Here is a 48,968-nt window from a genome sequence, read left to right on the forward strand (position 1 = left end):
TCAAACCACCAATACGCGCTATGGAGCATCTGCTAAAAAAAAACACAAAAAAATGGCTCACGATGAACTCACATTAATTTTAACATCATTTATTAATATTTGAGCCAAAAAATAAAGGGTAACTACATGTAAACCATACAATTACCCTTTATTATATCAAAATGATTATCCAAAAAAGTCGGGATGACAGAACTAAAGTCTCCATCGGTTATACCTTTAATATCAAGCCTTTTATCAATTTCAAAAAACCAGGTAACCGAATAGGTAACCCTCGCTACGTTTTTATCCGTAGTAATAAAAGTAAGGCATTAATTCCAAACAAATGCAATCAAATTATGAATTAATAGATAAGTTTCTGTTAGAGCCTAAACTTCATAATTTCCCCCAATAAACCTTTCTGCTATTGAAACCATTTCTGAGTTTCCGCAAATAAATGGAGTCCTTTCATGAAGTTCGCTAGGAATGATCTCCATGATCCTGGTTTCACCATCAATAGCCTTACCTCCGGCCTGTTCCGTTAGAAATGCCATCGGATTACATTCATATAGCAAACGTAGTTTTCCATTTGGTGATGTGGTTCCCTGCGGGTATAAATAAATACCACCCAGCAGCATATTCCTGTGGAAATCTGCAACCAGGGAGCCGGTATATCTTGAAGTAAATGGGCGCCCGTCTTTTTCATCTATTTGCTGTACCCACTTGATATATTTCTTCACTCCATCAGGAAAATGAACATAATTTCCTTCATTCACCGAATAAATTTTACCATGCTCCGGATACCTGATCTGGGGATGGGAAAGAAAGAACGAACCAACACCGGGATCGAAGGTGAAACCGTTCACCCCATTGCCCGTAGTGTAAACCAATATGGTAGAAGTACCGTAAATTAAATAGCCTGCGGCAACCTGGCTATCGCCGGGCTGAAGAAAATCTTCTTTTTTAACTTTGGCCCCGGCAGGAGAAATCCTTCGGTAAATACTGAAAATTGTGCCCACTGTAATATCTACATCAATATTGGAAGAGCCGTCCAGAGGGTCTATAAGTACGATATATTTGGCATCCTTATGCATATCTTCATCAAAAGCCACATAATGCTCAAGCTCTTCAGAAGCAATTCCACAAATCTCTCCGCGATTTTTTAGGGTAGATATAAAAATATCATTGGCTATAATATCCAGTTTAGCCTGGTTTTCACCCTGTATGTTATTGGTTCCCATTTTACCGATAATCTGTGATAAACCAGCCTTATTTATTTTTTCGTTAACCATCTTTGCGGCCAGTTTTATGGAACTTAATAAAGCACTTAATTCTCCCTTGGCATAAGGAAAATCCTTCTGATTCTCAATGATGAATTCTCCTAATGTAATATGTCTTTCCATTTTATTTGTTTTTGGAGGATGCTAGGAAGGAAAAATCTTCTTCAGGTGCCTCTCGTAAAGGTTATAGGTTACGTTTTCTTCTATCTTTGATCTGTTCTTATCCAAAAGTTCCTGAAAATTGTCTTTTTCAGCAGCTAACTTATAAGCGCAGTGTAATAATTGTCGAAAATTGGCATTATAGGCCTTGCTCTTTTGATCATGTCTAAGTGCATCAGCAAAATCCTTTCCGGTCGAAAAATCTTCTGCGGAAGGTAATTCGTCTTTATTTATAGAAAGTACCTCAGCATAATCTTTGGTAAGTTCTTCATATCTTTCCAAAGCTTCAGCATAAATTTCTTTAGCAAAGCTGAAAGTTTCTCCTTCACTTTCAGCCAGGCCAATTAATTCCTCAAGCCAGGTAGTGCCAGCCGTCTTTAAATGCAGACCCATATTGTGCTTTTTAATCAGCTTCTGCATCACCGGGTAAATGGAGAACTTATCGCTACCGCTGTGTACGCTCAATTTTAAATTTGGCGGAAGGCCAAACTCTTTTATGGCAAATTTTAGTACCAGCAGGTCCTCTTCAAATTCCTTTTCAAATTGATTTAAATCCCCTCTGTAATCCACGCCTTTGTTAAATTCTCCCGTAAATTTTGGTGCGATGGTATTAACGGGAACTTTATAATGCGCCAGTGCTGCCAGGATAAAAAATAACTCTACCGGAGATTGCGGATTTTCAACCTCATCTATGGAAACTTCAGTGGAAAACTCCTCTGATTTTTCCGAAGCAATATGCCGGTAAACTTCTCCTGATTTTTTCATGGCCAGCAGAAAATTATCCAGCATTTCCTGAAGCTGCATTTTTGATATTTCTATTCTATGTTCAATTCCGGGAATCTGAAAATCCCCCAGGTACTTTTCAAAAAACTCTAAAAATTCTCTTTCGTCATTTTCCTTAGCTTTTTTTCCAATATAATCGGCTACATCTATGGTAAAAAAATCACTTTGCTTGAGATAAGGATCAACATTTTGTAACCCAATATGATCTGCATCTACAAGATAATCGCCGGTATATTGCAGTTCTTTAACAGCATTATCGGCTTCTTTTCTTACGCTTTCCGGGTTTGTCCCTACCGTTTCGTGCTCCCGGTTAGATTTATTCCAAACAGGGATAACTTCAATACCATTTTCCTGCATTTTGAGCACAGCTTTAAGCTGAGCCTTTCCTTCTTTTCCAAAACGGTCTCCTACTCCAAAGGAATATTTTCCTAATCTTGCCATATTCAATTTTTTATACTCCGCTAAACGCTCCAAAACCTCCATCTACGGGCACTACAATACCAGTGACAAAAGAAGATTCTTCTCCTGCCAGCCAATTGGCTACTCCCTGCAATTCTTCGGGTTCTCCAAAGCGTTTCATTGGAGTCTGATTTACAATTGTTTGTCCACGATCTGTCAAATTTCCGGCTTCATTTAATAAAAGATCACGGTTTTGCTCTCCTATAAAAAAGCCCGGTGCAATGGCATTTACCCTAATCCCATCGCCATATTTTTGTGCCATTTCCACAGCCAGCCATTTCGTAAAATTATCTACGGCCGCTTTGGCAGCGGCATATCCCATTACCCGTGTTAAGGCACGTTGCGCGGCAAGGGAGGAAATATTAATAATACTACCGTTTTTATTTTCTACCATTGCTTTGGAAAAAATCAAAGTAGGCAGCACGGTTCCTTTAAAGTTTAACTGGTTCACCTTATCAAAATCATCCAACTCAAGATCAAAAATACTCTGGTCCGGAGTTATGGTGGCGCCTTTAATATTACCACCCGCAGCATTCACCAGGATATCAACTTTACCGAATTCTGCTTCAATTTTGTCTCTGGCTGAAATTAATTTTTCCTTATCCAGTACATCAGCCACCAGTGAAATTGCTTCCCCGCCAAACTTCTTAATCTCCTCCACTCTCTCCTGCACGGTATCTTCGCTTCTTCCCAGGATGCCAACTTTAGCTCCTTGCTTTGCCAAACCTATAGCAATTGCTCCTCCTAAAACTCCATTTCCACCAGTAACAACGGCAACTTTATTCTCTAATCTGTCCATTTTTATTCTTTTACTGATTTTCTAATGTGTTTACAATTCCAAATTCCAGTCCGCGTAATTCCGCAAGACCTCTCAACCTGCCCACAGCAGAGTAACCGGGATAAAAAGGTTTATCCTGATCGTCCAGCATCTCATGACCATGGTCGGGCCTCATTGGAATTGGTGCTCGGTTATTTTTCTTCTGAAGCTCATAAAATGTCCTTACCAGCTTATACATTTCTGCACTGCCTTCAAGGTGATTGGCCTCATAAAATCTCGAATTTTCGTCCCGCTGAACAGATCGCAGATGCACAAAATGAATCCGGTCAAAATAGGCTTTAATAATTTCAGGTAAATTATTATTTTCTGAAGCTCCTAAACTTCCACTGCAAAAGGTAAGTCCATTGGCTTTTTGCGGCACTTTATCAAAAATATAATCAAAATCTGAAGCTTTACTAACCACCCTTGGCAGCCCAAGCACCGGCCATGGCGGATCATCTGGATGAATGGCCATTACCACTCCGGCTTCTTCAGCTACAGGAATTACTTCCTCTAAAAATTCTACCAGGTGTTCCCTTAACTGTTCTGCTGAAATTGCTTCGTAATCCTTCAGGCCATTTCTTAACTTTTCAAGCGTAAAACCTTCTTTATCACCAGGCAATGCCATCAGCAGACTTTGCTTCAAAACATCCAGTTCCTCCTGCTTCATTTCAGCATATTTTGCTTTGGCTTTTTTTACCATTTCAGCATCATAATCTGCTTCAGCATTATCCCTTTTCAGAATAAACAGATCGAAAATTATAAGGTCTTCCAGATTATGAAGAAGTGCAGTACTGCCGTCTTCCAGCTGATATCTTACATTGGTCCTTAACCAGTCCAGCACGGGCATAAAATTGTAGCACACCCGGGTGACCCCGCATTTGCCAAGGTTTATAAGACTTTGCTTATAGTTTTCAATATATTTCCCCCTGTCACTCCTTGCCTGCTTAATATGTTCATGTACAGGAAGGCTTTCCACTACGTTCCAGTGCAGCGGAAAAGGGTTCTCTTTATTGCTTTCCTCCAGCAGTTTCTTTCGCTTTTCAATCTCTTCCACCGTCCAAACGTCCCCTACAGGAATATGATGTAAAGCAGTAACCACTCCATTTGCACCGGCCTGTTTTATGGTTTGAAGTTTCACGGGATCCTGAGGGCCGTACCACCTCCAACTTTGTTCAAATATTTGTTTCATATAATTCAAATCTTATCAGAAACTTTCAAGTTACTAATTGTTTTTTTAATTTCTTTCCACGGGATTAATTTATAACCTGCTCCTCTTTCAGCCACTTTTCACATAAATCCTTCCACTCGTCAGTCAAAACAGATTCATTTGTAATTCCTATGGCATGTTGTCCTTTCGGAAAAAAGTGCAGACTCCCCTTTACCCCACTTTTCATCATAGCTTCATAAAAGAGAATACTATTCATAGCGCTTACAGATTTATCGTTCTGTGCATGCACCAAAAAAGAAGGCGGCGTATTCTCATTTACATGTAATTCATTAGAGTATTCTTTAATTAATTTTTCGGAAGGGGATTCGCCAAAGAAGTTTTGTATACTTCCCTCATGAGCATATTTCCCGAAGCTTATCACCGGGGAGATCAATACCATGAAATTGGGCTTAAAAGAATAATCGTTTAGCGTGTCATTCTTTATTGCTGAAAAATCTTCTGAATGTGTACCTAAAGTAGTTGCAAGGTGACCTCCGGCTGATGTTGCAAAAATCCCGATTTTCTCCGGGTCTATTTTATATTTTTCAGCATTGGCCCTAATGATTTTCATGGCGCGCTGCGCATCCTGGATGGGCCCTTTGTAACTAACTTTTAAATCTGGAGAAGTGGGCAGCCGATAATTAAGTACAAAAGCCGGAATTCCCATGGTGTTAAACCACTTGGCAACCTGAAATCCGCCAAGATTGTACGTGAGATGATGGTATCCACCCGAAGGAAGTATTAGAACTACAGCGCCCTTATTTTCTTCATTAGCAGGAAAAAAACTGTAAAATCCTGGTTCAGCAACCTGGGTGATACGCTGATTTTTTTCAATATGTTCCAGCTTTAAACCCTTAGAATTAGGCATATTTCCTTCCGGCCAGATGGCAGTAAATTCCTGCGCTATTCCGGCACTGCCAGCAAGAAAAAGTATAAAGCCGAAAATTGCATTTTTCATATCTTCTTTTTACAGAAAATCCTCCCTCACCGGGCTAAACACATCTATTAAAATGCCTGCTTCAAGACATTCTGCCCCATGTTTTAAATTAGGATGTACAAAAAAAGTATCTCCTGCCTCAAGGATTTCGGATTCGCCACCTATGGTGATTTTAAACTTTCCGGAAGCAACATACGAAGATTGTGTGTGATAATGATCATGTACATACCCGGTCGCTCCTTTTTCAAATTTTACCTTAACCATCATCATCTGAGTGTTATGGCCGGTAATCTTCCTGGTGATGCCATCCCCGGCGTCTTCCCATGCCGATTCCTTTTCTTTTAAAAATGTTTTTCCGTGTAGCATATTTTACTTTTTGAACCATTGATTTATTTACTATCTGTTCATTTTTTCCATTTATGAAAAAACTAACCAAAAAAATCCAGGCTTACGAATCTTTATCTGAATTTATTGTTCAGCACCTAAATTTTAGCAATTCGTTAGAAAATTCTATCTAAAGAAAATATTAATGTAGCTCAAAGCCTAAAATTTCACGGTGCCTTCACTTCAAATTCCACGATAAATATTCGATAAGCCAAAAAACCCTATTAAATTAAATTACCGTCTCCTATATGAAGTAAGAATACTGATAGCGGAAAAGGAATTTTAATATTTCTTTTCCCATTCGGGGTATTCCCGCTTCAGCAACTCTTCAGCATAATTGTCTATATAGTTATAACCTACTCTGCGTTCCTGCTCAATATCGGCCAGGTGGGATTTAATTATTCCATCGCGGCCTACAAAAATCGGCTTCCCGGTTTTAATATCATTAAATCGTCCCCAAAGCGGACCACCATCAGAATCCTGAACCACTACCCTGTCGTGTCCTTCAACATAAGAGGTATCTTTTATCCAAACTACTTTTTCCCCCATCACCTTATGCTCATCAAACCATTGCACAGCGCTCCTAATCGACTTTTTCACTTCTTCGGAAGGTTTTTTCAGCTTCAGCAAATATTCCACAATTCCCGCACTTTCTTTTCCGCTTAATGATGGAAGCTCGTAAGCTCTTGCTTTAGCGGGACTAAAATCATCTTTATCGTGTTGCGCGCACCAGATGGTTAGATTTCCATCCACTTTTACCTGGGTTGCCAGAATCACTTCCAGGCCTTTATTTATAGCTTTTTGAGCCTTTTTCTTTCGCTTTGCATCTACAAAAGTGTAGCCTGGCTTTTCTTTAGCTATGTCCCGCAATAAATTCATCACACCAATCATTGCGCCGTCATTGTAAGTAATATGCTCATAATACCCCTCCTTTATTGGGTAAAATTGCGGCCATCCGCCATTTTCATATTGTGCTTCCAAAAGATAATCTACTCCATCCAGGAAAGCATTTTTGTATTTTTCCTCACTAGTGGCACTATAAATTTTCGCCAGATAATTTAGCTGCGTATGCGTGGCGCCGTTATCTATAGTAGTTCCCACTTCTTCAGATTTCTGCGCTCTCAGCTTATCTTTCTCTGCGGAAGTCAGCTTATCTGCCATATTAATATTCTTATACCAACCGCCGTTATTATGCTGGTACAGCAAAACATTATCGGCAATGCGCTGCGCTTCTCCGGAAGCATACCATTCTTTATCCTGTTGCTGCGCCTGGCCCCAGGAAATTTCTTTGCTTTGAGCAAAAACTGCCTGTTGTGCTGTAATGCCAAAGCATATACCGAAAATGGCAATTTTTAAACCTCTCTTTAAATCATTCTTGTCTATCATCATCTTATTTTTATTTCTTCATTAATTCTTTTTCCAATACTTCTGGTTCTATAAATTTCTTCAACTCCAGATTTTGATTTGCTATTTCCTGAAGTGCAAGGCTGGCCACAATGATCGCTCCTTTTTCAGATAAATGCGTATCATCATGCCTGCCATCAGGCTCATAAGGGTCTTCCCCGGGTTCTAAATGAAGATGAATATTTTTAGAATCTTCGGGACCATAAGCAATTTCCAGTTGTTCTGTAAGTAACTGCATATCGATAAATGGTACCTCAAGATATTCAGCAACCATTCTGGTTACCAAAGGATATTCACCATGAGTATCTAACAATACTCCTTCTTCATTAAATTTTCTCCGCACGATAGAACTCATCAAAACTGGCGTTGCACCTTTTTCACGAGTTTCCTGTACAAATTTTTCCAGGTTAGCCCGATATTGGGTAAATGGATTGGTATATCGGCTGGAATCTTTCACCTTCTGATCATTATGCCCAAACTGAATAAAAACGAAATCGCCTGGTTGAAGTTTATTTTTAACCGCTCTCCAGCGACCTTCCGAAATAAAGCTTCGAGTACTACGGCCATTCACCGCATGATTTTCAATATTAATTTCTGAAGTCATTAATTCCGGTAACATCTGTCCCCAGCCATGTTCGGGATTTTTCTCCGGATCCTTTTTATCAGACATGGTAGAGTCTCCTATAAGATATAAGCTAGGATTTTGCTGAGCTGAAACCGCTGCGGAACACATAAGGAGAATATAGAAAATAATATTTTTCATTCGAAATTGGTTTTTAATTTTTAAGGTCAGAAGCAGCATTTTCATCTTTCATAATTTCAGAAGCCCAATACCAGTCTTTGTTTTTGCTGAAAATATTCTTTAACGTGTATTTCTCTACTTCTTTATCGCTTAACTGATGCGACCATTCTACCCGTTGATTTGGAGCAGCCCCGGGACCCGAACTATTATATTCAGCATAGTATGCCGTTCTTTCCTTGTTCGGAAACATTTCATCTCCCTTCCAGGGATTCCATCCTTCCGGCACTATATGTTCGCCAAGTTCAGAATTGATAAATACCGTTTTGGCATAGGAACGCCACGGCCTGCCAAGGAAAACCTCATTTACACCTTCCGCAGCTATTAATTTACAATTGATAAAAACATAACCAAACTCCTGGTTTTGTGGTGTGGCCGCAGCCGTTACATAAGAATCCCGCATGCTTTTTATGGTACAATTTTTAAATACCACCGTAGCTTCGCCAAAAATAAAATCGGTGGTACCTTCTATATAACAGTCAGCGAATAGTTGCCGACTCCCTTCCGTAGCGGTATAAATCGTGTCCTGGCAGCCCAGGATATTACAGTTTTTAATCACAAACCTGTCGCCCTCCACATGCAGCGCCACTGCCTGTCCTTCGCCACAGGAAGAATTTTTAACAGTGAGGTTTTCAATTTTAATATCGTCGCCCTGCACCAGGACCGTGTAGGAAGTAAAGGTGGAGTGTTTTTTTCCGGTTTTGGGATTTGCCTTTCCGGAAAAATCATTATTCACAATAATGGTTTCTTCCTTACTTTCCCCTCTCAGCGTTAACTGATGTTTCCAGCTGGGGATTTCCAGTTTTTCATTATAGGTTCCATTTTTTATATGAATTACCACTTCCCCGGGGCCAAGATCTCGGGTAGAGTTTATAGCTTCCTGAATTTTGGCAAAATCGCCTGAACCGTCCTGCGCCACCTTAATTTCCCGATAGGCCTTTTTAGCCGAAGAGGAATTCTGCAGCACCTTATCCAGGAAAGCAGTGGTTAAATTCAAAGTTTCCTCAAACCAGGGATGCATCAGCCAAAAGGAATGTGGGGAATTTTCTAATGTGTGGACTTCATGATAGATATCATTCTCCTCCAGAATCTCCGTCATATCATCTCTCCCGGCATGAAACCTGGCATAAGAACTATTTATAAATAGCGTAGGCGGTGTATTTTTATCTACATATTCCAATGGGGAAGCTTCTTTCCAGACTTCAGGCTTTTGGTCTTTGGAACCGCCTAACCAGGTACCGGCCATCCAGCCTTCCTCTGCTTCAGGATGAACAAATGAAACAATGCCATCTATATTCACGATCGCCTGAACATTATCCGAAAAACTATTGTTTTCAGTATTATAAATTTCGGCATCGGGAGTAACACCAATTAAAGTAGCAAGTTGTGCTCCCGCCGAAGCTCCCAAAACGGCAATATTCGACTTATCTATATGATACTTTTCGGCATTTTTCCGCATCCATTTCACAGCGTCTTTTAAATCTAATACTCCCGCCGGATAAATGGCTTCTGTACCCAGTCTATAAGCGGCAGTTACGGCAATATACCCGTTTTGTGCAAGATGCTGAGCCATTACCCGCTCATTTTCCTTGCTCCCGGTAAGCCAGCCGCCGCCATGAATTAATAAAACCCCAGGATATTTTTGGCCATTTTCGGCCTTGGGCATATACACATCTGCCTTTATATCCTTTTCGGGAGTCTTCTTAAAAACCACATTTTCTTCGGAAATAATTTTTTCTGAAACAAGCGGCTCTACAGGTTTTATAAATGGGTAATCCTTCTTTAGTTTTTCATAGCTAGTCTGGATGGTATAGGGCTCAATTTCGTGTTCCTGGGTCTGGGCTTTCAGCATAAAAAAACTGAAAACTGTCAGTATAAATAAATGTTTTCTTAGTGCCATTTGATGGAGCATTTGAATTTTTGTCTTATTTATTTCTGCTTCAAATAGAATGAATGTATCTGATTATTTCTGAAGACTATATTATTCAGCAATTCCTGACTCAAGAGCGCCTAAATCCGGAGCTTCTCCCGAATTTGTTTTCTCCAGAATAACGCCAGCATTTACAAGTTTGCTGTTTTTTTGAGGACGCATAAAACCAATATCTGGCAAACTGCCATCTTTTTTCCTTGGCGCAGATAATTCAGAAATATCAGTGGAAACAAAATCATTTTCAGAAACATTCAAATCCATCTGCCAGCTATTGTTCTTTACCTCTTCCACTTCAGCATTATATTTCCCCAATTCCCCGAGAACGAGGCTGTTGATAATTGTAATTTTTGCGAGTCCGTTCTTTTCCGAAAAAGCAAGATTTCTTCCGTTCCCTGTAGCAGAACAATTAATAATGGAAACTGTTCCCCGGTTGCTGTTGTGGTCAAACCCATCGCTCACATTATTCACCGCCATACAGCGATAATAAGAAGCATTATGTTTGCGGGTTTTGTTATCACTCCCGCCGGTTTTAAAGCCGTTGCCATCGCCTTTTCCTTTAGTTCCATCCTTTAAATAACCGTTATTAAAAGCCCAGCAATTTTCGTAGGTGGTTTGAATATTGTCGGCTTCCCGGAGGTAACCGTCCCATCCATCATCAAGATTGTTCCATGCACGGCAACCAATAAATTTATTTCCTGAACCAACATCCATTTTAACGGCAAAGCCATCGGCATTTTCCAGTTTTGAATCGGCGTTATAAAATGAATCACAGTTTAAAATGGTGTTTTTTGAGGCAGCATCATCCAGCTGAAGCCCTGTATCTGCACATTCCGAAAAACTGCAAAATTCAATGAGATTGTTATTTCCCCTAATATGCAGGCCATTATCGCCGGCTTTATAAAACTGGAACCCCTTAATATACCAGTTATCGGCTTTTAGTACGATTCCCTGGTTAGAAGAATTCTCTTCCATAGCCGAAAAATCCAGTTTCGGGCGTTCCCCACTGCTACTACCAACCAGATAAATTTTGTTGGAAGCAGTACCGGAATCATTTATATAAATTCGCTCTTTTAGCACATAATCCCCGGCATGAACAAAAATAGAGTCCCCGGGGCTGGCGTGGTCTATAGCTTTGATAAGCTGAGTAGCAGTACGAACTTCAATTAGATTTGTGCCTTTTTTTCCTGACTGTACGCCTGCAGTTTTTTGCTGAATATCGCCACTCGGAATATTACTTTTTGAAAAATCTATATTTTCACTTTTTCCTGAAACCTGTACCGCAGCCCCGTCTTTATTCTCCTGATAATTTATGTTCTTTAACTGAACATCTTTAACATTATACAGTACCAGTGCCGGGCCATTTTTCTGAAGAATCTTTACATTTTTCAGTCCTATGCTATTGACATCTATAACAGTAATTCCCTCTTCAGTCTCAAAAATGGCATTTTTAAGGTATACATCCTTTAGTTTCATTTCGGGCAATCCCATAAAAAAGGCAGCTTTATGGGAATTGGTAGCTGTGATATTCTTCATATAAATATCGCGAAAGGAAGGTGTTTCCTCGGTAACCGGAACTACAGTTTCATCACGTGCCTCATCGGCAGCATCCTGGTCTCCTTCAAGAATGGGGGAATTTCCGCCGTAAAAAAGGTTAAATCGAATGGCTTCAGTAGGAATATTAATCATATTTATATTGGAGATATAAATTTTTTCCACCACGCCACCGCGGCCACGGGTACTTTTAAACCTAAGGCCAACATCGGTTCCCATAAAAGTACAATTGGAAACATGCACATTTTTCACGCCGCCAGACATTTCACTGCCAATAACAAATCCGCCATGCCCGTGATAGACGATATTATTCTTTACGATCACATTTTCGGTTGGTATTCCACGCTCACGCCCGTCTTCATTTTTACCTGATTTAAAGCAAATCGCATCGTCTCCAACATCAAAGGTATTGTTGTAGATCACCACATTTTTACAGGATTCCAGATCGAGCCCATCGCCATTTTGAGAATACCACGGATTTCTTACGGTAAGGTTTCGAATAGTAATATCCTCGCTCATTAACGGATGAATGTTCCATGCGGGTGAATTTTGAAAAGTTGGCCCGTCCAGCAGAATCTTTTTACTGTTGACAATGCTCACCATCACCGGCCTTAAAAAATCTTTGACCAACGCTAATTCTTTATCCGAAACTTTATCGGGTACATTAAAATTAGTGGTACTATTATATCCCTTTTTAGCACTTTCTGTAGGAAACCACATTTTCTGATCTTCAGACAACACACCACCGGATTTTACCAGGTCGTCCCACTGGGAGCTCGTCATTTTTCCCTTTTTCACCGGTCTCCACGCACCTCCACTACCATCTATTACCCCTTTCCCGGTAATGGCGATATTTTCAACATTATTGGCATTAATGGGGGATTCATTACGAACGGTATTTAAACCTTCAAAACTGGTTTTAATAAGCTCATAATCATCAAAATCTTTGCTGAAGAAAATAAAAGCTCCATCTTCCAGGTGCAGGTTAATATTACTGCGGAAGTGAATAGGCCCGGTAAGCCACATGCCTCTGGGCACCACTACTTTTCCGCCGCCATTTTCGGCAACATCGGCAATGGCTTTTTTAAAAGCTTCTGTATTTTTCTGAAGGCCATCCCCCACAGCACCAAATTGCACAATATTAACCTCATATTTAGGAAACTGAGGCTCCTGTACTTCGGGCATGTCAAATTCAATATTATCATAAATCTGTGCAGGATCCCATGCGGAATTTTGCTGCGCATGGAGCATTCCAAAGCTTAAAAAGCTAAAGAATACCAGAAAGCTTTTAGCGGATATTTTCATTTATTTTTTTAAAAAGATTATTTGGTAATTCTAAAATACTGCACATCTGCGTAGCCGCCCCTTTTTGCTTCCTGAGTGCTTACACTAAACAAGCCCACTTTAGCTCCAATCCACTTCCCGGGCTGCGCTTTGAAAGCTTCCCCTATACTCGTGAATTTTTTACCATTTTCGCTATAACTAAACCGGCAGGTAGCATCCGGAGCACTAACTTCCAGACGAAAAACAACTTCGTTGGAATCAATTCTTTTTTCGGCAATAGTAACTTCCTCTTCCCCACCTATAGCATCGATAGCCTGTGTTTGCCTGATGATGAAACCATTTCCATCATGGGTTAAGGTTAGGGTGGCATAGTCCATCCCCATAACTATAAGTCCGGCTCGTTTGCCCTCTTCGGCTTCCTCTGGAAAAATGCTGATTTTTGTTGTAGCCTTAAAATCCGGAGCCGGAAATTTTTGCAATAAAAGGTTTGGTGTCATCCAAAGATTAGGAGCATCTTCAGGAGTTTTAATGGAGAACAACCTTAAATAATCATTCCCGGGAAGTTTGGCGTGCCACACTACTTTTGGATTGGCATGCCACTGCCATTGCAGTCCAAGGCTATCACCTTCAAACTCTGTACTTTCCACAGGGGTTACCACAGGATAATTTTTACCTACATCAGGTTTTTTGTGAGTTTTTACAGGCTCTCCAATTCCGTTGCCATCTTTGTCCTCACCCATCACAGGCCAGTCATTTTTCCAACTCATCGGCTGCAAATGCACAATCCGGCCATAAGCTTCCACATCCTGGAAATGGTAAAACCAGTCCTCACCTCCAGGCGTTTCTACCCATGCTCCCTGGTGTGGACCATTAATATTGGTACTTCCCTGTTCTAAAACTACCTTTTCTTCATAAGGTCCATAAATATTCCTCGATCTTAAAATTAACTGCCAGCCTGTGGAAACGCCCCCGGCAGGAGCAAAAATATAGTAATAGCCGTTTCTCTTATAAAACTTTGCTCCTTCGATGGTTGGCTGATTATCGTGACCATCAAAAACATGGCGGCCGGCATCTAAAACTTTAGTGCCATCAGTATTCATCTTATTCACGCTGAGCAAGCTTTTCACTCCTGCGCGGCTGCCCGCATAGGCATGAACCAGATAAGCTTTGCCATCATCATCCCATAGTGGCGACGGATCTATAAGCCCTTTGCCTTCCATTACCAGTACCGGCTCATCCCAATTACCATAAGGATCATCGGTTTTCACCATGTAAATACCATAGTCGGGGTCTCCCCAGTAAATATATAGTTCATTATTATGAGAGCGGATGCTTGGGGCCCAAACTCCATTTCCATGCTGCGGAACCGAAAAATTTTCTTCCGGCACCTGCTTTGGTAAAGCATAATTGATAAGCTTCCAGTTCACCATGTCCCTGGAATGCAGAATAGGCAAACCGGGCGCGGCGTTAAAGCTGGAAGCAGTCATATAATAATCCTCACCTACCCTAGTGACATCAGGATCGGAATAATCGGCATACAGAATGGGATTGGTAAATGTACCATCCTCATTATCTGACACCCAGACTTCAGATTTATATTCATCCTGATGCTGGGCAGAAATATTGATTGTAAATGCTAAGAAAAGAAAAGCAGTTAAGCGCCTCATTTTAAATAATTTCATTATCTATTTAACTGAAGGCTGGCAAGGATAAATGGTCCTGTACCTTTTGGATCGTTGCTCCTGATTTCTTCATTTACATAATATTCATAAGAGGCATCACGATAAGGATCTCCACCAAGCCCGGCTACCGCGCATACCTGGTTTAGATTTACCACTCCGTTTTCTTCAACGCTAATTAGATTATTCAGGATTCCTTCATATCCTTTTTTGGCCACTTCCAAATATTTCTCAGGCAAATAACCGTTTTTCACCCCTTTCGCAAAGGTGTAAGTAAACATAGAAGAACCTGAAGCTTCCAGGTAGTTCCCTTCCCTGTCGCCCTGGTCTAAAACCTGGTACCAAAGTCCGGATTCTTTATCCTGAACTTTAGTCACCGCTTCAGCAAATTCATTTAAATAATTAATAATTTTTTCACGGCCCTGGTGATCTTCCGGGAGGTAATCAAGTACATCTACCATAGCCATTCCATACCAACCCATGGCACGAGACCAGAAATTGGGAGAAGTTCCAGTTTCCTTATTTGCCCATTTTTGCTGTTTGCTGGAGTCCCAGCCATGGTACAACAAGCCGGTTTCTTCATCTTTTGCGTACTGCTGAATAAGTTCAAACTGATGCACAATATCATCATAAGCTTCCTGTGCCTTTTCTCCTTCACTGAACATTTGAGTGTAGTGAGCATAAAATGGATGCGCCATATATAATCCATCCAGCCACATTTGCTGCGTATAACGTTCCTTATGCCAAAATCCGCCTTCTTTGGTGCGTGGTTGCGTTTCTATCTGACTTCTTAAAAGCTTCAGTGCTTCCAGAAAACGTTCTTCGTTAGTCTTTGGGTAAAGGAACAAAAGCACATTGCCAGAATTTAGCATATCCAGGTTCTGGTCAGTTAAATCATAGGTTCTAATATCACCTTCCTCCGTAACCATTGTATCGGCATAATCGTAGATATAATCGTAATACCGCTCATCCTGCGTCTGCTGAAAAACCTCTTTGGCGGCTTTCAACACAAGTCCGTTGGTATAGCTCCATTTTGGCTCTTCCCGAAAATCAAGCTTTGAAGCTTCCGGAAAACGATGAATTTCAGATTGCAACATTCTCTCCGACCATTTGAGATCTTCAGGAACAATCTTTTCCTCATTTGCGGCAACTATCTCTTCCCCTGCCTTATCTTCAGCATCTTTGCAAGAGGTAAAGGAAGCTGTAAATGCCAGCATTAGCATAAATAAAGGGAGTCGTTTTTTTTGAATTATCATCATCGTTATTTTAATGCATTATTGGAATCTAAATTTTGCAGCAGCTCATCAAGATTCGAAACAAAATCTTCTTCTGTTGTAATCCCTTCTTTTTCTTGTTCCCAGGCGCCAAGAAGATAATAAGTAACTTTATCTGAAGTTGGTTTAAAAATCAGAAGATGATCGTCCGGGCCTTCTACTTGTTGTGCCAATTCATCTTTTTTGTAGAAAATTGCCATTCCCAGCTCATCTTCATCATTTACCAAAGTTTGAGCGCCATAAGTAGCGATATAGGCCCAGTTTCCTCCTTCACTTTCCTTCTGAATTAGCGGCACATCCTCAAATTTCACAATCCCGGTAGTTAATCCCTCAATTTCTGCGGAAGGAGATAATTCTACCTGAGTATACCGGCCTTCAGGATAAATAGTAAGTTCTGCATCAAGGTCTATGGTTTCCTCTCCGGTTTGCCAGCCTTCGTAAGTAATTGCTACGGAAGAACTGCCTGCTGAATTGTTCACTTCAGCATGGGTATTTTGCACATTTCTGAAATGCGCCACCGTATCATTCATATATCTTCCATACCCACCAATTCCCAGGGATTTTCCGGCCTTTAAAATATCCTGGCCCCATGGAGCGGCCTCATGGTAAGAATCGAAATTATCCTGGCCTACATAAGGAAGCACCATTGTATCCGCTTTTTTTCCGAAGATATCTATAGCGTTTCTCCAATCCAGGTACAACCTGTAGCCTACCTGACTATTTTCCCAGCCCGGACCTTCATATCTAATGAACCAGCTGTGGTCTGTATGTTCTTTAGGCACATCAAGATTTTCCACATTTTTAAATTGCCCATCTATATATTCCCGGCCTTCCCAATGTCCGCCTTCCTTTACAGAAATCTCGGCATAAGTATCATATTGCGGCTCTGCAATTTGAATTTTAGATTCAGCATCTTCAGCAGAAGTTTGTTCTTGTTCTTTTCCGTCCTTACAGGAAAACAGTGCCAGAGATGCTACAACAGGTATTAGAAATATTTTTTTCATCATTTAATAATTTTTCAGTGGTAATTAGCTAATTTTTTGATTAGTATTTTTGACCGTTTATAGTGGTGTTGACGAATTTTATAGGCTCACAATTTTCTACAGATAAAGGTGTTTCTGTACTCTTTATAGTCACGTTGGTAAAATTCACATTTTCGACCGGAGACTGTTCTCTTCCTTTAATAAGAATTCCATATTCCCCGCCATTTTCCACCTGAACATCTTCAAGGTAAATGTTTTTTATTGTGGGAATAAATTCCCCTTCCTGGTTGGCATAAATTCCATAATGAGTGTTTATTTTAAGAACGGCTTCCTTTACCTGCCCCACCTGCACATTCTTTACATATACATTCTCCACAAAGCCTCCTCTTAAAGTATTTGTTTTAATCCTGATTGCCCTGTCCAGGTTAGGACTGTCCATTCTGCAATTTCTCACGAAAACATTCCTCACTCCCGCAGAAATTTCGCTTCCCATAACCACACCTCCATGACCGTCTTTCATTTCGCAATTTTCAACAATTATATTTTGACTTGGAATTGCCACTCTGCGACCATCATTATTCCGACCGGATTTTATGGCAATACAATCGTCCCCGGTATCAAAAAGACAATTTTTAATATGAACATTTGTAGAATATTCAGGATCGCAACCATCGTTGTTAGGGCCGTGACTTCTTACTGTTACCCCGTCTACTGTCACATTATTAGATTTAATTGGATGCAACACCCAAAAAGGAGCATTGGTAAAAGTAACCCCCTGCACTAGAACGTTTTCGCAATCAAAAGGCTCAAAAAATGTAGGACGAAGATTATAACCTTCCCCAAAAGTACGCTCCTCTACAGGCAATCCATCTTCATTCATTTTCCTAAGCCGCGGAAGATTTTGCTCATCAGTTTGTTTTGGCATCTCTTCTTTAAAGCCATATTCATCTTTTCCAACCCAGTTCCACCAGTTCTCGTTATCTGCCTGGCCGTTGAAAACTCCTTTTCCGGTAACCGCGATATTCTTCTGCCCGTAAGCATAAATTAGCGGAGAATAATTCATAAGCTCCACTCCTTCATAAGAAGTATGAACCATAGGAAGATAAGCCTTTTTGTCCCGGGTAAAAAGGATTTCGGCGCCTTCAGAAAGATGAAAATTTACATTACTTTTTAAATGTATGGGGCCTGTAAGATATTTACCCGCAGGAACCAAAACCATCCCCCCCCCGGCAACATTACATTCAGCAATTGCCTTTTTAAAAGCTTCACTGTTGTTGGTGACACCATCTCCGGAAGCTCCAAAATCTTTTACATTAAAAGTTTTGTCTGGAAACTGGGGAACAACAATATCATTTATAATTTTATCTGCCTGTTTCCAGGCGGTTGCAGAATCTTTTCCCGCTTTACAGGAGACAAACTGTAATCCTGCTAAAATGCTGAAGGCAGCGAAAATTCTGAAGAAAACTTTGTATTTCATATATTAAATTTTTGTAATCGATTGCACTAAAATAACAAAGCTTTATCAATTAGCATAATTTTTTATCTTAAAAATAATACATTGCTAAAATCAGGTTAGTTTCAGCAGTAGAATTAATGTTATTGTAAAAATTCAATGGGCACTGAACAGGAATTATTTCTATTCCTCTTCAACTGGTTTCCAGTTGTCTTTGCCGCCCAGCACCTTCAAAACTGTAAAATTCAGGGCTTCTTCTTTAGAAAGTTTCTTTGCCCAGGAAGCTCGTTCTCCTGAAGCACCGGGACCGGAGGAATTATATTCAGCATAAAAGCCAGTTTTTTCAGCTTCGGTTTTACTCCAGTTATGCCAGCCTTCCGGTTTTATAAGAGCAGGCATTCTAGTATTTATAAAAACTGTCTGGGCATAAATTCTCCAGGGCCTGCCCAGGTAAAAACTGTCCTTTGCCGCATCTCCTGTTATTTTACAATCGATAAAAACAAAACCAAATTCGGAGTTTTCTTCCGTAGAAGCCGCAGTAATATAATGCCCGCCTTCTTTGCAGTAGATCTCGCAGTTTTCAAAAACCGCCGTGGACCAGCCAAAAATAAAATCGGTGGTACCTTCTATATAGCAGTTTTTATAATATTGCCGGCTGTCTCTCCCGTGCAGATACAAAGTATCCTGATTCCCGAGAAACCTGCAATTTTCAAACACCACACGATCCCCATCCACACGAACCGCAACGGCCTGCCCTACCGGACCGGCAGAGTTTTCAAAAGTGATATTTTCAGCTTTAAAACCATCTCCAAATATAAAAAAGGAGGTGGAGCCGGTAGTCCCTATTTCCTCACCGAATTTGTTCAGTTTTTGGGCATAATCATCATAGGTCAAAACTGTGTTTTTCAGGTCTTCTCCTATAAAAGTCACGTTTGTTTTGGAAGTCGGCAACACCAGCTTTTCCTTATATATCCAGCTTTTAATAAAAACCTTTGTTTCTTGTTTCCGAAAATCGGGAATGGCATTTATCACCTCCTGAACAGATGTAAAATCGCCGGAACCGTCTTTTGCTACTATAAAATGGTATTCTGCTTTTTGAACTGCAGAAGGAAATACTAATAATGGCAAAATAAGGCAGAGCACAAAAATTGGCAATTTTGAAGTAGAAGATAATTTCATGCTTTTTATTTTAAGGTTAATTTTTCTCCCGAATTCGCGCTTAAACCTGTATCAGCTTTCGAAAGGAACTATAGCGATTGTCGCCCTGGTATTCAAATTAAAGAATTATCTCTTTCTGCCATTACATAAGCTCACTGCCAAAGAGTTGTAATCGATTGCGTTAATGTAACTGATTTTAGTAAATTACCAAAAAAAATGCTTATTTTTAAATCCTATATACCATTAGACAGGATATTTTGAAGAAATAACGATTCTTCTGAAGAAATTCACATATATAATTTAGCATCTGTGTGAACCTGTAGCTTTAAAAAACACCAATTAAATGAGCGGAAAAGAGAAAGTAACCATTTACGATATTTCCAAAAAACTAAATATAAGTGCCGCAACCGTGTCCCGGGCGCTTAATCAAAACCCCAAAATAAGCGAAAAAACCAGGGAGCTTGTAGCCAAAACCGCTCTAGAAATGAACTACAAGCAGAATCGATTGGCACAGGCGCTAAAAAGCGGGAAAACCAATAATGTGGGAGTGATTGTCCCTTATATTAACCGCAGTTTTTTTTCCTCCGTAATTCGCGGGATTGAAGAAGAACTTACCCCACATGGCTATCATGTAATTATTTGCCAGTCGCACGAAGAGGTGAAGAATGAGATAAATCAACTGAATGCTTTGCTGAATACACAAATTGATGGGATATTCATGTCGGTTTCCAAAACTACTCAAAATACAGATCATATTAAAAAGGCCCTGGAAGAGCATACTCCGCTTGTGTTTTTTGATAGAAAAATAGAAATGTCCGGTGTAAGTTCTGTGGTTCTTGATGATTTTAAAGCGGGTTATATGGCCACCGAACACTTAATAATGGAAGGTTGCAAAAAAATCGCACATCTTTCAGGAGACATCAACCTGGAAATCTACAAGAACAGGTTCGAAGGTTATCGTTCGGCTTTAGAAAAACATGGGCTTACTTATCATCCTGAACATGTAATCCAAACCAACAGTAAAATAGAATCCGGCCAGCAGGCGGTAGCCCAACTCTGGGAATGCGAAGAAAAGCCTGATGCCATATTTTCGGCAGGAGATTATGCCGCACTTGGCGCAATCCAGGAATTAAAGAGCCGGAACATTAGAATCCCCGAAGATGTTTGTGTGGTGGGCTTCAGTAATGAACCTTTTACAAAATATATGGAATTGCCAATCACCTCTATGGATCAAACTCCATTACTTATGGGGAAAATTGCTGCCCAGGTATTTTTAGAGCAGGTAAAAGGAAACAAGACCTTAACTATCGAGAAAAAAGTAGTACTGTCCCCTGAGTTATTTGTGAGAAGTTCTTCCGGAAGGAGTATTTTACAACCTGCAGAAAATTGATTTTTTTCAAAAAAAATTATAGCTCCGGAATGGCAATTTCCGCACCCTTTTTTTCTGCGGAAAGATATGCGGAATAAATTGTGGCAATAACATCGGCAGCCAGAGTACTGTTGCTTTCCACTTCTTCATTAAAAGCGGCCGAACGATAAAACGCTTCCATTTCGTGCTGATAGCCGTTAAACCAGCCTTCATCTGGCGAAATATTAGACCAGCCCTGTTTGGTCCCGGTTTTCTCCACCACATAAATATCATCAAAATTGCTGTCTACAGGGTTGTAGGTTTGCATGGCATTATTAGGAGTAAGGTTGCAAATGGTCCTGTGATTGTTTGCATGTACTTCCAGGTAATTCTTTACACCACCATGAAGCAATTCACTGGCCACAATATCGGCCACAGTTCCATCTTCAAAAACCACATGCAACGTTGCATAATCCTCCACATCGGTATAAGAGTCCTTTAAATGAAGTTCATTCTGAAAATTTGGCATCCTGGTAATGGCGTGTACCCGGCAGGTTACACTTTCAGGTCTAATAGGTTTACCATTTTTAGCTTTGCCCTCCACATGTTTCAAATAAATTGCTCCGGAAAGCGGATGGCAGCCTTTGCCCATTAAGGAACCACCGCCGGAAAGCTTCCATTTTCCGTAATCCTGTGAATGAGAACCGGAATGCGACTGCTGCGCCTGGATCCATAAAACCTGGGACTTCGTTTTTTCGATAACCTCCCGCTCCTTTTGGATGGCAGGCGCATAAACCCAGTTTTCGGCATACATTATCCGGCCTTTGCTTTTTGCTTCAGCAGCAAGCATTTTCTTTACGCTCTCTAATGCATTTTTTAAACCTTTTTCTCTTGAAAAATGATCTCCGGAAAAGTTTTCTTCATCATTACCAAAATAGCCGGTAAGTGGCTTTTCTATGATAACATCTTTATCTTTCTTCAAAATTTGTATCGCCAGCGGCTCGTGGGTAACAGGCGGGGTACAAAGATGAAGTACATCTGAAGCAGCAATAAGTTCTTCAAGCTTTGTAAAAGCACCGATTCCCTTTTCTTCGGAGAATTTCTTCAAGTTATCCTGATTACGCGAATGCGCCCCTACCACTTCAACCTTTACACCATACACTTTTTGTATGGCGTCAAAATGAAATCTTGCGGCAAAACCAGAACCTATTATTCCGGCACGAAGTACTTTTTTCTCTGCTCCCATTTAAATTTTATAAAGAAACTCCACGTTTCCAAGGGATAAAATCGTCCTGATCAAGTTGATCTGCCTTAGATTTTATCTTTCCATCGGCTACATTAATAATGTATTCAAACAATTCTTCTCCCATTTCCGGAATACTTTTTTCTCCTTTTATTACAGCACCCGAATCTACATCAATAATATCGGGCATTCTTCCCGCAAGAATAGAATTTGAAGAAACCTTAAGCACAGGTGCGATAGGATTACCGGTTGGCGTACCCAGCCCGGTGGTAAAAACCACCACATTGGCGCCGGAACCTACCATTCCTGTAGTACTTTCCACATCATTCCCGGGTGTACAAAGCAGGTTTAATCCTGGTTTTGTAACATATTCACCATAATCTAAAACCGCCTGGATTGGAGAAGTTCCTCCCTTTTTCGCGGCACCGGCAGACTTCATTGCATCGGTAATTAATCCATCTTTGATATTTCCCGGAGAAGGATTCATATCAAATCCTGAGCCCGAAGCCTCTGCTGCATTTTCGTAGGACTTCATGAGTGCCATGAATTTGGTAGCAGTTTCATCATCTACACATCGGTTTACCAGCTCCTGTTCCACCCCGCACAATTCCGGAAATTCAGATAGGATTGGAGAACCTCCAAGGGCTGCCAGAATATCTGAAGCATATCCCAAAGCGGGATTAGCTGAAATTCCCGAGAAACCATCAGAACCACCGCATTCCAACCCAAGCTTCAACTTAGATAAAGGTGCAGGCTGGCGCCTAATTTCGTTGGCTTTTTTAATGCCTTCAAAAGAATCCCTGATGATTTTATTCAGCATTTCATCTACCGTTCCTTCCTGTTGCTGTTCATAAATAAGCACAGGTTTTTTAACATCAGGATTTATAGCATTAAGAGCATTTTTAAATATGTCTATTTGCAGATTCTGGCAACCAAGGCTTAGAACAGTGGCCCCCGCAACATTGGGGTTATTCACATACCCCGCCAGCAATTTGGAAAGCATTACCGCGTCCTGACGGATTCCTCCACAGCCACCCTGGTGGGTAATGAATTTCACCTCGATATTATCAAAAATTCCGGTTTCTTCTTCCTGAAAGTTTACGGTAGCATCCTCGTCCTTCCCGGTAATCAGATTGCGCAGCAATTGGCGTTGTCTAGGCGATTTATGAAAAGAAAATTCTTTTTCGAATACATCTTTCAGCAATTCCACATTTCGGTTTTCACAAAAAACCAGCGGAAAGAACAACCACACATTGGCAGTTCCAACCTGGCCATCGGGCCGGTGGTATCCCATAAAAGTACGATCTTTCCATTTGGATACGTCGGGCGCCTGCCAATTGATGGTTTCAGTCTTCTGAGTTGTTTTGCTGGCCTGGTGTTTCACGTTTTCGGTAGTAAGCCTGTCCCCTTTTTTTATTTCGCTGGTCGCTTTTCCTACCAGCACTCCATACATAAAGATCCTGTCTTCTGCTTCCAGATGAACAAGACTGATTTTATGTTTCGCCTGGATATCATTCAGGACAATAATTTCCTCACCTTCGAAATCTACCCTATCACCCTGCCATAAATCTAAAAGGGCAACAGCGACATTATCCTGGGGATGTACTTTTATTAATTTACTTTTCATAATTTCTGCTTTTGCTTCTTACTCAAATTTCTCAGTAAAAATCTTAAAACCTTCCTCTATTCCTTTAGTTTCTATCAATTCCAGGGCAAGAGCGGTTTTTTCTTCCAGCTGTGGCACTTGCGTGAGATCTGTATCCCAAAAACTGGTATTTTTAAGCACCCGCTCTGTAATCTCTTTATAGCTGTGCAATTCCCATGCATGTTTTAATTCGGAAGTTGTTTTTTTATCATCATTTACCGGAAGGCTGTGCCCGTTCCATTCTCCTCTGTAAAAACGAATTAAACATGCAAATGCAAAGGTAAGGCGTAAGGGTAATCGATTGTACTTTTTCTGAAAACTTAACAAACTCGGCAGCACTCTAACTTTAAATTTAGAAATACTATTTAGCGCGATACTGGAAAGCTGATGTTTGATAAAAGGATTTCTGAAACGGTCAAAAACTTCTTCTGCAAAGGAATTTAATTCATCTTCAGAAAGCTTCAGCGTAGGGTTAATTTCTTCAAATACCGTGTCACTTATAAATTTCCCTGTAAATTCATGATCTACAGTTTGCTTTACGGTTTCATTTCCGAAGAGAATGGAGAAAGGAACCATTGTAGTATGCGCACCATTTAAAATACGTACTTTCCTGGTGCGGTACGGCTGAAGGTCATCTACAATAAGAATATTTTCGTCAATTTTATCAAAAGGAATTTTTGATTTTAAGTTTTCACCTCCTTCAATAACCCATAATAGGAAAACTTCTGCGGAAACGATAAGTTTATCCTCAAGTTCCAACTGACTTTGGTAGGAATCAATATCGTCTTTCGGATAACCGGGAACAATTCGATCTACCAATGTATTATGAAAATCGTTATGATCTTTAATCCAACTGATAAATTCTCCTTCCAGGTTCCAGAGTTCCGCATATTTCAGAATTATCTCTTTTAAAGTATCGGCATTGTAATTTATCAGCTCACACGGAATAATACTTAAACCTTTATCTTCAGCTCCATTAAAATGCTTGAAACGTTTATAAAGCAGCGCGGTTACTTTGGCCGGAAAACTATTATGTGGCTTTCCTTCTAAAGTATCGTTTTCATCAAAAGCAATTCCTGCTTCAGTAGTATTGGAAATAAGGAATTCCAGCTCTTCTTCTTTAGCCAATTCCAGATAAGCCTCATAATCTTCATACGGATTTATGCCTTTTTGGATACATGAAATAGTCTCCTGCCTTTGGATTTCCTCTCCTTTCTTTACACCTTTCATAAAAAGGTTGTACAGGCCATCCTGTTCATTCAGCATATTTATTAAACCTCCAGACAAAGGCTGAATTACCGCTACCCCGGCGTTAAAATCGGCCTTTTTGTTTAGCTGATCGATCACATAATCAACAAAAGCCCTAAGAAAATTACCCTCTCCAAACTGAATTACCTTAATTGGCAGTTTTTGAGTTAAACCGGCACTTTCTCTGTTCAATCTTTTATTTTTTATTTCTTCCATTTTATTATAGCTTAAATTCTATTCGAATAAACTTGGCAACCAAAGGCTGATGGCGGGGATAAAGGTGACCAGCAGCAACACAATAGCCATGACCAGATAGAGTGGCAACAGCGGTTTCATCACCTTCTGAATGGTAGTTTTGGCCACACCCACTCCTATAAACAGCACCGCACCCACCGGTGGTGTACATAATCCCACGCATAAATTCATTACCATAATAATCCCGAAATGTACCGGGTCTACTCCCAGGTTGGTCATTACCGGTAAAAATATAGGGGTGAAAATGAGCACTGCAGGGGTCATATCCATAAAGGTTCCCACGAACAGCAACAGCAGGTTGATAATAAGCAAAATCACGTACTTGTTTTCACTAAGGCTCAGCAGCGCAGCACTTACCGACTGCGGAATATTCTCGTAAGACATTACCCAGGACATACTCATAGACGTGGCGATAAGCAGCATCACAATGGCCGTAGTCCCAACTGAACTTAGAAATACTTTATAAAGAACCTTTCGATTAAGTTCCCGGTAAATAAGCGAGAGTACAAAACAGTACAATACTGCGATTCCGGAAGCTTCCGTAGCGGTAAAAATCCCGGAAACAATTCCGCCAATTACCACGATCAACAAAAGTAAACTCGGCAGTGCGCTTAAAAAGGTGGAAGCAATTTTTCCAAAACTTGTGGCATTGCCCGCAGGATATTTCTTCTTCTTGATCCATACCGCCGCTACCAGCATAAGGGCCAGCCCCATTAAAATTCCAGGCAGATAACCCGCCAGGAAAAGGGAAGCTATAGATACCCCGCCACTGGCAAGGGAATATACAATTAACACATTGGAAGGTGGGATTACCAGTCCTGTGGTGGAAGCTGTAACATTTATCGCCGCACCAAATTCCCTGGAATAATTTTCCTTTTCCATTGGTGGGCCTAAAATTCCTCCTATAGCCGAAGCTGCTGCAACAGCAGAACCTGAAATGGCTCCAAAAAGCATGGCTGCAATAACGTTTACATATACCAATCCTCCCGGCAGTGAACCAATAAGCGCTTTGGCAAAATCTATAAGCCGGTTGGCAATCCCCCCCTGATTCATAATTTGACCTGCCAGTATAAAGAAAGGTATGGCCAGTAAAGAAAAACTATCCAGGCCTGTGGCCATCCTTTGGGCCACCGTGGTAAAAGCCGCCAGCGATTCTATGGAAGCAATCATGGTAAACAAGCAGGACAAACCTATAGACCAGGCCACCGGCACACCAATGGCCAGTAATACCACAAAGGAAAGAACCAATATCAAAATCTCTGAAATCATACTAAATACTTTTGGGGGTTTAAAATTTCATTGACTTTATAAATAATGATAAGCAGGCCGCTAAGCGGAAGCACCATATACACGACATATAAAGGAAGCTCCAGGGCCGCCGAACGTTGTCCCAGATCATAACTTACATATACCAGGTTGCCACCACCGATGATCAACACCGTAATGCAGAAAAAAATTATCAGCAGATTGATAGCAATCTTCAATCGTTTTCGATTTTGAGGATTTAATTTCTCTTCCAGCAGGTTAATGGATAAGTGGGCCTGCTGGCCTGCGGCGTATGCTGCTCCTAAAATTCCAATCCATATAAGCAGGTATCTCGCCAGCTCTTCGGTTACCGAACTTGGGGACTGCATCACATATCTTGAAAATACCTGCCACAATACCGCCAGAACAATAATTGTCATTAAAAAGACCAGAAAGCCTCCTAACATTTTATCTAAACTCTTTTTCATCTATAAAAATTCTACAACTATAAGGTTCATAATTGCCCTTAATGGACCTTCTATTTATTTTACAGCTTGTATCGCTTCAATTATTTGTTTCATCTCCGGATCCTCGCTGAATTCATCATACATCGGCTGTACCATCTCCCGGAATTCCTCCTTATCGGCTTCTACTACTGTTACTCCTGCCTTTTTTATTTCTTCCAGAGCTTCCAGTTCAGCTTCACGCCATAATTTCTTCTCGTATTCTGAAGATTCCATCGCAGCTTCTTTAAGCCACTGCTGCTGCTGGGGAGTAAGATTGTTCCATACCGGCGTCCCTATAACCAGTTCATCTGGCAAGGCGGTATGCTCATCTACAAGAAAATACTTGCAAACCTCATAATGACGGGAAAGATAAAAACTTGGCAGATTATTTTCTGCACCATCTACAATTCCCTGTTGCAGGGCGGTGTACAATTCTCCCCAGGCTATTGGCGTGGGAGATCCCCCCAGGAGCTTCACCATATTAATGGCCGTCTGACTCTCCATCACCCTAAGTTTTAATCCCTCGAGATCTGCAGGGGTTTCAATAGGGGTTTTGCCATAAAAACTGCGGCTGCCCGCATCGTAAAACGTAAGTCCTTTTAAACGTTTATTTATACTGGAATTAAGGAAGTTTTCTCCTATTTCACTTTCCAATACCGTAAAACGATGTTCCCTGTCCCGAAACAAAAACGGAAGGCCGAAAACTTTTAATCCCGGTGCAAAATTTTCCATTACCCCTGTGGAAACCTTGGTCATTCCAAGACTGCCAATTTGTAGCAATTCCAGGCATTCCCGCTCGGAACCCAGTTGCTGACTCGGGTAAATATCAATTTGCATTTTGCCGCCGGACTTTTCCGCAACCCGATCAGCCATAAAAAGCATGGCCTTATGCACCGGATGGCTTACATCCAGCCCGTGGCCCAGTTTAATGACTCTTGTTTTATTATCTTTTTCACAGCTCATTGCTGAAAAAAGAACAAGTCCGGCAAGCAGGAGATTAAATAAATATTTAAATTTTAATAATTTCATTTTCTAAAGCTTTCAATAATTTTAATGGCCGATCCTACTTTTTCTGAAATGCCTTTATAATTGAAGCTGCCATCTTCTTTTTTCTGAAAAAGTTTAGAACCTATTCCCACGCAGTGTACCCCGGCATCGAACCATGCTGCCAGGTTCTCTTCCGTAGGGCTTACTCCGCCTGTTGGCATGATGCTCGCCCATGGCAATGGACCTTTTACCGCTTTTACAAAAGACGGTCCTCCAACCTGGCTTCCCGGGAAGATCTTTACCACTTCAGCGCCAAGTTCTTCTGCATAGGAAATTTCCGTCACCGAGCCACAACCTGGCATCCAGGCCACTTTCCTGCGGTTGCAGGTTTTGGCCATTTCAGCATTGATAAGCGGAGAGACAATAAAATCTGCCCCAAGCTGAAGATAAAGCGAAGTGGTGCCGGCATCAATCACCGAACCCACGCCCATCATCATCCCGTCCAGATTGGCTTTTACATATTTATTAAGCTCCCCAAAAACCTCATGGGCATAATCGCCCCTGTTGGTAAATTCAAATACCCGTGCCCCGCCATCATAACAGGCTTTGACTACTTTTTTGCAGGTTTCCAGGTCTTTATGGTAAAATACGGGTACAAGCCCGGTTGCTTTGGTAGCCCGGGCTACCGCTATTCTTGAAAATGTTGCCATTTGTTGTTATTCTTATTCTTAAGTATTTATATTTTCAGACCACAGGTTTTCAAAAACCTCTGAGGTCATTCTATTGCTATCGTTTAATCCTTCCCCCGGTGCTACCTTCCATTACTTCCAGCACTTCTTCCGGGCTTACCAGGTTAGCATCACCCAAAATGGTATGTTTTAGAGCACAGGCCGCATTAGCAAAACTGAGGGCTTTTTGATCGTCAAAATTTTGCAATCCATAAATAAGGCCAGCCGCATAAGCATCACCGGTTCCTATCCTGTCCACCACGGTAGTGATTTCCAGTTCTTCAGTAGTAAGGTATTGTGTTCCGGTCCAGGCCCTGCCATAAATTTTCTGCCAGGAAGCACTGACTCCCGTTCTCACTTTATCAAATACTCTTTCGATATTCGGACATTCTTCCATCAGTCTTTTGGCCGCGGCAATAAAGCCTTCTTTTTCAAAAGAGAAATCGGTGCCCAAAATTTCATTGATCTCGTTTACGCCTCCTATAAAAATGGTGGAAAGCCCGGTGAGTTCTTTTAAAACTTCATGGCCATTTTTTCCATATTTCCATAAATTGCTACGATATGCCGGATCTGCCGTGATGGTCATTCCTTTCTTATTCGCCAACTCCAGGCCCTCTTTTAAGGTTTGATAGGCACCTTCTGAAATGGCCGGGGAAATTCCCGTCCAATGCAGATAATTGCCATTTTCCAGTACGCTTTCCCAGTCTACCTGCTCCGGTTTGATATTAGCGAAAGCGCCATGTAAACGGTTATAGGCAATTTTGCCGGAACGCATCGAAGATCCGACTTCCAAAAAATACAATCCCAGCGGATGCTCCACTTTATTTACCGCGGAAATATCTATTCCAAACTGCCGCATCGCTGCTATGGCCGCATCACCAACCAGATCATTAGACACATTAGTCACCTGCTGCGTTTCTATACCGAAATACGCAAGCGAGGCCGCCACATTCATCTCTGTGCCGCCAAAAAAGAAATCCATGGTGTTGGATTGCTGTAATTTGCGGTTTTCCGAAGGGGACAATCGCATAAGCACCTCCCCGAAAGTAATTACTTTTCCTTTAGCTTTTTCCTGTTGCTGCATTAGAAACTGAAGTATTCTTTAGCATTATGATAGCTGATATCGGCTATGGTTTTTCCTACTAATTCCATGTCATTTGGCAATTCGCCGCTTTCCATTTCTTTTCCGAAAAGATTACAAAGCACTCTTCTGAAATATTCATGTCTTGGAAAGGACAAAAAGCTCCTGGAGTCGGTAAGCATCCCAATAAAACAGCTAATTAGGCCCATATGGGACAAGGCATTCATCTGCCTTTCCATCCCGTCTTTCTGGTCTAAAAACCACCAGCCCGAACCAAGCTGCACTTTTCCTTTTACACTCCCGTCATTAAAATTCCCGATCATGGTCGCAAAAATCTCATTATCGGAAGGGTTTAAATTGTAAAGTATGGTTTTGGGAAGTTTGTCTTTTCCGTCTAAAGTATCCAGGAACCCGGAAAGGTTCTCCGCCTGGCTGTAATCGGCGATAGAATCCCAGCCGGTATCGGGGCCAAGTTCCTTCAGCATTCTTTTGTTATTGTTGCGAAGGGCACCAAGATGGAATTGCTGCACCCAGCCTTTTTCATGATAATTTTCCCCTAAGAATAATAAAATAGCCGTTTTGAATTTTTCAGCTTCCAGATTGGAAATATCTTCTCCTTCTCTCTTCTTTCTGAAAATACCGGCAATTTCTTCTTCGGTATACTTTTCAAAAGAAACATAATTAAGCCCGTGGTCACAAAGTTTGCAGCCATTGGCATCAAAATAGTCAATTCTTTTACGAAGGGCATTCTGAAGATCTTCGTAAGAATCGATCTCCATTTCTGCAACTTTTGCCAGCTTATCCAGATACTCATTAAAGCCTTCCGCATCAATCAGCACCGCTTTATCGGGCCTGAAAGCAGTACTCACTTTAATACCTATGTCTTCTTTGGCAATTTGCTGGTGGTATTGCAGATTATCCGTAGGATCTTCCGTGGTACAAACCGTCTCCACGTTCATCTTTTTCAGTAGTCCGCGGCAGGAATTCTCCGGCTGCTGCAACTGCCTGTTGACTTCTTCATAAATCCGCTCCCCGGATTCTTCATTTAATAATTCATCTATTCCGAAGTAACGTTTTAACTCTAAATGGGTCCAGTGGTACAGCGGATTACGCAACGTATGCGGCACCGTTTTGGCCCAGGCCATAAACTTCTCCTTATCTGAAGCATCGCCGGTGATATATTTTTCATCCACCCCTAACGTACGCATGGCGCGCCATTTATAATGGTCTCCCGCCAGCCAAACCTGGGTGATATTGTCAAATTTGCGATCCTCAGCAATCTCTTTGGGAGGCAAATGATTATGATAATCGATTATGGGCTGGTCTGCCGAATAGTTATGATAAAGTTCCTGCGCATACTTGTTCTGCAACAGGAAATTATCGGTTATAAAATTTTCGTTCTTCATGTTTAATTGTATTCTTCATTCAATTTCTTTCGCGGAAACCTTTCTTAAAGAGGTACCCGAAATTTGCCAATTATCGGCTATTACCTGCCCATCCAGCCGCCATCTATGGTAAGGATCGCCCCACTCATATAATCGCTGGCTTTGGAAGCCAGAAAGATAATAGGGCCGTGAAAATCTTTGGGCTCGCCCCATCTTCCGGCAGGAATCCGCGATAAAATAGCTTCGCTGCGCTCTTCATTATCTCGTAAAGCCTGGGTATTATCGGTAGCGATATATCCGGGTGCAATCGCGTTTACCTGTACGCCTTTGGACGCCCATTCATTGGAAAAAGCCATGGTAAGCTGCCCGATGGCCCCTTTGGAAGCGGCATAGCCGGGAACCGTAATCCCGCCCTGAAATGTGAGCAGGGATGCCGTGAATATTACTTTCCCGCTGCCTCTTTTTATCATTTCCTTTCCAAACTCCCGGGTAAGGATAAACTGGGAATTCTGATTCACCTCTATCACTTTATCCCAATATTCATCGGGATGTTCCGCAGCAGGTTTGCGCATAATGGTTCCCGCATTGTTGACTAAAATATCAATTTTCGGATGTTCCGATTTTACTTTTTCTATAAATGCGTAGAGGGATTTCCTATCGGAAAAATCACATTGGTAGCCCTGGAATTTACGGCCTTTAGCCTGTACCGCTTTTTCTATATTGGAACCTTCGGTTTCTAAACTTGCTGAAACGCCTAATATATCAGCTCCGGCTTCTGCCAGAGCTTCGGCCATCGCAAATCCGATTCCGCGCTTACAGCCGGTAACCAGTGCTGTTTTTCCTTCTAAATTAAATAAATCCATATATGTTTTATTTCAATTCGTCAACCGCTACTTTATCCATATCGCCATAATCCAGGTTTTCCCCGGCCATACCCCAGATAAAAGTATAATTAGAAGTTCCCGCCCCGGCGTGAATAGACCATTCCGGTGACAACACCGCCTGGTGGTTTTTCATAAAGATATGCCTGGTTTCATCAGGTTGCCCCATATAATGGCTGATGGTTTGCCCTTCTTCCAGATCGAAATAAAAATAGGCCTCCATTCTCCTGGTGTGGGTATGTGGCGGCATGGTATTCCAGATGTTTCCTTCCACAAGCTCGGTCATTCCCATTTGCAACTGGCAGGTTTCCACGATACTGTTTACAATCAGTTTATTTAAAATCCGCTTATTGGCATATTTCGCATCCCCAAGCTCAATGACCTCAGCATCTTCTTTCCCTACCTTTTTTGTAGGATAGGCATGATGCGCAGGAGCGGAATTGAGATAGAAATAAGGCTGTTCGTTTCCTGATTTTTCAAAAATCACTTCCTTCTTTCCCTGCCCTAGATAAAGTGCCTCTTTATTGCCCAGCTCATAAACTTCTCCGTCCACAGTTACTTTTCCGGCACCACCAACATTGATGATACCGAGTTCACGACGGTCCAGGAAATTTTCTGATTTTAAATCGTCTATAGTCTCCAGTTTTACAGTTTTATCTACGGGGAAAGCTCCTCCCACAATAAAGCGGTCATACATGGAATAAGTAAGGTTAATCTCGTTATTTCTGAAGAGTTCCGGAATTAAAAAATGCTCCCGTAGCTCTTTGGTAGTATATCTTTTTACATCCTCCGGATGGTGTGCGTATCTGAATTCTGAATTGGTCATTTGTATGTATTTATAGTTAACATGCAATCGATTACACGAATATAATCAATTTTTTTAGTTTTTAAAGTATCATTAATTTTTTCTTCTATATAAAACATTATTAACATTAAAGTAATATATAAACACAGCAATAACTAAAACATCCTTAAGAATTCCAAATTAACTATTTATAAAACAATTTTACTTTTAAAATTCCCGATAAATTACCTCGGGCAAAGTAATAAAAGTAGAATTTTTGCCTATCCTGTTGTATACTGCCTATTTTATTTATCAGCTTTGCTTATAGCTATTAAAATATAGCATATAAAAAATATCTGAAAATCTAATCTATTTCCGTATTTCAAAACTGAACAAGATAAGATGTCTTACACTTCTTCATTCAAATACCAGATGGGTCTAAATTTTCAAGAAACTTCACAATTCTGAGACTTCCTCTGTTGTAGCAGAGGTTGGTACTCCGGCTTCTTTACCAATAGTCACCTCTTCAAAAATAACATTTTCAGTGTTTTTGATGGTTAGGGCATTCTTTGCTTTCCCCACTTTAATATTGGTTAATTTTACGTCTTCTACTTTACTGTCTTCATAACCTTCAATAACTATTGCAGTTCCCGTTGCTTCTTCAGCCGTAACAGTATCAATATAAATATTTGATATTTTCGAATTAAAGCCTTCTCCTTCTCCATGGTAATTGGCCGTGATAAAGAAAACATCCTCTACTTTACCAAGCTCTATATTACGCACATAAATGTCCTTCATATAACCACCCCTGTCTGGATTTGTCTTAAAATAAATACCTCTTTTAAGGTCTCCCCATGATTTACAGTTCTCGATAAAAATATTTTTAACCCCTGCAGACATCTCGCTGCCAATTACTACTCCATGCAGGCCTTTTAACAGGCAATTTCTCATAATTATATTTTGTGAGGCCAGGTCTGCATTGGACCTTCCTTCATGATCTCTACCAGCTTTTATGGCAAGATTATCATCTCCGTTATCAAATTTCACATTTTCAATTAATACATCTTGCGTGTACTCGAGATCTATCCCATCATTATTATAGTTATGGGCATCGTATTTTAAACCTTTTAGAGTGACACTTCGACATTTTAACAAATGAAGGCACCAAAAAGGTGAATCTTCTATGGTTACATCTTCAATTAAAATATTCCTTGAATTTACAAATTGTATTAATTGTGGCCGCAGATAATGTCCTTCCCCAAAAATTCTTTCTTTTACAGGAACCCCTTCATGATTCATTTCTCTGCTTAATAACTGGTCTTTTTTCTGAAGTTCCTTCCATGCCGACCAGGAATCTTTTGCTTCTCCATCTATTGTTCCTTTTCCCGTAATCGCTACGTTCTCCACATTATTGCCATATATAAAAGGACTATAATTGTAAAGCATTGTACCTTCCCAACTGGTAAGCACCAAAGGGTAAAACTTGGGGTTAGAGCTAAACCTGATTCGGGCTCCTTCTTCAAGTTTTAAATTTACATTGCTTACAAAATGTATAGGCCCATTAACCGTATAGGTTCCTGCAGGAACAATAATGGAACCCCCGCCTTTCTTTTTAATGGCTTTCATTGCTTTATCAAAAGCCTTTTTATTATTAGTTACAGAATCTCCTTTAGCGCCATAATTTATTACAGAAACGGTGAATTCCGGGATTGCAGGAAGTTCAATTCTCTCCAAAATATTCCCAATGGCTTCTTCTTTTGCTCCTTGATTCAGCTGAGCGCTAACAATACTGGTAAATAGTATAATTACTGCGGACAGTAGGCTGCTCTTGTTCTTCATTTTATTTGTTTTAATTTATTTTTTAATCGAATTGCTACTTCATCTAATTATCTGGGAATGGAGAAAATGATAAGTTTCATTATCAATTGAACTATTTTTAATTACCTACCCAATTCCAGAGCTGCCAATATAAAAGAACCAGTGCCGTGAGGGTCATTAACAACTTGCTTGGCCTCTTTGGTGTAGTATCGAAATGAACCGTCTCGGTAGGGGTTTCCTCCGAGTCCTGCACTTGAACAAATTTGATTTAAATATAAATGTCCATCATCATTGACTTCTATAAGATTCTTTAAAACTCCATCAAAGGTATTGTTGGCCACGTCTAAAAAAAATTGGGGCAGGTAACCTTTTTTTGCACCTTTTGCAAATGCATACGCAAACATTAGCGAACCAGAAGCTTCAAGATAATTTTCCCCTAAACTTCCTTTATCCGGTACCTGGAACCATAATCCTGAAGGATCTTGGTATTTAACCAAACTTGTTGATAATGTGTTCAGGTAATTAATTAATTTAACGCGGCCTTTATGATCCTTAGGAAAATAGTCTAATACATCTACTAACGCCATCATATACCATCCCAATGAACGTGACCAAAATTGTGGTGAGGTACCGGTTCTTTTATCTGCCCACTCCATTTTTTTGCTCTCATCCCATCCATGGTATAATAACCCAGTTTTTTCATCTAAATTATTCTTTTGAATAAGATCAAACTGATGAATGATATCATTTAAGTTTTCTCCATTTTCAAAAGTCATGGTATAACGAGTATAGAAAGGTAATCCCATATATAATCCATCAAGCCACATTTGGTTGGGATAGATTTTTTTATGCCAAAATCCCCCACTCTCCGTTCTTGGTTGATCACTGAGCTGAGTCCTTAGCATTTTTAGGGTATGTAAATAACTGGTATCTCCCGTTTTCTTATAGACGTCAAAAAGGAGTTTCCCAGTATTAATCATATCAATATTATAATGATTGGCTTTGTAACCTGGGATCCCATCCTTATGGGCATTCAAATAATCTAATATGATGTTGCCATACTGAGAGTTTCTAGTAGTTTTATAAAGTTCGTTAATACCGGTCAATACGAGTCCATCAGTATAATTCCAGTATTTTCTATCCCCAAAACTTCTCTCCCAGGGTACTGGGTTTTCTTCCATAACTGAAAGCACCATGCGTTCTGACCATTGAAGATCAAGAGGTACTATGACTTCTTCATGTCCAGCCTCTTCAATTCTCATAGCCTCATTATTATAAGATTTACAACTTATAAAAAAAGACATCAACGTAATAACAATGAGAAGCTTTGGGGAATAAATTTTCATCGAGAGTGTTTTTAATTATAGGCTGAAGTTAATTTCTTTGGGCACTTCATTAGAATAGCCATACCTCACTCAGCCATTAAATCCATTTCTCCTTTCTTGGCATCAATTCTGAAAGTTCAGCTATTTTCACAGGCCTGCCCTGCTCAATACTATTACGTGCAGCGATGCCCACTAAAACAGCTAAAGAGCCATCTCTTACATCCGCAGCGTGATGAAGTGCTGGATCTATAACCTTATTTTCAAAAATTTCGTCAAACATAAGTTTATCTCCTCCCCAATGACCAGATCTTACATATGGAAATTCAATTCTATTGGGCTTTTCAAAATTTCGCTGATAGACAATTTCATGGTACTGGTTATCATCTCCTGTATGTGAAGATTGATCCATCTCTTTTTCATGCACCTTGGACTGATCTACAATAGTGGTTTCCCGCCAGGGTATTCCTTCGTGCGTTTCAAGCCTGCCCTTCTTTCCATTAAACCCAAAACGGAAGCCTTCAAAGGGGGAATATGTAGTTAAGGAATAATTTACAATTACATTATTAGCATACTTTATCTGCACGCTATGTTTATCAAAAATATTTATTTCTTTCCGCCAAACGCAATTATCTCTTATATATCCGTCATATTCTTCATTCTCCACATAAAGTTTCATTAACTTTTCATCCTTTGTAATATCCCAATAAAAATCGCATTCATTTTTAAAACTACAGGACCTGCAGTTGGGACCTCTAAAAGAATGATTCTCCCCATATTTTTCCAAGTCACCATAAGCAGTCACTTCAACAGGGTCTGATCCAATAAACCAGTTTAATAAATCGAAATGGTGAGCAGATTTATGCAACAAAAGGGTTCCAGATTTTTCTTTTATTCCATGCCATCTTCTAAAATAAGAGGCTCCATGATAAGTATTCAGGTACCAGTTTAAATCTATTGATACCAGTTCACCTATTTCATCTGCTTCCAGGATTTTTTTGAGTTTAGTGAACAATTGCCCATACCTATAATTAAAAGCCATAATTAGTTTAGCCTTAGAAGCCTTTTGCGCATCAATTATTAACTGCGTTTTAGTTTCATCCGTTGTCATTGGTTTTTCAGTTACCACATCAATATCATTACTAAGACCTTTAATAATAAATTCATGATGTGTAGCATCAACAGTAGTGACCATAATTAAATCAATATCTACTTCTTGAAGCATTTCGTCAAAATCTGTAAAAACCGGACATTCAACACCTATATATTCTTTTGCGTATTGTAGTCTACCAGGATTAATATCGCACAACCCAACGAACTCTATTTTATTGGAATAATTTTCGCGCAGGAACTTTCCAAAAAAAGAAATTCCTCTTATTCCTGTGCCAACAAGAGCTACTCTTCTTTTCCTTTCCTTGCTAGTGTTATCCATAATTTGACCTAGCATGGGTGAAACTACCATGGCTCCTGCCGCGGTTAATCCTGTCTTTTCGATAAAACCTCTTCGGGTTAATCCTTTTTTCTGTTCGAATGCCATATTAACTTTTTTTTGTGATTTAAACTTTTAGTCAAATTATTTTCTCAATCTCATATTGCACCATTAATTCCTTATCTCTCCAATTAAGATTTAAAGGTTCCAGAGTAATTAAATAGCTATTATTTTATGCTTCTGTATAAAAGCTGGATCGAAATTTATCCCTAGACCCGGGCCGGTAGGAACTTTCACCACACCATTTTCCGGCAATAGACTTGATGTCTTACATTCAAATTCCATATCGTCATTAAATGGTGTCTTCAATTCATGAAACTCACCTGCATTAGGAATTGCTGAGACAAAATGTAACATATATACATAGCCAATATTAGAAACGTGGGGTGTATGAACCTTACCCAACACATTGGCCATTCTTGCAACTTTCATGGAGCGTATCATACCCCCAAAGTAAAACATATCTGCCTGCACTACTTGTAATGCATCATTTCCCAGAAGCCACCGAAAATTTCGCAAACTTGGTTCTTGCTCTCCTCCGGCAACTGGAATTTTAAGAGCGTCTGCCACTTGCTTTGTACCCTCATACCAATCAAACGGAACTGGTTCTTCGTAAAAGCTGTAGTTATAATCTTCTAGAATCTTACCTATTCGAATTGCTTCCTTAACATCGTATGATCCATTGGAATCTGCAGATATTACCATATCATCTCCAAAAGTTTCCCTGGCAAGGCGTATAAGTTTTTCTGATCTGCCTTTTGGGTAATCAGGCTGACTCATCCTTCCTCCAATTTTAAACTTTATAGACTTTGCTTGAGATTTAGCCAAAGATTCCTGCAAATGTTCAACTGTTGCCTCCGCTGAAATTCCCCTCTCACTATTAGCCTGGTATAATTTCACATAAGGATTATGAATTTCTCCTATTAATTGCCCTATTGTTTTCTTTGAAATTTTTCCGAGCATATCCAAAATAGCAAATTCAATTGTTGCCAACGGTACCCAAAGCGCCACACTTTGTAATTTGTAATTACTCTTATAGGTATATACCTGTTCTAATAATGATTCAAGGTCTGTAACATCTTTTCCAATAAAAAATGGTTGTAATCGCTTTACAAAAATAGGGTAGAGCGTTTCCATCTGGCTATTCGAAAAAGAATATCCAGTTGCACCATCTTTCGAACGTACCCTGCATATATAATTTTCTTTATATTGAAGTAGTTCCAAGGTATCTATTATTACAGGTTCTTTAAAATACTCCCTCTTTAATACTGGCTTATTAAGGGCTTTGTCCAGCTGTTCATATTTATCTTTAAAAACATCCTTATCACCCTCTACTTGAGCCATAACTGTTGAAAAAGGCGTGGTTAATGCCATTCCTCCCCCTAGCAGTGAGGTCGTAATAAATTTTCTTCTATCTGTATTCATGCTTTAATTATATAGATACTGTTTGCCGTTGATAGTAACATTGACAACGTTTAGATTATCGACATTATCAATCTCATTCTCCTTCTCTACTCCTTTAAAATCACAATTACTTATGTATATGTTTTTTACACTATCATTCCCCTCTATTCCCTGAAGCCAAAGAGCATAATTTGCCTGATTTGTGTTAAGGTTCGATACATATATATTTTTCACCACAGGAGGGAACTCACCTTCTCCTTCCCGATCTATATGATAACTACAATTAATAGATACTGCAGCTATATTTACCTGCCCCACGCTAATATTTCTAACATATACTCCATCTGTAATACCTCCGCGATTGCTATTAGTTTTAATTCTTATGGCCCTGTCCAGATCAGGACTACTCATTTTACAGTTTTCAACAAATATATTTTTAACTCCCCCTGCTATTTCACTTCCAATAGCTACTCCTCCATGCCCATTTCTCATGTCGCAATTTCTTATTACCACATTTTCGATAGGAATTCCAGCCCTTCTTCCATCATAATCTCTTCCTGATTTCAGAGCAATACAATCATCACCAGTGTTAAAAGTGCAGTTTTCAATTAGAACATTTCTACAAGACTCGGGATCTATACCATCATTATTAGGCCCAAGGCTGTTTATCACTATATCCCTTATTATAATATTTTCAGAAAGCAAAGGGTGGATTTCCCAGAATGGTGAGTTCTTAATAATGCCCTCAATCTTTAAATTGTTGCAATACATAAAATTTATAAACTGAGGTCGCAAATAATGACCTGCCATTTGTCTTTTATATACTGGGACCTGAGTATCATTAAATTTCTTTAACATAGGGCGATTTTCTTCATCAAGCTGGCTGGGAGATCCTTCAACCCATCCCCCTTTTTTACCCCCTTTCCAGGGCCACCAGTTTTCAGCACTTGCCTGACCGTCCAAAATACCTTTGCCTGTAATTGAGAAGTTGTTCTGGCCTATGGCATATATTAAAGGAGAATAATTATAGCAATCATCCCCTTCCCAACGTGTAAGTACCATGGGAAGGTAATCTTTTGGCTCTGTACTAAACTTAACAGTCGCATTTTTATCGATGTGAAGATTTACATTACTCTTTAAATGAATAGGTCCAGTAAGGAAAACACCTCCTTTCACCAGGACTGTGCCCCCGCCTTGCTTATTACATTCATTAATTGCTTTTTTTATGGCTTCAGTATTCATAGTAGAACCATCGGCAACTGCACCAAATTCAGTAATAGAAAATATTCTATCCGGAATTTCCGGCTCATGAATACCTTTAACAATTTCTTCAGCTTTCTTCCAATATTCTTCCTGGTTCTGCCCATAAAGATGAACACAGGAAGAAATAAGGAAAACTAAGAATATTTTTTTTAAATTTTTCATTCTTGTATTATGTTATAAATTCTATTGATAAGCGGGATTTTGCTGAAAATTGGGATTTCTATTTAAATCAATTGCTAATTGCGGGATTGGTCTTAAAATCTTTAATTCTCCATTGGCTCCTTCGAAGTTGCTTTCCTCAATTAAATAATGGCAGGCAGAAGCTCGTTCCACTAGCTTACCGGTTCTTTTAAGGTCGAACCAACGATGATATTCTCCCATTAATTCACGCCCTCTCTCATCAAGAATGTAATCGATTGTAAATTCGCTCAATGTTGCCGGGTCTGCATTGGCTCTCTCTCTAACCACGTTAAGTCTTTCAAGGCCCGTAGCATTATTCCCGGCCATTAAATAAGCTTCTGCCGCTATAAGATAAGTTTCACCTAATCTTGACAGTATAATATCTCTTGTACTTACTCTTCCTTCACCATACGGAGCACCAGGATCGTCAAATTTTCTTATGGCAATATTATAATAGTCAAAATTCCTGCTAACTTCTGGAAAGTAAGTTCCGTACGGGTGATAAACTGCTTCAGGATGTTCTGCTTCGTAAGCTGCCTGATCTGCCGGTGAATTTTCCCATTTGGGTGCATAATAATGTAAAACGGCCAGGTTACTATGATCTTGAACGCGATAAAAATCGTAATACTGCTCATACATTTCTACCATAAATGTTCCTTCCCATCTGTCATCTCCTTCTTCAAAAAGATCCACCGCGCAACCCGTTGGGACTAATGTAAAAGTTCTATAAGGTTCTATACCCGCATTTTCAACTCCTCCGAAAGCCGGACCAAAGAAGCTTGATTGAGTATGCCCAAGATTTTGGGGATCTGTACTTACTGAAGATTGATCGAATTGAACTGAAAAAATCACCTCTTCATTCAAGTCATTTCCTGGCCACCAAAGCTCTTCAAAAGATAGATTTAATTCCTGTCCAGCGATAGCTTCATCTGCATAATTTGCAGCTGTTTCAAAATCTGAAGGACTTCCATATTCTTCATATGCGCGGGTTAAATAAACTTTGGCCAACAAGTGTCTCACCGCTCGCTTGTTAACTCTACCTATATAATTTCCTCCCTCTACCAGACTTAGGGATCCCTCCAATTCAGAAATTATAAAATCATATATCTCTTCAGCGCTACTTCTATCAAACTCCAAAACAACATCTGAGATATAATCAGTAACCAAAGGAACACCACCATAAGTTTGCACCAATAGAAAATAAGCATTAGCTCTTAAATACTTTATTTCCCCAACACGTAGATCTACTTCATCATTTTGCTCTGTAATCTCAGAATAATGTAGTGCCATATTGGCAATTTGTATGGCCTCATATCCTTGATCATATAAATACTCAACACCTTCTGAAGATGGTGTTAATTGGGAATATTGACTTAAACCAGGCGGTTCCTGTTGCCGGCCTTCCGCATATAAATCTGTTCCTGCAGAAAATAACCACGGTTCATCACCATAAATTTCCCGTAGTTGTGAATAGTTTGCTGTTATCAATGATTCAAAGCCTTCCTCAGTTAAATAAAATTCCTCCGCGGCAACATTGGAGAGATTCTCTTCTTCTAAATAATCATTACAAGAAGTGAAGGCAATTACAGTTATAATTATTCCTAATAATATTTTTATCTTTTTCATTTCTAAAATTTTAGATTAAATCCTAATTGATATGTAATGGAACTTACTCTTCCAACTTCTAAACCAGCGGCAGCCCACTCTGGGTCATAACCCGTATAGTCAGTAAAAACAAAGGGGTTTAACACGTTGAAATAGACTCTCAGTTCTTTGCTCTTTATGGAGGTTAAGATATTTTCCCCGAAATTATAGCCCAAAGCAATATTTTTCACTTTAACAAATGAAGCATCTTTATAATATCCGACTCCCTCATCTCTCCAGAATCTTCCCATATTTCTAGGCTGAGGATAACTATTGGAAAATTGTGCTGGCAGTCCTGCATTATTTTCTGGCACAAACCAATCTATGTCCAGCTTTTGTCTTCCACGATCCCTAGTATTAGTAAAATTTTCATGGAAAGGACTGTATACATATACACCTTGATTAGTTATAACTGAGGCAGATAAATCAAAATCACCAACTTTTAATGTAGTAAAAATACTACCGGACCATTTAGGGTCTGCAGATCCTAAAATAACACGATCTTCCTCAGGAGTGTATCTTCCATCATTATTTACATCTACAACTTTTGCCTGCCCTACTTCCATTCCATAGCTTTGGGCTTCGGCTGCATCTTCAGGTTGCCAAATTCCATTGAATTTATAATTGTAAATAGCATCAACAGATTCGCCTATAAAGAGATTGTTTCCCACATCGTCCACTTCATCTTGTCCATAAATCGACTCAATTTGATTTCTGTTCTTCGTAAATGTAAAAGACGTGTTCCATGAAATATTTTCTGTTTGTACATTTCTTGTGGTTAATGAGACTTCGATACCTCTATTACTAACAGAGCCCACGTTTGCGTTTGTAGTCCCCCAACCTGTTTCATACGGCAGCTGCTGGGGCAGCAATAGATCTTCTGATAGTCTATCATAAATATCTACGCTACCTACTATCCGGTCACTCAAGAACCCAAAATCAATCCCTGCATTAAATTCCCTGGTTTTTTCCCAGCCCAGATTTGGATTTGATAAAATTCCCGGGATCCAACCACTTCCCGGTGCACCATTATAGTCATAGAAAACCTGGTTAGTAAGAAGATTCATTGAAGAATATGGACTTATGATATTATTCCCGGTAAAGCCATAACTTAATCGTGCCTTTAAATTGCTTACTGTTTCTTGGTCCATCATAAAATCCTCTTCACTAATCCTCCAGGCAACTGCTGCAGAAGGAAAAGAATCCCATCTATTGCTTTCTGATAATAAGGAGGAACCGTCCCAACGTGTTGTTAAAGTCAAAAGATATCTGTCCAAATAGGAATAATTTACACGAAAGGCATAAGAAGTCAAAGTTTGCTTAACATATCCAGATCCCAGATTATATGTTGATGGAGCACCACTTCCAATATTATAAAATCCAGATTCAAATGGCATATTACGAGAGCTCAGAAAGGAATTCTCAGACCTGTCCGAGTATAAACTATATAGCCCAAGAACATTTACTTGATGATCTTCATTAAATGTGTAGTTAATATTAAATTGGTTATCCCAGGTATAACTAAAATTTTCCAGCCTTTCCATAGATGCAGAAGGTTGATTATCGTTAGCTGCTCCAACATTGGTTAAAGCTCCCCAGGATTGCCCCCTCCTGTAATTTAATACGTTTGCCGAAAAGGTAGTTTTAAAGGACAGCCATTCCAGTGGAGAATACTGAAAGAAAGTATTACCTACAACATTCCATCTTCGGATTTCGTCATTTGAATTTTCAATTTCAAGAAGGGGGTTATAGGTGCTGGTTTTGTTAATGAGCCGATTACCATTTTCGTCCAATAGGGTCCCCGGTAGAGGATATAATTCTCCATCTGCGCCATAAGGATTCAGAAAAGGGTTTAACCTAAATGCTTCCCGCATAGCTAAATCACTACCTAAATTTTCTTCTGTTAAGGAAACAGTGACATTAGCCCCAGTAGCAAAATATTTATTAATCTTATGATCTAATCCCAGTTTAAATGTATATTTCTCCAGGGATTCGTTCTCGATATTTCCCGTTTCTTTTTGGTAACCAATTCCCATGTTGTATCCAACTCCACTTTCTGAACGCCCCGAAACATTTAAATAGTTATTACTTTGTATACCACTCTTTAAGACAGCATCATACCAATCAAAGCTTTCATTATTTTCAACTCTTCTCCTTAACTCAGCATTTTCATTACCAAAAATTGCATTTTGAAGAGCTTCAGGAGTGACTACGCCGGTTTCCGGATCTGGAGTAGCAGTGGCTAAATATGCAGATTGATGATATTCCCACCATCTTTCAGGAGACATCATTTCAGGTAAACGTGCAACGTCCTTCAATCCATAGTAACTTTCAAAAGTAACATTCAATCCAGGTTTTGCTGTTGCCCCGCTCTTTGTGGTTACTATTACTACTCCATTTGATCCTCTGGAACCGTAGATAGCTGTAGAGGAGGCATCTTTTAGAACATCCATTCTCTCAATGTCCTGCGGGTTTAGAAAATCTATGTTATCCATAGGTACACCATCTACCACAAAAAGTGGTTGCACGTTACCCCCCATAGAATTCTTTCCCCGAACCACAATATTAAAACCATCTCCTATCCTACCTGTTGATGGACTAATTTGAACACCAGGCATGTTTCCCTGAAGAGCCTCCAACGGATTGGTCATCTTCCTCTCTGTCAAGTCCTCAGCACCAACACTACTCACAGAACCTGTTACATCTGTTTTCTTTAACGTACCATACCCCACTACAACGATTTCGTCCATAGCTTGAAGATCAGGCTGCAAAATGATTTGAATAACCTCCTGCCCATTCACCTGAACCTCTTCTGTACGGTACCCGACAAAGCTCGCCACGAGCACCGCATCTGAGGGCACATTTAAGGAAAAATTTCCATCGAAATCTGTCGCAGTACCATTGGTTGTTCCTTGTTGTATAATGCTCACTCCAGGAAGCGGTTGCTTTGTGTCGCCTTCAACTACAGTCCCGTTGACGGTAATATTATTTTGTTGACCTTTCATTGTAGAACCTGAGATCAGGAGGATTAACAGGAAAATCATAGAAATCAACTGATGACAATCAATAATCCGCTTAATTTTTTTCATAATTAGTTAATTTTTAACAGTTAGTTGCTCAAATATCACTGATAACATAGAGCTTAAAATTTTCAATAGGTTCTTTATGTAATCGATTACACGAACATACGTTAAATTATTATTAAATACCAAATTTTAATACTAAAATTTTTAACTTATAAAAGTTTTTATAGCTTAAAAAAGCTAAAATTATAATTATTGACCATATTGAAGATTAAATTATCAATCAATATTGATTTCAACTATTATAAACTTACTAGTTCCAAAAAGGAACTAGTAAGAATTTTATTTAGAATTCAAATGCTCCAAGATCTGGTGCAGAACCATTGTAAGGCAAACCTACATCTACTCCCGCATCAATTAAATCACTATCTGCCTCAAGATGGAAAAAGCTAACATCAGGAAGACTTCCATCGCTATTTCTGGGGCCGGTTAGTTCAGCATAGTCTAAACTTTCAAAATCAGCTACAGAAGATTCCACTCCTTCCATCCAGCTGTTATTTGAAACATCCAGGGTTGTGGCGTTAATACTGCCAACTTCGCCAAGAACATTAGAATTTTTAATGGTTAATTTTTCCAATGGATTGGTATTACTAAAAGCATAATTCCTGCCATTCTCGTAAGCGGAACAATTGTAAAGTGTTACTTCGCCGCGGTTACTGTTATGATCGAAACCGTCTGCTGCATTACCTACTGCCACACAATTCATATAAATGGCATTATGTTTTAGCTCCTTATCATCGCTTCCTCCGGTTTTAAATCCGTTACCGTCACCACCGCTGGGAGTACCATCTTCTAAATAACCATTCTCGATGGCCCAGCAATTTTCATAAGTAGTCGTAACATTATCACCTTCTCTTAAATAACCATCCCAGCCATCATCGAGATTTCTCCATGCCCTGCAGCCTACAAAGGTATTTCCTGAACCTACATTCAGCTTAGCTGCAAACCCATCGGCGTTTTCAAGAGAAGAATCGGCATTAAAGAAAGAATCACAATTAAGGATAGTGTTATTAGCAGCCCCATTATCTAACTGAAGCCCTGTATCTGAACATTCAGAAAAAGTACAGAATTCTATAATATTATTATTCCCTTTTGTCTGCATTCCGTTATCACCGGCTTTAAATACATCGATCCCTTTTATATGCCAGTAATCTGCACTTACTTCTATTCCCCGATTTGAGGAATTTTCAGCCATCGATGAAAAATCAAATCTCGGCCTGGTCTCATCTAAAGGGTGAGCCAATAGGGAAATCATATTGCCTTCACTACCACTGGTATTAATTTCTATGGTGGAATCGAAGGTATAATCTCCACCGCGGATATAGATATTATCGCCCGGGCCAGCCGCTGCAATAGCATCCAAAATTTCCTGGGAAGTACTCACTATTTCCCCCTGTACAGAAGAAGTATTTTCACCCGTTCTAAAAGAGTAGGTATTGCTTATGGCTGTATTCTTACCATCGGTAGTTTCCACGTGCCAGTAGTAAATACTATTAGGTGCTACCTCAATTTCCACAGAGGTTTCTGTAAGTCCTTTCCATTCTTCAGGTGGTTCCTGATCTCCATCCACCGTATCTGCAAATAAGGTATAGGTTAACGCATCACCATCTGTATCGGTTTCCGCAGCATCCCATTCAAGAGTCACTTTACCATCAACAGAAGACAGCATAGCTCCGGAAGTAGGTGCCATAAGAGATGCAGGAAAAGGCACATTATTAGAACCTGGTTCCCCGGCTACATAAAACCTGTAAGCTTCAGAAGCGGTAGTTTCCTCTCCGTCATTCTTTGAAACAACGCTCCAGGTATATGGATTTCCCCTTTCCAGCCTAACCACAATAGCCGTAGTGTTCAAATTAGGCCTTTGTTTTACTTCCTGGGTATTCAGATTGGTAATCACAAGGTCATAAGTATCAGCATCACTGGCTTCACTCCATTCAAATGCTACTTCAGCCATATTGGCCACTACATCTCCTACTTCACATTCGGTATTGTCCTGCGGAAGAACTAACGAGGCTGCTCCCGGAACCGCATCATTAATTACCCCGGCATCATCGTCGCTGGAACAGGAAAACGTTAGCGTGCCCAAAACAAAAATCAGGAGCAGTTTATAGTAAGGTATGTTTATATAATTTTTCATGATTTTATAACTTTTAAAGTTTTACTTACCGTTGCCGATTTCAATTGAAGGAAATACACTCCGTTTCTATAATTGGTAAGGTCCAGATGAATAACCCTGTCTGAAGGAATTTCCATTTTTTCTGAAATAAATTCCGTTCCACTAAGATTAATAAGCGAAACATTTACATTGGTATCTGCTCCATTGATATAAACCTGAAGGTCACCCTTAGTTGGATTTGGAAACAGCACAACTTCTTCTGACATTAATACCTCCTTATAGAATGTACCCTGACATTCAGAATCTGTAGAAATTTTGAACTTGTTCCTGCCTTTTTTAAGGTATAAACTTATTCTGGATTGTGAGGTAGTGGTAATTTCACCATTATGATCTATTGTGTAAACTTCAGCGCCATCCAAAGAAAAGCTTACTGAGTTACTGGCATTATTTATAGAAGTATAGGCTTCCAAAGGTGTTGGCCCTTCTACAGTAACATTAAAACATTGTTCATAATTGTCCTGGCCGTCAACGGTCACACATATATCATAATTTCCTGCCGCAAGATTTTCAATATTAGCTGAAAACTCATTGGAAGATGATAAAGTAGCAGCATCGGTTCCTGTACCAGATACGGCTACATTATACGTGTAATTTGTATCTGCTGCATTAATGCTAATGTAACCGTCACCGTTTCCGTTACAACTTACGTCATATACAGATATATTGAAATTATCGGCAGCCAAATCAAAAACCTCACAACCAAAAACATCAACAGTCGCTCCTTCTGTAGAATCAGGGCAGTTATCCTCAAAATTGATGATCCCGTCTCCATCATCGTCATCACATACATCTCCAACTCCATTTTCATTAACATCTGCCTGATCTGGATTAGGAGTTGAGATACAATTATCTACGCCATTTAAAATTCCGTCTCCGTCAATATCTCCAAATGGCCCATCGGGTTCAGCCTCAAAAACGATGTCCCTTGTGGTTTCACCTATTATTTCCAGGGTATTTTCAGGAATATAATATCCATCCACACCCTCACTTTCAATAGTATACTGAACATTTGGCTCAAGGTTTACAGAATATGTTCCCGCATCTGTATCAATCACTGGTTTCGGAACATAAAGTGCATCAGCACCCGGATCTGGAGTAAAGGTTAAGTCTAAATCTTCAATATTCTCATCCAACCCAATAATTGATCCTGTAACAGAATAAATTTCTACTTTTTCTATAGTTATATCATGGGTAGCTGCACTTTCAGTTATAGTTACCGAAGCACCATCTGAAATTACATATCCATCAGCTCCTTCAAGAGAAATATTGTAGTCAAAGTCTATTGGCAGTTCAACCTCGTAGGAACCATCGGTTGGTGTCACATTCCAGGTTTTTCCTTCTTCAATAGAAAATACTATCGAATAGTCTTCAGGAATTCCCGGCGCTTCAGTAAGATCTACGTTTCCAGATAATTGCCCATAAGTGGCAGGTTTTCTGATAATCCTGAAATAGCTCGGCTTATCGGCCGTGTCGTAGATGTGATAAGTTCCGTTTGCCTTTGCCACAAAACTTACTTCCTGAAGCTCACCACCCACATTTACCATGTCATTCTGTAATTCAGGATTTGGTGTATTTTCAAAGTGAAGCTCACCATTTCCATCCTGGCCAAGCACCCAAAGAGTTACTTTATCATCTTCATTTAAATCCAAACTCATAAAACGGTTGGTAGCGCCTCTGGAATTGATATAAACCCTTCCTTTAAAATCTTCATATTCATCAATATCATCATCATA

Annotated in this window: 36 protein-coding genes; 1 reads left to right on the forward strand and 35 read right to left on the reverse strand. The window is 39.9% G+C overall.

The window, feature by feature from the left end:
- Positions 1-365 precede the first annotated feature (365 nt).
- From fbp to RM529_RS05165, 15 genes are all read right to left on the reverse strand, one after another.
- Positions 366-1,379 (reverse strand): class 1 fructose-bisphosphatase, encoded by a 1,014-nt coding sequence (gene fbp / locus RM529_RS05095; protein WP_311483669.1) that lies wholly within the window; start codon positions 1,377-1,379, stop codon positions 366-368.
- 21 nt (positions 1,380-1,400) lie between these two features.
- Positions 1,401-2,639 (reverse strand): tagaturonate epimerase family protein, encoded by a 1,239-nt coding sequence (locus RM529_RS05100; protein WP_311483670.1) that lies wholly within the window; start codon positions 2,637-2,639, stop codon positions 1,401-1,403.
- Between the two features lie 10 nt (positions 2,640-2,649).
- Positions 2,650-3,456, reverse strand: coding sequence for an SDR family oxidoreductase (locus RM529_RS05105; RefSeq protein ID WP_311483671.1), 807 nt, complete (start codon positions 3,454-3,456; stop codon positions 2,650-2,652).
- Positions 3,457-3,466: 10 nt separating this feature from the next.
- Positions 3,467-4,666 carry a mannonate dehydratase gene (gene uxuA / locus RM529_RS05110; RefSeq protein WP_311483672.1) on the reverse strand — a complete coding sequence of 400 codons (1,200 nt, stop codon included), beginning with the start codon at positions 4,664-4,666 and terminating at the stop codon, positions 3,467-3,469.
- A gap of 64 nt (positions 4,667-4,730) precedes the next feature.
- Positions 4,731-5,642 (reverse strand): alpha/beta hydrolase, encoded by a 912-nt coding sequence (locus RM529_RS05115; RefSeq protein WP_311483673.1) that lies wholly within the window; start codon positions 5,640-5,642, stop codon positions 4,731-4,733.
- 9 nt (positions 5,643-5,651) lie between these two features.
- Positions 5,652-5,987: a cupin domain-containing protein gene (locus RM529_RS05120; RefSeq protein WP_311483674.1), complete on the reverse strand. Its 336-nt coding sequence runs from the start codon at positions 5,985-5,987 to the stop codon at positions 5,652-5,654.
- 300 nt (positions 5,988-6,287) lie between these two features.
- Positions 6,288-7,394 (reverse strand): pectate lyase, encoded by a 1,107-nt coding sequence (pelA, locus tag RM529_RS05125; protein ID WP_311483675.1) that lies wholly within the window; start codon positions 7,392-7,394, stop codon positions 6,288-6,290.
- A 7-nt stretch (positions 7,395-7,401) separates the two neighbouring features.
- Complete coding sequence (locus tag RM529_RS05130) at positions 7,402-8,172, reverse strand: rhamnogalacturonan acetylesterase (protein ID WP_311483676.1); 771 nt, start codon at positions 8,170-8,172, stop codon at positions 7,402-7,404.
- Between the two features lie 13 nt (positions 8,173-8,185).
- The gene (locus tag RM529_RS05135; RefSeq protein ID WP_311483677.1) at positions 8,186-10,108 is read right to left on the reverse strand and encodes a pectinesterase family protein; all 1,923 of its coding nucleotides are present in this window, start codon (positions 10,106-10,108) and stop codon (positions 8,186-8,188) included.
- An 81-nt stretch (positions 10,109-10,189) separates the two neighbouring features.
- Positions 10,190-12,994 (reverse strand): right-handed parallel beta-helix repeat-containing protein, encoded by a 2,805-nt coding sequence (locus RM529_RS05140; protein WP_311483678.1) that lies wholly within the window; start codon positions 12,992-12,994, stop codon positions 10,190-10,192.
- Between the two features lie 17 nt (positions 12,995-13,011).
- A complete protein-coding gene (locus RM529_RS05145; protein ID WP_311483679.1) occupies positions 13,012-14,640 on the reverse strand; it encodes a glycoside hydrolase family 43 protein in 1,629 nt (542 codons plus the stop codon).
- A gap of 14 nt (positions 14,641-14,654) precedes the next feature.
- Positions 14,655-15,911 (reverse strand): glycoside hydrolase family 88/105 protein, encoded by a 1,257-nt coding sequence (locus RM529_RS05150; protein ID WP_311483680.1) that lies wholly within the window; start codon positions 15,909-15,911, stop codon positions 14,655-14,657.
- Between the two features lie 2 nt (positions 15,912-15,913).
- Complete coding sequence (locus tag RM529_RS05155; protein WP_311483681.1) at positions 15,914-16,933, reverse strand: DUF4861 family protein; 1,020 nt, start codon at positions 16,931-16,933, stop codon at positions 15,914-15,916.
- 37 nt (positions 16,934-16,970) lie between these two features.
- On the reverse strand, positions 16,971-18,386 hold the full coding sequence (locus RM529_RS05160) for a glycoside hydrolase family 28 protein (protein ID WP_311483682.1): 1,416 nt from the start codon (positions 18,384-18,386) through the stop codon (positions 16,971-16,973).
- Between the two features lie 159 nt (positions 18,387-18,545).
- Positions 18,546-19,541 (reverse strand): pectinesterase family protein, encoded by a 996-nt coding sequence (locus tag RM529_RS05165; RefSeq protein ID WP_311483683.1) that lies wholly within the window; start codon positions 19,539-19,541, stop codon positions 18,546-18,548.
- A 322-nt stretch (positions 19,542-19,863) separates the two neighbouring features.
- Between RM529_RS05165 and RM529_RS05170 the strand changes: the two genes are divergently transcribed.
- On the forward strand, positions 19,864-20,910 hold the full coding sequence (locus tag RM529_RS05170; RefSeq protein ID WP_311483684.1) for a LacI family DNA-binding transcriptional regulator: 1,047 nt from the start codon (positions 19,864-19,866) through the stop codon (positions 20,908-20,910).
- 16 nt (positions 20,911-20,926) lie between these two features.
- Here RM529_RS05170 and RM529_RS05175 read toward each other — a convergent pair whose 3' ends face one another.
- The 20 genes from RM529_RS05175 to RM529_RS05270 all read right to left on the reverse strand — a co-directional run.
- Entirely contained in the window at positions 20,927-22,114 is a 1,188-nt protein-coding gene (locus RM529_RS05175) for a Gfo/Idh/MocA family protein (RefSeq protein WP_311483685.1), read from the reverse strand.
- A gap of 7 nt (positions 22,115-22,121) precedes the next feature.
- Complete coding sequence (locus RM529_RS05180; protein WP_311483686.1) at positions 22,122-23,738, reverse strand: UxaA family hydrolase; 1,617 nt, start codon at positions 23,736-23,738, stop codon at positions 22,122-22,124.
- 18 nt (positions 23,739-23,756) lie between these two features.
- A complete protein-coding gene (locus tag RM529_RS05185; protein WP_311483687.1) occupies positions 23,757-25,220 on the reverse strand; it encodes a tagaturonate reductase in 1,464 nt (487 codons plus the stop codon).
- An 18-nt stretch (positions 25,221-25,238) separates the two neighbouring features.
- On the reverse strand, positions 25,239-26,528 hold the full coding sequence (locus RM529_RS05190; RefSeq protein ID WP_311483688.1) for a TRAP transporter large permease: 1,290 nt from the start codon (positions 26,526-26,528) through the stop codon (positions 25,239-25,241).
- On the reverse strand, positions 26,525-26,992 hold the full coding sequence (locus RM529_RS05195; RefSeq protein ID WP_311483689.1) for a TRAP transporter small permease: 468 nt from the start codon (positions 26,990-26,992) through the stop codon (positions 26,525-26,527). Before RM529_RS05195 ends, RM529_RS05190 begins: the two co-directional genes overlap by 4 nt.
- Positions 26,993-27,046: 54 nt before the next feature.
- Entirely contained in the window at positions 27,047-28,039 is a 993-nt protein-coding gene (locus RM529_RS05200) for a TRAP transporter substrate-binding protein (protein WP_311483690.1), read from the reverse strand.
- Complete coding sequence (locus RM529_RS05205) at positions 28,036-28,707, reverse strand: bifunctional 4-hydroxy-2-oxoglutarate aldolase/2-dehydro-3-deoxy-phosphogluconate aldolase (protein ID WP_311483691.1); 672 nt, start codon at positions 28,705-28,707, stop codon at positions 28,036-28,038. The genes RM529_RS05200 and RM529_RS05205 overlap by 4 nt, the downstream gene beginning before the upstream one ends.
- Before the next feature lie 76 nt (positions 28,708-28,783).
- On the reverse strand, positions 28,784-29,809 hold the full coding sequence (locus tag RM529_RS05210; RefSeq protein ID WP_311483692.1) for a sugar kinase: 1,026 nt from the start codon (positions 29,807-29,809) through the stop codon (positions 28,784-28,786).
- On the reverse strand, positions 29,809-31,212 hold the full coding sequence (uxaC, locus tag RM529_RS05215; RefSeq protein WP_311483693.1) for a glucuronate isomerase: 1,404 nt from the start codon (positions 31,210-31,212) through the stop codon (positions 29,809-29,811). Before uxaC ends, RM529_RS05210 begins: the two co-directional genes overlap by 1 nt.
- Before the next feature lie 80 nt (positions 31,213-31,292).
- Positions 31,293-32,054: an SDR family NAD(P)-dependent oxidoreductase gene (locus tag RM529_RS05220; protein ID WP_311483694.1), complete on the reverse strand. Its 762-nt coding sequence runs from the start codon at positions 32,052-32,054 to the stop codon at positions 31,293-31,295.
- A gap of 7 nt (positions 32,055-32,061) precedes the next feature.
- On the reverse strand, positions 32,062-32,898 hold the full coding sequence (gene kduI / locus RM529_RS05225) for a 5-dehydro-4-deoxy-D-glucuronate isomerase (protein WP_311483695.1): 837 nt from the start codon (positions 32,896-32,898) through the stop codon (positions 32,062-32,064).
- 414 nt (positions 32,899-33,312) lie between these two features.
- Positions 33,313-34,695 (reverse strand): glycoside hydrolase family 28 protein, encoded by a 1,383-nt coding sequence (locus RM529_RS05230; protein ID WP_311483696.1) that lies wholly within the window; start codon positions 34,693-34,695, stop codon positions 33,313-33,315.
- A gap of 101 nt (positions 34,696-34,796) precedes the next feature.
- Positions 34,797-35,936, reverse strand: coding sequence for a glycoside hydrolase family 88/105 protein (locus tag RM529_RS05235; protein WP_311483697.1), 1,140 nt, complete (start codon positions 35,934-35,936; stop codon positions 34,797-34,799).
- A gap of 160 nt (positions 35,937-36,096) precedes the next feature.
- The gene (locus RM529_RS05240; RefSeq protein WP_311483698.1) at positions 36,097-37,533 is read right to left on the reverse strand and encodes a Gfo/Idh/MocA family oxidoreductase; all 1,437 of its coding nucleotides are present in this window, start codon (positions 37,531-37,533) and stop codon (positions 36,097-36,099) included.
- Positions 37,534-37,641: 108 nt separating this feature from the next.
- On the reverse strand, positions 37,642-38,910 hold the full coding sequence (locus tag RM529_RS05245) for a mandelate racemase/muconate lactonizing enzyme family protein (protein ID WP_311483699.1): 1,269 nt from the start codon (positions 38,908-38,910) through the stop codon (positions 37,642-37,644).
- 3 nt (positions 38,911-38,913) lie between these two features.
- A complete protein-coding gene (locus RM529_RS05250; RefSeq protein WP_311483700.1) occupies positions 38,914-40,314 on the reverse strand; it encodes a glycoside hydrolase family 28 protein in 1,401 nt (466 codons plus the stop codon).
- Between the two features lie 21 nt (positions 40,315-40,335).
- Positions 40,336-41,958, reverse strand: coding sequence for a RagB/SusD family nutrient uptake outer membrane protein (locus RM529_RS05255; RefSeq protein WP_311483701.1), 1,623 nt, complete (start codon positions 41,956-41,958; stop codon positions 40,336-40,338).
- A 2-nt stretch (positions 41,959-41,960) separates the two neighbouring features.
- Positions 41,961-45,065 carry a SusC/RagA family TonB-linked outer membrane protein gene (locus RM529_RS05260; protein WP_311483702.1) on the reverse strand — a complete coding sequence of 1,035 codons (3,105 nt, stop codon included), beginning with the start codon at positions 45,063-45,065 and terminating at the stop codon, positions 41,961-41,963.
- A gap of 280 nt (positions 45,066-45,345) precedes the next feature.
- The gene (locus tag RM529_RS05265; protein ID WP_311483703.1) at positions 45,346-47,196 is read right to left on the reverse strand and encodes a right-handed parallel beta-helix repeat-containing protein; all 1,851 of its coding nucleotides are present in this window, start codon (positions 47,194-47,196) and stop codon (positions 45,346-45,348) included.
- Positions 47,193-48,968: T9SS type A sorting domain-containing protein (locus tag RM529_RS05270; RefSeq protein ID WP_311483704.1), on the reverse strand; the 1,776-nt coding region annotated here is incomplete at its 5' end. The genes RM529_RS05270 and RM529_RS05265, both read right to left, overlap by 4 nt.

Source organism: Autumnicola edwardsiae (assembly GCF_031846505.1).
GTDB lineage: Bacteria > Bacteroidota > Bacteroidia > Flavobacteriales > Flavobacteriaceae > Autumnicola > Autumnicola edwardsiae.

Bases quoted from the DNA above. Each gene is read 5' to 3' on its own strand.
- RM529_RS05205 (WP_311483691.1), bottom strand. From the start codon at position 28,707: ATGGCAACATTTTCAAGAATAGCGGTAGCCCGGGCTACCAAAGCAACC.
- RM529_RS05170 (WP_311483684.1), top strand. From the start codon at position 19,864: ATGAGCGGAAAAGAGAAAGTAACCATTTACGATATTTCCAAAAAACTA.
- RM529_RS05235 (WP_311483697.1), bottom strand. From the start codon at position 35,936: ATGAGAATTGAAGAGGCTGGACATGAAGAAGTCATAGTACCTCTTGAT.
- fbp (WP_311483669.1), bottom strand. From the start codon at position 1,379: ATGGAAAGACATATTACATTAGGAGAATTCATCATTGAGAATCAGAAG.
- RM529_RS05115 (WP_311483673.1), bottom strand. From the start codon at position 5,642: ATGAAAAATGCAATTTTCGGCTTTATACTTTTTCTTGCTGGCAGTGCC.
- RM529_RS05160 (WP_311483682.1), bottom strand. From the start codon at position 18,386: ATGAAATACAAAGTTTTCTTCAGAATTTTCGCTGCCTTCAGCATTTTA.
- pelA (WP_311483675.1), bottom strand. From the start codon at position 7,394: ATGATGATAGACAAGAATGATTTAAAGAGAGGTTTAAAAATTGCCATT.
- RM529_RS05210 (WP_311483692.1), bottom strand. From the start codon at position 29,809: ATGCAGCAACAGGAAAAAGCTAAAGGAAAAGTAATTACTTTCGGGGAG.
- RM529_RS05265 (WP_311483703.1), bottom strand. From the start codon at position 47,196: ATGAAAAATTATATAAACATACCTTACTATAAACTGCTCCTGATTTTT.
- RM529_RS05230 (WP_311483696.1), bottom strand. From the start codon at position 34,695: ATGAAGAACAAGAGCAGCCTACTGTCCGCAGTAATTATACTATTTACC.
- RM529_RS05120 (WP_311483674.1), bottom strand. From the start codon at position 5,987: ATGCTACACGGAAAAACATTTTTAAAAGAAAAGGAATCGGCATGGGAA.
- RM529_RS05185 (WP_311483687.1), bottom strand. From the start codon at position 25,220: ATGGAAGAAATAAAAAATAAAAGATTGAACAGAGAAAGTGCCGGTTTA.
- RM529_RS05245 (WP_311483699.1), bottom strand. From the start codon at position 38,910: ATGAATACAGATAGAAGAAAATTTATTACGACCTCACTGCTAGGGGGA.
- RM529_RS05260 (WP_311483702.1), bottom strand. From the start codon at position 45,065: ATGAAAAAAATTAAGCGGATTATTGATTGTCATCAGTTGATTTCTATG.
- RM529_RS05135 (WP_311483677.1), bottom strand. From the start codon at position 10,108: ATGGCACTAAGAAAACATTTATTTATACTGACAGTTTTCAGTTTTTTT.
- RM529_RS05180 (WP_311483686.1), bottom strand. From the start codon at position 23,738: ATGAAAAGTAAATTAATAAAAGTACATCCCCAGGATAATGTCGCTGTT.
- RM529_RS05220 (WP_311483694.1), bottom strand. From the start codon at position 32,054: ATGGATTTATTTAATTTAGAAGGAAAAACAGCACTGGTTACCGGCTGT.
- RM529_RS05175 (WP_311483685.1), bottom strand. From the start codon at position 22,114: ATGGGAGCAGAGAAAAAAGTACTTCGTGCCGGAATAATAGGTTCTGGT.
- RM529_RS05145 (WP_311483679.1), bottom strand. From the start codon at position 14,640: ATGAGGCGCTTAACTGCTTTTCTTTTCTTAGCATTTACAATCAATATT.
- RM529_RS05150 (WP_311483680.1), bottom strand. From the start codon at position 15,911: ATGATGATAATTCAAAAAAAACGACTCCCTTTATTTATGCTAATGCTG.
- RM529_RS05100 (WP_311483670.1), bottom strand. From the start codon at position 2,639: ATGGCAAGATTAGGAAAATATTCCTTTGGAGTAGGAGACCGTTTTGGA.
- RM529_RS05200 (WP_311483690.1), bottom strand. From the start codon at position 28,039: ATGAAATTATTAAAATTTAAATATTTATTTAATCTCCTGCTTGCCGGA.
- kduI (WP_311483695.1), bottom strand. From the start codon at position 32,898: ATGACCAATTCAGAATTCAGATACGCACACCATCCGGAGGATGTAAAA.
- RM529_RS05255 (WP_311483701.1), bottom strand. From the start codon at position 41,958: ATGAAAAAGATAAAAATATTATTAGGAATAATTATAACTGTAATTGCC.
- RM529_RS05195 (WP_311483689.1), bottom strand. From the start codon at position 26,992: ATGAAAAAGAGTTTAGATAAAATGTTAGGAGGCTTTCTGGTCTTTTTA.
- RM529_RS05190 (WP_311483688.1), bottom strand. From the start codon at position 26,528: ATGATTTCAGAGATTTTGATATTGGTTCTTTCCTTTGTGGTATTACTG.
- RM529_RS05130 (WP_311483676.1), bottom strand. From the start codon at position 8,172: ATGAAAAATATTATTTTCTATATTCTCCTTATGTGTTCCGCAGCGGTT.
- uxaC (WP_311483693.1), bottom strand. From the start codon at position 31,212: ATGAAGAACGAAAATTTTATAACCGATAATTTCCTGTTGCAGAACAAG.
- RM529_RS05155 (WP_311483681.1), bottom strand. From the start codon at position 16,933: ATGATGAAAAAAATATTTCTAATACCTGTTGTAGCATCTCTGGCACTG.
- uxuA (WP_311483672.1), bottom strand. From the start codon at position 4,666: ATGAAACAAATATTTGAACAAAGTTGGAGGTGGTACGGCCCTCAGGAT.
- RM529_RS05250 (WP_311483700.1), bottom strand. From the start codon at position 40,314: ATGAAAAATTTAAAAAAAATATTCTTAGTTTTCCTTATTTCTTCCTGT.
- RM529_RS05140 (WP_311483678.1), bottom strand. From the start codon at position 12,994: ATGAAAATATCCGCTAAAAGCTTTCTGGTATTCTTTAGCTTTTTAAGC.
- RM529_RS05165 (WP_311483683.1), bottom strand. From the start codon at position 19,541: ATGAAATTATCTTCTACTTCAAAATTGCCAATTTTTGTGCTCTGCCTT.
- RM529_RS05240 (WP_311483698.1), bottom strand. From the start codon at position 37,533: ATGGCATTCGAACAGAAAAAAGGATTAACCCGAAGAGGTTTTATCGAA.
- RM529_RS05105 (WP_311483671.1), bottom strand. From the start codon at position 3,456: ATGGACAGATTAGAGAATAAAGTTGCCGTTGTTACTGGTGGAAATGGA.